The sequence below is a fragment of the Vibrio paucivorans genome, assembly GCF_054053395.1.
On record NZ_CM133230.1, the window covers coordinates 1,092,030 to 1,149,700 of the forward strand.

Genomic DNA, 57,671 nt, shown 5'->3' on the forward strand with positions numbered 1-57,671 from the left:
TTGTTTCTTGCATTGTTTTAGCTCCAATTCGAGGTATGTCTTTAGTTTAACTAATAAAGATGAATAGCGGTAACTACATGTGTGAATAAAAATAGAGAGATATAGTGAGATATGAATAGCGAGTCTAAGGTTGTTTTGAATCAATAAAAAATCACCTTTCTTACTTTTGAAGTAGCATTTTCTAGAATTGTTACTGATTATGAATAGAATAGTGTTGTTAAAGTTAACCTGAAATCAAGATTAAGTGGTCTAGATGAGCTATCACGTATTAGTTGTAGAAGATGATGCTGTTACTCGCAGCAAGCTAGTGGGATACTTTCAAAATGAAGGTTACACCGTTAGTGAAGCCGAAGATGGCGTGCAAATGCGAGAAGCGTTGGAAGAAAACTCTGTCGACTTAGTGATGTTGGACATCAATTTGCCGGGTGGTGATGGATTGATGCTGACAAGAGAGTTACGTAGCCAGTCAGATATTGGAATCATTCTGGTGACAGGGCGCACGGATAGCATAGACAAAATTGTTGGGCTCGAAATGGGCGCCGACGATTACGTTACTAAACCTTTTGAACTGCGCGAACTGTTGGTTCGTGTGAAAAACCTGCTGTGGCGAATTTCAGCGGCTCGCAACGTTTCGCCTGTAGTGGAAACTAATGACAAAAACAGCAATGTCGTTCGCTTTGGTGAGTGGACGTTTGACACTCAGCGCCGCGCATTGAGCCGAAATGGTGAGCCGGTTAAGCTCACTAAAGCAGAATATGAGTTGCTGGTAGCGTTGTCGTCACACCCAAATCAGGTGCTAAGTAGAGAGCGTATTCTGAATATGATCAGTCACCGAGTCGATGCGCCAAACGACCGTACTATCGATGTACTTATTCGTCGAATGCGCGCCAAGATGGAGTTCGACCCTAAGAATCCACAAATATTTGTGACCGTACACGGTGAAGGTTATATGTTTGCTGGTGACTAACGACTGCCTGCTATGTCGTTTGAGCAATAAAGAAAAAGCCGAAGTGATGACTTCGGCTTTTTAATATCTATCAGATTAGTGTGCGTTATTATGGCTTACTACAAAGAAGTTTCTTCGGATTGCAGAGCACGCTCTTCGTAATCTGATGCCATATCTCTTAAGCTCTGCCAGATGAGACCAAGAGTCTCATGCCAGTAACGTTCAGTTTGCTCAAGGTAGACCGCTCTAGGGGTGTACTTTTCCCATGGCTGAGTAATGTTACTGTGAGCAAGGTAGTTTGTCGGCGCAGGAAGAGGCTTGATCCCAGCAGAATTAAACTCGTTCAAAGCGCGTTTCATGTGACTGGCCGATGTGACTAGGATTAGACGCTTTTGACCAACAAAAGCAGCGGCTTGTCTGGCTTCTTCCCAGGTGTCTTGCGCGGTTTCTAGCAAGATAATGTCAGACTTAGACACACCGAGTGCCAAGGCGACTTTTGCCATCATACGAGCATTGCTAAACTCACTGCCACCCGCATAACCGGAAAGGATGAGTTTAGAGCCTGGGTACATGCGCAGTATACGAATCCCCTCGCTCAATCGCATTAGCGCGGTACGGCTTAGCTCAGAAGTCGGTGGAATTTGATCGTCAACTACGTGCCCACTGCCAAGCACCATTACGTAGTCAACGGATTCATCAATGGGTAGAAAAGCGGAGTACTGCCTTTCCATTGGCATGAGTAAACGTGTTGATACAGGTTGAAAGGCAATCAGGAAAATGCCGATAAAGGAGAAGAGAACAACAAAACATCCTGTTTTTCGTTTTGCGGTAAACATGATGAGCATTAAGCCTAAAAAGCCAAGGATTAACATGGCTGGTAACGGCATAAGCATCGATGAAATAATCTTTTTCAGCTCAAACATACAGAAATAGTCCGAAAAAACACCACTTGATAATAAAAATAAGAGAAACCCTCTTTATTCCTACCATTCCTATGACAGAATAGCAGCACGATTAGCTATGATAACTCAACCACCGTGACTGAAGACCGTAATTTCGACGATATTGCCCACAAATTTGCAAAAAATATTTACGGGTCAGACAAAGGAGAGATCCGCCAAGTCATTGTTTGGGAAGATCTTCAGCAAATTCTTGAACGCTTGAACGCTGATGAAAAACCTCTCTCCGTGCTTGATGCTGGTGGTGGTTTGGCACAAATGTCTCAAAAACTTGCTGAGCTCGGACACCAGATTTCATTATGTGATCTATCTTCGGAAATGCTGCAACTAGCCGAGCAGGATATTGCAAAAAACGGCCTACTTGAGCAGTATCGCCTGATCCATTCGCCTGTCCAAAAGATAGGAGAGCACTTAGATCGTGCTGTCGATTTAGTGATGTTTCACGCGGTAATGGAATGGTTAGCTGACCCAAAGCCTGCTTTAGAGACGGTACTAGAACAAGTGAAACCAGGCGGTGTCGCTTCGGTCATGTTCTATAACCATCATGGTCTGGTCTACAAGAATGTCATATGTGGCAATATCCCTCATGTATTAGAGGGCATGCCACATAGAAAAAGATTTAAACTTCAGCCGCAAAAAGGCTTAAAACCTGAAGAAGTCTATCAATGGATTGAAGATGCCGGGTTTGAAATTTGCGGCAAGTCGGGAATTCGCTCATTCAGTGACTACATCGGGAATATGCAGTACATGGGTGACTACCAATTAGAAGACGTGTTGGCACTCGAAAAACAACTGTGTAGACAAGAGCCATACCTCTCATTAGGCCGATACATACACGTATGGGCGAAAAAGAAAGAACAACAGGATGAGCAATGAGTGAGATGACTCTCAATGCTGCCGAGCAACCAATTGATGAACTAGTTGGTTGGGTCAAGCAGCATGATTTTTCATTGAACCTCACAACAGAACGACTTGCATTTTTGATTTCGATTGCGGTTCTGAGTAACGAAAGGTTTGATGAAGAGCTTGGTGAAGGTGAGCTGCATGATGCGTTTACCATCGTCACTCGTTTATTTGAAGACACGGGTGATGCTTCGGCATTTCGTGCAAACAACGCCATCAATGAAATGGTTAAGCAGCGCCTAATCAGCCGCTTCACGAGTGAAGTGACTGATGGTGCAAGCATTTATCGTTTATCCCCGCTGGCAATCGGTATTACCGATTATTATGTACGCCACCGTGAATTTTCTAAGTTAAAGCTGTCGATACAGTTGTCTATGGTCGCCGATGAAATGTCGAAAGCGATTGAAGCTGCACAAAAAGGCGGGACAGCTGGACACTGGAAAAAGAATGTATATGGCGTTCTTAAATATTCGGTAGGTGAGATCTTTGATCAAATCGATTTGAACCAGCGAGTGATGGACGAGCAACAGCAATCGGTGAAAGATCAGATTGCTGAACTACTGAACAAAGATTGGCGCGACGCTATCAATAACTGTGAGGCCTTGCTGTCTGAGACGTCATCGACGCTCAAAGAGCTGCAAGATACCTTACAGGCTGCGGGCGATGAGCTTCAAACTCAGATTTTAGACATTCAAGAAATTGTCTATGGTGATACGGAATTGGATTTCATTGGCGAAACGTTGTTTGCGCTACAAATGAAGCTCGACCGTATTACAAGCTGGGGTCAACAAGCTATCGACTTATGGATTGGCTATGACCGCCACGTACACAAGTTTATCCGTACTGCGATTGATATGGATAAAAACCGTGCGTTTAGCCAACGATTAAGACAATCCGTTACCGACTACTTTGATACACCTTGGTATCTGACTTACGCAGATGCCGAGCGACTGACCGACCTCCGAGATGAAGCTCTCGTTCTTAGGGACGATGAAGTAACCGGACAAGTCCCACTTGAAGTGGAATACGAAGAATTTCAACAAGTCAATGATGAGCTCTCTGAGCGAATTGGTGGCATGCTGCAGCAACATAAGCAGCAGGGCGCACCAATCGATCTAGGTAGCGTTTTGCGTGATTACCTCGCGTCGCACCCTCGAACTCATCACTTTGATTTAGCGCGAATTGTTGTCGACCAAGCTGTGCGTTTAGGTTACTCCGAATCTGACTACCAGGCGATTCAACCAGACTGGCAAGCAATCAACGATTTTGGCGCAAAGGTACAAGCAAATGTCATCGACCGATACTAATGAATACATGCCAGATAATCTGGTAAAAGCGATCTCTAACCCTCTTTTCCCAGCGTTAGATAGTGCTCTACGTGCAGGACGTCATATCTCAAGTGAAGACTTAGATAATCACGCTTTGCTGTCTGATTTTGAAACCGACTTGGCTCTGTTTTATCAGCGTTACAACTCCGAATTGGTGAAAGCACCAGAAGGGTTCTTTTACCTGCGACCTCGCTCAACGTCATTGATAAGCCGCAGTGTGCTGTCTGAACTCGACATGTTGGTTGGCAAGGTATTGTGTTTCTTATACCTAAGCCCCGAGCGTTTGGCTCACGAAGGTATCTTCACTAACCAAGAGCTATACGACGAACTGCTTCAGCTGGCTGATGAGAAAAAGCTCATGAAGCTGGTGACAAACCGTGCGACTGGTTCTGATCTCGACAAAGAAAAACTGTTCGAAAAAGTGCGAACTTCACTTCGTCGTCTACGCCGTCTGGGCATGATCATCCATATTGGTGAAACGGGCAAATTCCGAATCAGTGAAGCGGTATTCCGCTTCGGTGCTGACGTACGCGTGGGTGATGATATGCGCGAAGCGCAGCTAAGGCTGATTCGCGACGGTGAAGCGGTAGTTCATACCCAAGAGCCGAGCCAAGGTAGCCTTCTACAAGATAATCAAGACGAAGAAGCGCTGAACGAGCAAACAGATTTAGAAGAAGGTGAAGCATGATTGAACGTGGTAAATATCAATCGCTAACCATGATCAACTGGAACGGCTTTTTTGCACGTACCTTTGATATCGATGGACTGGTGACCACACTGTCAGGTGGTAATGGTGCAGGTAAGTCAACCACAATGGCGGCTTTCATTACGGCACTGATACCTGACCAAAGCTTGCTTCATTTCCGCAATACGACGGAAGCTGGGAGCTCTCAGGCATCTCGAGATAAAGGCCTATACGGTAAATTGCAGCCTGGCGCGTGTTATGCGGCTCTGGATGTAGTGAACTCACGTAACCAACGCCTATTGTTTGCCGTAAAGCTACAGCAAGTGGCGGGCCGTGATAAAAAGGTCGATATTAAGCCGTTTGTTATCCAAGGTTTACCAAGTCATGTAAAACCGACAGACGTACTTATAGAAAGTGTCTCTGACAACCATGCACGTGTTCGCCAGATCAACGAAGTCAAAGAATCTGTTAGTCAGTACGAAGGCGCTCACTTCAAAGCATTTAGCTCTATTGTGGATTACCACGCGCAAATGTTCGAATACGGTGTAGTACCTAAGAAACTTCGTAACAGTAGCGATCGCTCTAAGTTCTATCGATTAATCGAGGCGTCGCTATACGGTGGTATTTCGAGTGCGATTACTCGTTCATTGCGTGATTACTTACTGCCGCAAAACGGTGGGGTTAAAAAAGCGTTCCAAGATATGGAATCAGCGCTGCGCGAAAACCGTATGACGCTTGAAGCGATTAAGACGACTCAAGCTGACCGCGACCTGTTTAAACACTTGATTACTGAATCAACTAACTACGTAGCAGCGGACTACATGCGCCATGCAAATGAGCGCCGTAAGAAGCTAGAAAATACGCTATCACTGCGTTCGGAGTTATTCGGTTCACGTGAAACTTTACTAGAGCAAAATAACTTGCTCAATCGCGTGCAAGAAGAGCTTGAAGTGCTGGTGGACCAAGAGTCTGCACTTGAGCAAGATTATCAGGCCGCGTCAGACCATTTGCAGTTAGTGCAAAATGCACTGCGTCAACAAGAAAAGATCGAGCGCTACCAAGAAGACTTGGAAGAGCTAAACGAGCGTCTTGAAGAACAGTTGATGGTGGTTGAAGAAGCGCAAGAGCGCGTGATGATAGCTGAAGAACAAGCACTGGTTTCTGAAGAAGAAGTCGATAGCTTGAAAACTCAGCTGGCCGATTACCAGCAAGCGTTGGACGTTCAGCAAACGCGAGCACTTCAATATCAGCAAGCGGTTCAGGCGCTAGAGAAAGCTAAGCAGTTGCTTGATGACCCTTCTCTTACCGCAGAAAGTGCCATTGACCTTGTGAACAGCTTAAAGGCTGAGCAAGAGGCAAACACCACTGAGTTACTTGCTATCAAGCACAAGCTGGATATGTCGTCTGCAGCAGCCGAGCAATTTGAGAAAGCATTCTCTCTGATCAAATCGATTGCTGGTGACGTTGAACGTTCGCAAGCTGCTACGGAAGCGAAACAAGCGATTGTAAAAGCGCGTGATGCTCAGCAAATTGCGCAAAATGAGCAGCAGTGGCGAGCGCAACATCGCGATTTAGAGCGCAGCTTGAATCAGCAGCGACAAGCGAAGCAGCTGGTCGATGAGTACCAGAAGCAACACAATGTTGTACTGAGTGACGAGATTACGTTAGAGCAAGAACGTGAGCGCCATAGTACGCAAATCGAAACGCTAGAGCACAGCCAAGAAGATCTACGCGAGCAGCGCAGTGAGCAGCGCCGATTGGAGCAAGACTGCAACGCTGAGATCAAGAAGTTTGAAGCGATTGCTCCTGCGTGGATTACCGCAAATGATGCGCTAGACACGCTGAAAGAACAGAGCGGTGCAGACTTGTATGACAGCCAAGCAGTGATGTCTCAAATGCAAGCTGTACTAGAAGACGAAAAATCGCAGTCGATTGCCAAAGACAAATTGTCTGAGCGCCGTAATGCGTTGGAATCGGAAATCGAGCGCCTTGCTTCACCTGGTGGCTCAAACGACCCGCGTCTTAAAGGCCTGGCTGATACGCTTGGTGGCGTGCTGCTATCTGAAATTTATGACGACATCACTATTGATGATGCGCCGTATTTCAGTGCGATGTATGGCCCGTCTCGACATGCGATTGTGGTATCCGACCTTTCTGGTATTAAAGAGAAACTGGTTGAGCTAGACGATTGCCCTGAAGATTTATACATCATCGAAGGCGATATCGATGCATTCGATGACAGTACATTCAATGCCGACGAGCTTGAAGGTGCAGTATGTGTTCAGCTTAACGATCGCCAAATGCGTTACTCTCGTTTCCCTGAGATTCCGCTATTTGGTCGTGCGGCGCGTGAACAACGTTTGGAGCTTCTGCGCAACGAGCGTGAAGAAGTGGTAGAGCAGCACGCTAAAGCGGCGTTTGATTCTCAGAAACTGCAGCGTTTGTACCAAAGTTTCAATAACTTTGTCGCGAAACACATCTCAGTAGCATTCGAAGCTGACCCTGAGCAAGCATTGCAGGTGGCTCGTGACAAGCGCAATAGTGTGGCTCGCATTTTGGCGGATCTCGATAACAAAGAGCAGCAACAACGTAGCCAGCTTAATGTGAGCAAGCAGGCTATTGCCGCACTGGACAAGATCGCCCCTAGCATGTTGTTGATTGAAGACGATTCGTTACTTGAGCGTCACGAAGAGGTTGAGCAGAAAATAGCTCAGCTGTCTGAAGCGAAGAGGTTCTTAAATGCTCATGCTAAAGCGGTTGCTGAACTAGAAAGCATAGTGACAGCGCTAGAAGCTGACCCAGAACAGTTCGACGCACTGGAGCAAGAATATCAGCAAGCCGACAGCAAACTGCAGTCACTAAAAACTCAGATTTTTGCGCTGTCGGATTTGGTTGAGCGTCGCCATTATTTCGCTTACTCAGATTCAGTGGACTTGCTGAACAAGAGTAGTGAACTGAGCGATCAGCTAAAAGCGAAGTTGGTTGGAGCTGAGAGAGCGCGAACTCGTGGCCGTGAAGAGCTTAAGCAAGCTCAAGGTCAAATGAACCAATACAATCAAGTCTTGGCATCATTGAAGAGCTCGCATCAAGCGAAGCTAGAAACCGTTCAAGAGTTTAAGCAAGAACTGCAAGAGTTTGGCGTAACCGCTGATGAAGGTGCAGCTGAACGTGCTCAAGCTCGCCGCGATGAACTGCAAGAACGCTTACACTCTTCACGCAATCGCAAGAGCGAATATGAGCGCACCATTACATCGACTGAGCTGGAAATGAAGGGGCTTGCGAAGCGTCTGAAGAAAGTTCAGAAGGAGTACATTGAGTTACGTACCTTTGTGGTTGCTGCAAAAGCTGGCTGGTGTTCGGTACTGCGCTTGGCTCGTGAAAATGATGTAGAGCGCCGCCTTCATAAGCGTGAGTTAGCCTACATGACAGCGGACGAGCTACGCTCAATGTCAGATAAATCACTCGGTGCACTTCGTTTGGCGGTTGCTAACAATGATGACCTGCGTGATGCGCTACGTTTATCTGAGGACAATGCTCGCCCTGAACGTAAAGTTCTGTTCTACATTGCGGTGTATCAGCATCTTCGTGAACGTATTCGCCAAGATATTATTCGCACCGACGATCCGGTTGAAGCCATCGAGGAGATGGAAGTAGAACTGGCGCGTCTAACAGAAGAACTGACTCAGCGTGAAAATCGCCTTGCGATTAGTTCGGATTCTGTAGCAAGCATCATTAAGAAAACGATTCAGCGCGAGCAAAACCGAATTCGCATGCTAAACCAAGGCCTGTCTAACATTGGTTTTGGTCAGGTAAAAGGGGTTCGCTTGAATGTAAATATCCGTGAAAGCCATGAAGTATTGCTTAATGGGTTAGCAGAGCAACAAGCACAGCATAAAGACTTGTTTGAAAGTTCACGTTTTACTTTCTCAGAAGCAATGGCCAAGCTGTTCCAACGTGTGAATCCGCATATTGATATGGGGCAACGTTCTCCTCAAGTACTGGGCGAAGAGCTGCTTGACTACCGTAATTACCTAGAGCTAAGCGTTGAAGTTAACCGTGGCTCGGATGGGTGGCTACAAGCGGAGTCGGGTGCATTATCAACGGGTGAAGCAATTGGTACGGGTCAGTCGATTCTACTTATGGTTGTTCAAAGCTGGGAAGAAGAATCGCGCCGATTACGCAGTAAAGATATTGTTCCGTGTCGACTACTGTTCCTCGATGAAGCAGCCCGTCTTGATGCGAAGTCTATTTCTACTCTGTTTGAGCTGTGTGATCGTCTGGACATGCAATTACTTATCGCTGCACCTGAAAACATTAGCCCAGAAAAAGGCACAACCTATAAGCTGGTTCGTAAGGTGTTCAAAGACCACGAACATGTACATGTTGTGGGTTTAAGAGGCTTTGCTCAACAAGAGAAACAGCAGTCAGAAGTTCAGGAATTGATTGAAGAAATCTAGCTTCTTGTTTATCTAGTCGCTCGCTAGTCTAAATAATACGCCTGCTTTTGCGGGCGTTTTTGTACCTGAGTAAAGCTAACTATCTTGCTGAGCCTGTTGGCGAAACTCTCTACACCATTTGCGAAAGGCATGACGAAAGTTAGCGCTGTCTGAGAACCCAATTCTATCTGATACTTCTTCAATGCTCATTTGGGTGGAAGTTAAATAATGGCGCGCGAGTTGAAAGCGAACGTGATCAAGAATGGCTTGGTAGCTGTTTTGTTCGGACCCTAACTTGCGGCGCAAAGTCCTTGATGACATTCCCAGTTGCGATGAAACAGTATCAATTGAAGGATAGTGTCCGGGTTGCTCAAGGAAAATTTGGGTGACCTTGTCGGTCAGTGATGTATTGCCTGCAACTTTTGCCAGCATTTCATCGCATGACTTCAAACAAGATTGCAGGGTAATCGCGTTGGCACTAGGTAAAGGGTTATCTAGATTAGTGGCGTCAAACTGCCATTCTAGTCGGTCACTATCAAATACAATTGGACAGTGGAATATCTGCTCATAGAGGTCACCGTATTCTGGCTTAGGGAACGGGAAGTGGATGACTTTCGAAGGGAAAGGCTGCTGCATGACTTCTTCGATTAAGCTCTGAATGGCTGAGAACCAATATTCTGAGCAAAAGGGCAGTAGGCTATCTAGATCTACGAGTTGATTCGCACGAAAGTAACCAACATCCTTTTCAACCCACATTTCTTTTCGTAACACGGGGCCGGCTAAGCGAAGGTATTTGAACCCCATGATAAGCGCATCCATCAGCGTGTTGCTGCTAAATACGGCGTAGCCCAGTACACCAAAATCACTGAACCGAGCTTGTTGGCCTATTCTTAATCCGATACCGGGTTCGTTGGATTGTGACAGGGCATTTCCGAAGATGACCAGCTTTTGAGCGAGTGTGATGTGAGAGTCTGGCGTGTACAACTGGCTTGGTTGAACATGAGTGCCTTCCAGCAACTGCTCCATCGGGATGCGAGTCCCTAAATAGCGATAAAGAAGGTGAATGTCCAACATCCCACATGCTTGCATATCAGGTTCGTATTCCGCTGAGTAAACCATATTTCCTCCCTAGATCGCGTTCATCCTATCGTCACCACCATGTGATTACTGTTATTGGTTTCGCAATTCTGTCCGAATATCACCGGTAATTGTCTTTTTGCAACCTGTGTTGAATGTTAATCAAATGTTGTAATGGGCGAAAGCGTTTAAGAGAGAAGTTGTATATGAATGCACTAGTCCAACCGTCGTTAACGAACACAAGTGATGCAATTGAAACCAACCAAGTAGCACTGGAAGTGTGGTTTGAGGGCTTAAAAAAGGCCTACCAAAACAATCCGTCCCTAACGCTTGGTGAAAGAAAGCAGCAACTGCTGATGCTTAAAAACCAATTGCGTCGATACCAAATGGTATTAGCTGAAGCCATGAACCAAGACTTTGGAGGTCGGAGCCATACTGAATCGATGATGGCGGACGTTCTTGCGCCAATTCTGGATATCAATCATGTGCTATCGCACCTAAAGAGCTGGATGAAATCTAAAAGAAGGCCAACAGAGTGGTTGTTTAAAGGCAATAAGTTAGAAGTTCGCTATCAGCCTAAAGGGGTTGTGGGGATCATATGTCCGTGGAATTTTCCATTGTATCTATCGGTTGGGCCATTAATCACCGCTTTAGCGGCGGGAAACCGATGCATGATTAAGATGCCACCGAATTGCCCAGCAACAACGAAGGCACTGCGAAAGATGTTAGAAGAGATCTTCCCTTCCGATCTAGTGTGTATCATTGATGGAACGCACCCACAAGCAATGCAGATTTCTGATTTACCCTTCGACCACTTAGTGTTCACTGGCTCACCTGCAAGTGGCAAAGTAATTATGGCCAACGCAGCAAGGAACTTAACGCCTGTAACGCTTGAGCTTGGCGGTAAATCTCCAGTGGTAGTGTTAGATGATTATGACGTTGAAGAAGCAGCTAAGCGTATTGCACATGGTAAGGGGTTTAATTCTGGTCAGATCTGTATTGCACCTGATTATGCTTTTGTTCCTGAAAACAAATTGTCGCGATTTGTTGAGGCTCTATCTGGAGCGCACAAGGCAATGTATGGTGAAATAAAGGACAATCCTGATTATACGGCGTTAGTCGATGAAACCCAGCACAATCGCTTCCATGACCTTGTAGAAGATGCAAAGCAAAAAGGGGCGACCATTACCCAATGTTTGGATTATGGCGAAGGGAAGAAAACACCGCTGTTTATTGCAACGAATCTTTCGCCTGATATGCGTATCTGCCAAGAAGAGATCTTTGGCCCTTTACTGCCTGTTTACAGCTACCAAACCATTGACGAAGTTATCGAGTTCATTACTTCACGCCCTAGGCCGTTAGCATGTTACTTGTTTAGCCATGATGAGTCGGCACGAGAACAGATCCTGGCTCAGACACATAGTGGTGGTGTCACCATCAATGATTGGGGCTGGCATGTACTCAATCACTCTGTTCCATTCGGTGGAGTGGGGAACTCGGGAATGGGCAACTACCACGGCGAAGAAGGTTTTAGAGAATTGAGTCATGCTCGAACCGTCCTGCAGATGCGTCGGTGGTTCCCAATCCAACTGTTTGCGCCACCTTATGGCAACTTAGTTCAAAAGTTAGTACTTCGTGTGTTTGTCGGTAAGCCAGACAACAACCTCAAATAACCTTTCAATACACTCTCACCATTTCACTGATATTGTCACCTGCTCGGCTAGGAGGGTAGGTGACACCTGAAGAAGGAGGATCAGGATGTCTCAATATGATTTCATTATAGTTGGCGGAGGCTCTGCAGGTTGTGTACTTGCTGCTCGATTGACTGAAGACCCGTCGGTAAGTGTGTGCTTACTTGAAGCTGGTGGAAAGGATACGAGTCCTTGTATACACACCCCTGTTGGTGTGGTCGCTATGATGCCGACCAAACACAATAATTGGGCATTCGATACATTACCTCAAGCCGGGCTTAATGGAAGGAAAGGCTATCAGCCTAGAGGAAAAACGTTGGGTGGGTCTAGCTCGATAAACGCTATGATGTATGCGCGGGGTCACCGCTATGATTATGACTTGTGGGAGAGCTTAGGTAATCCAGGTTGGAGCTATAAAGATTGTCTGCCGTACTTCAAAAAAGCGGAAAACAATGAAACACACAGCGATGGTTACCACGGCAGTGGTGGGCCTTTAAACGTTGCCGAACTGCGCTCGCCAAGCCCATTGGTAGAAAACTTCTTATCTGCCTGTGAGTCGATTGGAGTCCCTCGGAACGCAGACATCAATGGTGTAGAGCAATTTGGGGCTATGCCAACTCAAGTGACGCAGATTAATGGCCAGCGTTGTAGCGCCGCGAAAGCTTACCTCACTCCCAACCTCCATCGTCCAAACCTTACGGTTATCACTAATGCCACGGCACATCGGGTATTGTTTGAAGAAAAAAAGGCGGTGGGTGTTGAATATGGGGTGAAAGGGACGGTTTATCATGTTCAGGCTACTAGAGAAGTTATCTTGTCGGCGGGTGCTTTTGGTTCCCCCCAAATCCTATTACTTTCCGGAGTTGGCTCCGAGGACAAGCTCGCGCCACATGGTATTGATGTGATACATGAATTGGCCGGAGTCGGTGAGAATCTACAAGACCATATCGACTTGGTGCATACCTACCGCTGCAATGCGAAAGCAGATACTTTTGGTGTTTCGCTGAATATGGCCTGGGAGATCGGCAAAGCGATTCCAAAGTGGGTCAATAAGCGTGAAGGTAAAATCACCAGCAACTTTGCGGAAGGGATTGGCTTTGCGCGCTCTGATGATTCGGTAGAGGTACCTGATCTAGAGTTTGTGTTCGTTGTGGCTGTGGTTGATGATCACGCAAGAAAAATCCATATGAGTCATGGGTTTAGCTCACATGTTACGCTTCTTAGACCAAAAAGTGTCGGTAGCGTCGCTCTACACTCTGCTAACCCTTATGAGTCACCGGCGATTGATCCCAACTTTTTTGCTCACGCAGATGATATGGAAGTCATGATCAAGGGCTGGAAAAAGCAGCATGAAATGTTAGAAAGCCAGTCGTTTGATTTAGTAAGAGGGGAAAGTTTTTATCCTGTCGATGCGAATGACGATCACGCGATAGAGCAAGATATTAGAAATCGCGCCGATACTCAGTACCACCCAGTTGGTACATGTAAAATGGGGCCTCGTGACGATGTTTTTTCGGTTGTAGACAGCCAGTTATGTGTACATGGTTTAGAATCGCTAAGAGTGGTTGATGCGTCTGTGATGCCAACACTAGTGGGGGGGAACACTAACGCACCAACCATTATGATTGCTGAAAAAGTGGCTGATGATATAAAACGAAAATATCAAGTATCGGAGGCTTGCACTGAACAGGCGTGATGCCTAATTTCAGCAAGGTTGAAATGCTAGACAATAAAAAGCCCGCTTTCGCGGGCTTTTTGGTACTAGCATGTGATTTATCGATTTAGCCACTAATTGTTTTGGCAAATACACCGAATTGCTCTGCAGCGTAAGCAACACGCTCAGCTGGTTTTGGGTATTCAGCCGGAGTACCTAGATTCTCGATATGATGCAAACGTGGCAGCAATCCAGCGCCATTCGCGATCTGGATAGCAAGGCCAGGTCGAGCATTCAACTCGAGAACCATTGGGCCTTCTTCTTTATCCAGTACCATGTCGGTACCCATATAACCAAGGCCAGTCATTTCCCATGCGCTAGAAGCAAGAGTTAACAGTCGCTCCCAATGTGGTACCTGAAGCTGACTTAAGTCTTTATCTGTATCAGGGTGGTGAGTGACAGGTTGGTCGAACTGAACTGCGCGGACCGCTTTACCAGTGGCGATATCGATACCAATGCCGACCGCACCTTGGTGCAAGTTTGCCTTGCCATCAGACGCAGCGGTAGAACAACGCATCATTGCCATTACTGGGTAGCCCTTAAAGACGATGATACGAACGTCGGGCACGCCTTCAAAGCTGTAACCTTCAAAACAATCATCGAACTTGATTAGGTTTTCGACCATGGCGACATCGTTCTTACCACCAAGAGAGAAAAGGCCAGCAAGCGCATTACTTATATGACGCTCGACATCTTCTTTACCAATGGTAGAACCTGAAGGTTTGGTATATACGCCGTCTTTGTGAGAGACGATAACCAAAATACCTTTACCGCCACTACCTTGGGCTGGCTTGATTACAAAGCCAGGCCAGTTCTTTACCATATCGTGAATACGTTTCACTTCCGCTTGGTGGCTAATAACACCGATGAGTTTCGGTACGGTACAGCCTGCCTGCTCAGAAATGATCTTGGTTTTCAGCTTGTCATCCACTAATGGGTATTTTGAGCGGTCATTGTATCGACCAATGTAACTATGGTTACGTTGGTTCATGCCCATAATACCTTTATGGTGCAGCTTCGAAGGGGAGGTGAATTGTGAAAACATCACTTAGTCCTCCGCTAATGGTTTGAAGCGACGTAGCTCAGTCAAACGGTAACCCGTGTATGTACCTAGTAGTAGGATTGTAGCTAGTACGATCAGCTGCAGACCAATAAAGTTAAATGTCAGGTGCTGAATGTACGGGTTGGTCATACCTAGGTAGACCAAGATAGCCGTGAACAGTGAGCCACCACCTTGTAGCGCAACTTCTTTCGCACCTTCTTCTTCCCATAGAATCGACATACGTTCGATAGTCCATGACAAGATGATCATTGGGAAGAAGGTAATGGATAGACCTTCTGTTAATCCAATCTTAAACGCCACTACCGTGAACACGGAAATGATCATGATTACAGTGATAATCACCGCGGATATCCGGGCAACCAAGAGCAAGTTCAGCCTCGAGAGGTAACTACGAATGATCAGACCCGTACCGACAATCAGTAGGAAGCCGACAATACCTGTGACCAGTTGAGTCTGTACGAAGGCGACTGCAATCAGAACAGGCATGAATGTACCGGACGTTTTCAGACCAACGATAACGCGCAGGAACACTACAATCAGAGCACCGATTGGGATTAACATGATGGTCTTGAACATCGCTTGCTCTTCAAGAGGCAAGCTATGGATCGAGAAGTTCAGTAGGTTATCCGCCACGACTTTTTCACTGGTCGCTTGTTTAGCGGAGACTTCCTGAGCAATCATCGAGAAATGCACTTGGCTGTTTTGACCGCCTACAACGTCAAGCAGAGAGACGTTCGACTCGTCCCAAATTAGTAGGTTTGGTTGAGTTTCTTGTGTCCCAGACAGAGGGTTAAACAGTACCCATTCTTCACCGCTCCAAACTTGGTTCATTTGCTGAATAGACTGACGGCGGCGGCCATCTTCTAGTTCGATAACACCAACAATTTTGCTCGGAACTTCTGCGTAAGCCAGAAGCTTATCAACGGCTTTCACTTTCGACATCGTGTTCAACACTAGCGAAGCGTTTTGGCTTTCTGCGTCATTAAGCGTTTTGATCAGTTCACGAGTGAAAGTAACATCGTCAGCAGAACGCTGATTCGCGCGCTGGATGATGGCTTTGGCTGCAGCTTCAACAGGGCCGTCAAACGTTGGTTTGTTGATTTCACCTTCTGGTGCAATAGGTTCAACGCTCGCTTGTGGGTCTACCAGGAACTGCGTTTTATAGTAGATGGTCTGTGGGCCAGAAGCTTCACGAACAGACCACTCTGCACGGCGACCGGTTTCGGTTTGCAAGTAAGAAACACCGTAGCCAGGAGAAGATGCAGACTGACCAACTAGAGTGAAGCCTGATTGAGTATGAGGGACGGCTAGAGAAGCTTTCACTGGCTTGTTCTGCGCAGTAAATTCTACGCGGGCTTCAATATCCCAGACTTGGCTGGTTTCCCCTGGAGTCCAAGGAACACCGTAAGTTTGATGTCTGATTACGCTCAGAGCGATACCAGCCACTATCAATAGCAAGATCGATAGATAAAATGGAACTCGTGACGTCATAAGTTTCCTTATTATTTTTGCTTAATGTCCGTATGAATGTATTGGCGACTTACGTCAACCAGGGCGATATCTCTAATGAACTCGCGCCCTAAGAGTACAGGATGACTCATTTGAGAGCGGTCTGCCAAAGTAAATTGCGCTTTTTCATGAATTTTTCCGACCTTAACCCACAATTCAATCACTGCGCGGCGCTCTGATTCGGTTGTCGTGGACTGGCGGATTTTGGCAAAACGAATGATCGGTGCTTCAATCCAGTTGTCATCGGTCATTGGCGTTTTGCCATCAGAGAGATGGAAACGCACCCAGTTATTACCGTTACGCTCAAATTCTTGAATATCAACGGCATTGAGAGAAGAGGTGGCTGCGCCCGTATCGACACGTGCATCAAAAGTCTGTTTGATTGAGTCGATGGTCACACGCTCAATTTCACCTAACACGATAGTTTGAGACGATTTAGGCGCTGTAACCGGTGCTGCCGCTACTTGTGGCTCAGCTTGTGGTTTGTCAGAAGTATGAGATACAGATTGAAGCTTTTCGACTTGGGAATTTAACGCAAGAATCTCGCTTTCTAGGCTTTCGATATAATCAGACTGGTTACTAAGATTTAGCTCGATATTAGTGATTTTATTGGTAAGCTGAGATTCAGAGTGTTGAATCGCAGCGAGAGTTTCTTGATGGTATTGCTCACCATTATTTGCAACGCATCCAGATAGAAGACCTAGAGCGACGAAAGGGACCAATTTAGTAAACATTGAAAACCTTAAAAAATGCTAGTTAAGTGTTTGTACGCGGGAGTTTAGCGTATAAAAAAGGATGCGTGAAGCACCCTATGTTTAAGTGTGAGTAGAGTAGCGTTGTCAAGCGTATCTACGGTTAGAACTTTGTCAATTATGGTTTGTTTGCAACCAGAATTGCACGTCGTGGCGCAGGATGGCCTTCGACGGTCTTACTTGGATCGTTCGGGTCTAGATAATCTGGTAGTGAATTGTGCGTCATCCATTCCGTTGTTCTCTGTTCACCAACAGTGGTGACATTTTCATCAACGATACGAACATTCTTAAATCCAACTTGTTCTAGCCATACCTTCAATGCACGTGCAGACGGGAAAAAGTAGACATTGCGCATTTGTGCGTAGCGATCAACTGGAACCAGTACCGCGTTCTCATCCCCTTCGATAACTAGGGTTTCGAGCACCAACTCACCACCAGACACCAATTGGTCTTTTAGCTGAATCAAGTGATCTAACGGAGAACGGCGGTGGTAAAGCACGCCCATGCTGAACACGGTATCAAAGGCTTCCAGCTTAGGAAGTTGCTCGATACCTAATGGAAGTAGATGCGCTCGTTGGTCGTCACCCATTAATTTTCGAATGGCTTCAAACTGGATTAAGAAAAGGTGTGAAGGGTCAATGCCCACACATAAGCGAGCTTCTTCACCCAGCATGCGCCACATGTGATAGCCGTTACCACAACCAACATCAAGTATGCTGCGATTTTTGAGAGGTGAAATATGGGGTAGCACGCGATCCCATTTCCAATCACTGCGCCACTCGGTATCAATGTGAACTCCGTGCACCGAGTATGGACCTTTGCGCCATGGGTGGAAGGTACGCAGCAAGTTTTCTAATTTCTTGAGCTCACCTTGGTGAAACGGTGTATCGTTCGTAAGGGTCACGGAGTTTTTTAGATCGATTTGATCTGGTGAGCCTTCAGGGACTTTGTTGAGTGCTTTGAGCCAGCGGCCAAAATCACCGTGTTCTGCATTTTGCCAATCGGTAAGTTGTTGCGGCAGAGTATTTAGCCAAGGCTGAAGACGCGTGTCTTGAGCGATAAGTTGATAAAAATTAGCAAAATTAAACATAGTCGTTACTTTCGTTATAACAGGCAGCAGTTGCTGCTGTTTAAATTAATGTATTGTTTGGCTTAGAGCTTAGAGCTTAGAGCTTAGAGCTTAGAGCTTAGGATCAGCGTACTAAATTCCGTAGTAATGGTTATTTAATCGCAAACATCGAACCGAAATTAAAGCATTGAAACCAAACTTCACTGCTTGAGAACCCGATGTCTTTGAAGCGATCTTTATGTGTCTGGATAGAGTCTGGACGCATTACATTTTCAATTGCACTACGTTTTTGGCTGATTTCTAATTCGCTATAACCATTGGCTCGTTTAAAGTCATGGTGCAGGTCAATCAGAAGCTCGTTTGAGATGTTATCTTCAAAAATATACTTTTCTGAAAGGATCAGAATGCCGCCAGGACGCAGACCTGCGTATATCTTCTCCAATAAGGACTGACGATCTTTTGGTGAGAGGAACTGCAAGGTGAAATTCAGTACAACCACAGAGGCATCCTGAATATCGATGTCTCGAATATCGGCTTCAACCACTTGTACAGGGGTATCGCTGCGGTACGCGTTGACGTGCAACTTACAACGCTCAACCATAGCTGCAGAATTATCAACAGCAATGATTTCACAGCCTTCTTGTTGTATATGGCGGCGCATAGATAGAGTGGCTGCACCCAATGAACAACCAAGATCGTAGACTTTAGAGTGAGGCTTAACGAAACGTTCCGCCAACATACCAATAGCAGAGATGATATTGCTATAACCCGGTACCGAGCGCTGGATCATATCCGGGAATACTTCAGCTACACGCTCGTCGAACGTGAAGTCGCCAATTTTATCGATAGGTGCCGAAAAAATGGTATCTGAATTGCTCTTAGGGTTCATATCTCAATCTCTTACAAACTAGCACTGGTCGTGAAGACTGCTAAAAAAGGCGCGTATTTTATGAGAATTTTAGCACCGTGTCATCTTTGGTTATAAGAGATGGCTAAAACATCTGTATCTGAGAGTTGCCATCATCGGCGGGAAAACTGGCGAGATCGGGAAGCGCGCTTTTTTGCTGCAATTTTCGATAGAAATGAGCGGCAAGTTCAGGAGCGATAATGTTATCCGCTGTGTGTATCATCACATACGGCTGTTTTCCTTGCTCAATCCATTGCGGCAGCTTAGCTAACCACGATTGAAAAAACGCGTCATTCTTCTCTTCTTCTGGGAGCCCAATAAAGCGGATCATGGGATGCTGCGCGGTTGCAATAGCGTGAACAGGGACTCGCGGCTTTTTTTGCTGGGCGTCGATCAGGGCTGCTGTTGTCGCAGGTTCGGAAAAGACTGGGCGGCTGTCCATTATTATGCGGTTGTAGCCTTGTTCAATCAGCCAATGATTGAGTGTGCGTTCAGCTTCTCCTTTGGTGAAGAATTCTTGGTGCCTAACTTCCACTCCAATAGGAAATTCCTTTGGGAACAGCTGGCAAAACTTTTTGAGATGATTTAGGTGATCTGGGCCGAACGCTGAAGGTAGCTGAATGGTCCATTGTCCTACACGATCGTGCAGTGGTTTCATTACTTGCATGAAGGCTGTGAGTTCACCTTGAGCGCCTTGCAACATCTGCTGGTGCGTGATCGCCTTGGGCAGTTTAAAAGTAAACTTAAAGTCGTCGTGTGTTGCGGCTTTCCAGTTCTGGACGGTGGATACACTTGGTGTCGCGTAAAAGGTTGTATTACCTTCAACGGTGTGAAATACACTCGCATACTTTTCGAGCCTCTCGGCGGGTTTTGTACCGCTACCATAGAAACTTTGCTGCCAATTATTGTGTGACCACATTGTAAGGCCGAATCTGACGGGTAAGTTGTCCATTTTTCAACGCTTTTGAACTTGTTGAGGACTACTTTACGAGAGTTTTGAAGAAAAGGGTAATCTCGCGCTATAATCCGCACAAATTTTCTCTGTTAGGTGTAGTTTTGTCTATTTGTTAGCCTAATAAGCACCAAGAGATAATAAATAGCAATAAATTGTATTCTGAACAGTCGATCTGAAATGACTTTCAGCGTATAAATGGAACTTTGCTCTATTGGTCAAAATCAGGCCGATAGAGAGTAATCAACAAATATTAAGAGATTGGGAAATTCATTATGCGTACCCATTACTGTGGTCACCTGAACAAGTCCCTTGCAGGACAAACTGTAGAACTTTGCGGCTGGGTTAACCGTCGCCGTGATTTAGGCGGTCTTATTTTCATCGATATGCGAGATCGTGAAGGCGTTGTTCAGGTAGTTGTCGATCCAGATATGGCAGATGCGTATGAAGTGGCGAACACACTTCGTAATGAATTCTGTATCAAATTAACGGGTGAAGTCCGCGTTCGTCCTGACAGCCAAGTAAACAAAGACATGGCGACAGGTGAAGTAGAGATCATCGCGAAAGGCCTTGAAATCATTAACCGCGCAGATGTTTTGCCTCTAGACTTCAACCAGAAGAACTCAGAAGAGCAACGTCTAAAGTACCGTTACCTTGACCTTCGTCGTCCTGAAATGAGCGATCGCATCAAACTACGTGCTAAAGCATCTAGCTTTGTTCGCCGTTTCCTAGATGACAATGGCTTCCTAGACATCGAAACACCAGTACTAACGAAAGCGACACCAGAAGGCGCACGTGACTACCTAGTACCTAGCCGTGTTCATAAAGGTTCGTTCTACGCGCTTCCTCAGTCTCCTCAGCTATTCAAACAGCTGCTAATGATGTCTGGCTTCGACCGTTACTACCAAATCGTTAAGTGTTTCCGTGATGAAGACTTACGTGCTGACCGTCAACCAGAATTTACTCAGATCGATATCGAAACGTCATTCATGACGGCTGATGAAGTTCGCGCGACTACTGAGAAAATGGTTCGCGATATGTGGCAAGAGCTACTAAACGTAGATCTAGGTACATTCCCAGTGATGCCATTTTCTGAAGCGATGCGTCGCTTTGGTTCTGACAAGCCAGACCTTCGTAACCCACTAGAGCTAGTAGACGTTGCTGATCTAGTGAAAGATGTTGAATTCAAAGTATTCTCTGGCCCGGCTAACGACGAGAAAGGTCGCGTAGCGGTAATCCGCGTACCTGGCGGCGCTAAGCTGACTCGTAAGCAAATCGACAGCTACGGTGAATTTGTTGGTATCTACGGTGCGAAAGGTCTAGCTTGGATGAAGGTGAACGACCGTGCTGCTGGCATGGAAGGTATCCAATCTCCAGTAGCTAAGTTCCTAAGCGAAGACGTAATCAACGGTATTCTAGATCGTACTCAAGCAGAATCTGGTGACATCATTCTGTTTGGCGCTGATAAAGCAAACACGGTATCTGAAGCAATGGGTGCACTTCGTCTGAAGCTAGGTACTGATCTTGAGCTAACCGATGAGTCTGCATGGGCTCCGCTATGGGTCGTTGACTTCCCAATGTTCGAAGAAGACGACGAAGGTAACCTACACGCGATGCACCACCCATTCACATCGCCTCTAGGTGTGACTGCGGAAGAGCTTAAAGCTAACCCGGCAGCGGCGAACTCTAACGCATACGACATGGTTCTAAATGGCTACGAAGTGGGCGGTGGTTCTGTACGTATCCACAACGCAGAAATGCAGTCAGCAGTATTCGATATCCTAGGTATCGAAGCAGACGAGCAACAAGCTAAATTTGGTTTCCTACTCGATGCATTGAAGTTCGGTACGCCACCGCACGCTGGTTTAGCATTCGGTCTTGATCGTCTAGTAATGCTACTTTGTGGTACCGAGAACATCCGTGATGTTATCGCGTTCCCGAAAACAACCAATGCATCGTGTCTGCTAACAGATGCGCCAAGCCTAGCTAACCCAGCAGCTCTAGAAGAGCTAGCCATTGCGGTTACGGCAGCGAAAGATAAAGGCGCTGAGTAAGCTCTAATATCTTAGAAAAAACTCCCGCTCTGGCGGGAGTTTTTGTTTTAATGAAAGAAGTAGCAAAAAGATAGGAATTGCATGACGGTTATTCTAGGCATTGACCCAGGTTCGCGAATCACAGGCTATGGCGTTATTCGTCAACAAGGTCGTCACCTTCACTACATGGGAAGCGGCTGTATTCGTACTTCTGAGAAAGAGTTGCCCGGAAGGTTGAAACAGATTTATGCCGGGGTAACAGAAATCATTACTCAGTTTCAGCCGGATGTGTTTGCCATCGAACAGGTGTTTATGGCGAAAAATGCCGATTCAGCCTTGAAGCTTGGCCAAGCTCGAGGGAGCGCCATAGTTGCAGCAGTCAATGCAGATCTTCCCGTTTATGAGTATGCGGCAAGGCTTATCAAGCAAGCGGTGGTAGGCACAGGTGCAGCTGATAAAGCGCAGGTGCAGCATATGGTTCAGCATATGTTAAAGCTGCCAGCCAAACCCCAAGCCGATGCGGCCGACGCACTCGGTGTTGCGATCTGTCATGCCAACACGAACAAAACCTTGGTTGCTCTGGCGGGTAAGGCAAGCGGCGCCAAGAAAGGTCGTTATCGCTAATTGGGGAGTCTTACTTAAGCGAAAGACATGTTGGTCAAAAATGAGACATATTAAACAGTTTTGATAGCGTGGTTTGTTATTAAAATGTTGCATGAATATAGTGGTCGGAGGTCTAATTAGAATCAATCAAGGAAGATTGGCAATGAACCCAGCTACTCTATGGCGTGCCGCATGCATGCCTTCTCAGCATAATTGGCAGCGTAGCCAACAGCGCCAAGCAGAGATTTTATCGCTTTTCACATTTATCGCATTTCTTGTCGGTATTTATAGTTTTATTAAGTGGTCAAAACATGGCCATGAAGCGCTGATATTCACGTCTATGTTACTCATCGCGTTAGAACTTGCTTCCGCAGCGACACTTCGTTTTGCTAAACAACCGGCACTAGCACTAAATATTGGCTTTGTAGGCATGACCGTACATGCGCTCAATATCATCTATCAAAGTGGTGGGGTTGTTGATTCAACCCAAGCATTTTGGGTGCCTTTATTAATCGTTGCTTTTTTCTTGTCTGGAACGCGGATTACGGCTCTGACTTGGAGTACGATCGTAATAGTACTCTCTGCGATGATGACCTTTCAGCACTTAGGTGGGGTACAGTTTCCGCAGCTTACACTGAGCGACTCTGCTAGCCGCGTCGAAGTCTGGTCGGGTACAGTGCTACCGTTGGTGGTGATTTGCATAGCCCAATCGTTTACCGCAAAGCAGCGAGATAAAGCGATATCAATAGCAGAGAAGGCGAAACAAGACAGTGAAGTGGTGGCTTCTCAAGCTCAAACCGGAGCAGAACGTCTTGCCAATGTTTTGGAACAAGCGACGACGAATTCTAGCGAGCTGCAAAATGTTTCCGTTGTGATAGAAAAGCAGTCCCAACAACTCGATGGCCAAGTAAACCAACTCAATATTAACTGTGAATCGCAGGCGAGCGCTGCAGAGCAAATGAGCCAACAGGTTCACCACATGGCTTTAGGTGTCGAGGAGTCGAGTAAATTTGTCGATGAGTTGCATGCGCGTAGTAATCAGGTGCACCAGCAAGCGGCGAAGAGCTCAGAACTGTTAAGAGCGTCGACCTCTGCGATTAGCCAAATATTAACCAGCCATGAAGAGATCATGAAAGTGGCAGATCTCATCACTTCGGTGGCAGAGCAAACAAATTTATTGGCTTTGAATGCTGCCATTGAAGCGGCGCGCGCCGGCGAGCAAGGACGGGGGTTTGCTGTGGTAGCAGAGCAAGTTAGGGAACTATCGGCTAAAAGTAGTCATTCAGCGATAGAGATCCGAAACCTACTTGACCGCAGTGAGCAAGAGGTAAAGCATGGGCAGGAAGTGGTTACGTCTAGCGCCGAAACAATGAATGCGATTATCAGCGCAGTCACGACCATATCGACGGATGTTAACGGACTAGCGGACATTATGGCAAAGCAGATGGAGTCGTTGAAAGAGCTGGATGAAGCCAGCAGCGAAGTGGCGTCGAGCGTCGTTAATACCAAAAGCATTTCCGAAGTCGTGGCTCAGAATGGTAGCCAGCTGAATGAACAAGTGGACTCAATGCGTCAACTTACTTACCAACTCGACCAAGTCGTCTCTAAAATTTAGCTTTCCAATGACTAAAAGGACTGGATGTCTATCCAGTTCTTTATTATTCTGTCGCAAATTCATTTCTAAAGAGAACTAATTGTGATTGGACGTCTTCGTGGCTTACTTATTGAAAAACAACCGCCTGAGTTATTAATTGAAGTGAATGGCGTTGGCTATGAAGTTCAAATGCCGATGAGTTGCTTTTACGAGTTACCAAATGTCGGTGAAGAAGCCGTGATTTACACCCACTTTGTGGTGCGTGAAGATGCTCAATTGCTTTATGGGTTCAATACAGTCAAAGAACGCGCTTTGTTTCGCGAAGTGATTAAAGCCAACGGCGTAGGCCCTAAATTGGGCTTAGGTATTCTGTCGGGTATGACGGCAAGCCAATTTGTTTCGTGCGTTGAGCGTGAAGACATCTCTACCTTGGTTAAGTTGCCGGGGGTAGGTAAGAAAACAGCTGAACGTCTGGTTGTAGAAATGAAAGATCGCCTTAAAGGCTGGGGCGCCGGTGATCTATTTACGCCTGCTACCGATGCTGCGCCAATCGACTCTGCCCCGGTTGCCGAGCAGCCAAATGCTGAAGAAGAAGCGATCAGTGCACTCTTGGCACTTGGCTACAAACCGACGCAAGCATCGAAAGTTGTGTCACAAATTGCTAAGCCAGATATGAGCAGTGAAAGTTTGATCCGTGAAGCGCTAAAATCTATGGTGTAGTACCCTTAGATATTGTTCGTAAACATGCTTAAGACACACTGCTGATTGGATAACTATATATGATTGAAGCAGATCGTTTGATCGCACCAGACAATCCAGTTTTTAAAGAAGAAGACGTTATTGATAGAGCAATACGTCCGAAGAAGCTCGCCGATTATCAAGGTCAGGATCATGTTCGTGATCAGATGGAAATTTTCATCAAAGCGGCTCAGCTTCGTAACGAAGCGCTCGACCATTTGCTGATATTTGGCCCTCCAGGCTTGGGTAAAACCACGTTGGCAAATATTGTCGCGAACGAAATGGAAGTCAACATTCGTACCACATCTGGCCCGGTATTGGAAAAAGCCGGTGATTTGGCAGCGCTACTGACTAACCTTGAAGAAAATGATGTCCTGTTCATTGATGAGATTCACCGTTTAAGTCCAATGGTCGAGGAAGTACTTTATCCTGCGATGGAAGACTACCAATTGGACATCATGATAGGTGAGGGGCCAGCTGCCCGTTCAATCAAAATTGACTTGCCTCCTTTTACGTTGATTGGTGCGACAACTCGAGCGGGTTCGTTAACGTCACCACTTCGCGACCGTTTTGGTATTACTCAGCGTTTGGAGTACTACAAGATTGAAGACTTGCAGCACATCGTCCAGCGTAGTGCTGATTGCTTGAATCTTTCGATGGAAGCAGAAGGCGCGATGGAAGTTGCTCGTCGCGCACGTGGTACGCCGCGTATTGCAAACCGCTTACTTCGCCGCGTTCGTGATTACGCTGAGGTGAAGGGCAACGGACACATCTGTGCGGATGTCGCGGATAAAGCCCTAAATATGCTTGATGTCGATGCAGAAGGTTTCGACTATATGGATAGAAAGCTATTACTGGCCATTATGGAGAAATTTGGCGGTGGTCCAGTTGGTTTAGATAATATGGCTGCAGCAATTGGTGAAGAAAAAGATACTATTGAAGACGTATTAGAACCTTACCTTATTCAACAAGGTTACCTTCAAAGAACTCCCCGCGGACGTATAGCGACTGATCGAGCTTACTTACACTTCGGGCTCAATAAATAATCAAAAATGAGATATAAGTTTTCAGTGCCAGACTCACAAAGTCTGGCATTTTTATTTGTGATCCATGTCTCATTTGAGTCAATATGTATAGCCCTTTTGGGTTAACGGATTTTTATGCTTGTTAATCTAGCGTTTACTCAATTAATCCAATGCCTGCCAGACGTCACCTGAAATTAACATTTACACTAAAAAATGGTTGATCCATATCAATATGACGCTTTTCTGTGCAAAAATGCGCCACAAAAGTTGATTTAAATCAAAGCGCTTTCCGTCTATAAATTTTTTGAAACATACATTTTTTAGCAGTAATATTAGCTCCAGCTATATTAGCTACAGCTTAACAATTAACTAACCATAACAGTACATAAATGCAACATTGGATTATATTTATTCAACATTTGGTGTGTATGATTAATATTCACTCATTTGGTTGCACAATGTCGAAATGTCTTCAGCCGACATTATAGGAGTTATCATGCTTGACATTGACGTAGTTGATTTATCGCGGTTGCAGTTTGCACTCACTGCGATGTATCACTTCCTATTCGTACCTTTGACACTAGGTATGGCTTTCCTATTAGCCATCATGGAATCACTGTACGTAATGACCGATAAGCAAATCTATAAGGACATGACAAAGTTCTGGGGTAAGCTTTTCGGTATTAACTTTGCACTTGGTGTGGCAACAGGCCTAACCATGGAATTCCAGTTTGGTACGAACTGGTCGTACTATTCTCACTATGTCGGTGACATTTTTGGCGCTCCTTTGGCCATTGAAGCGCTGGTAGCCTTTTTCCTAGAGTCGACGTTTGTTGGTTTATTCTTCTTCGGCTGGGACCGTCTGTCTAAGCGTCAGCACTTGACGGTTACTTGGTTAGTTGCACTGGGTTCAAACTTCTCTGCACTTTGGATTCTTATTGCGAACGGCTGGATGCAAAACCCTGTCGGCGCTGAATTCAACTTCGAAACCATGCGTATGGAAATGGTGAGCTTTGCAGAAGTAGTCTTCAACCCTGTAGCACAGGTGAAATTTGTTCACACAGTTGCATCGGGTTATGTAACAGGTGCGATGTTCGTGCTTGGTATCAGTGCATACTACTTGCTGAAAGGTCGCGATGTGGCATTCGCTCGTCGTTCATTCGCAATTGCTGCGTCATTCGGTATGGCTTCAATTCTATCTGTACTAGTTCTAGGTGATGAATCTGGCTACGAAGTGGGTGAAGTTCAAAAAGTTAAGCTGGCAGCTATTGAAGCAGAGTGGCACACCGAGCCGGCTCCTGCTGCATTTACTCTATTTGGTCTTCCGAACCAAGAATCAATGGAAACAGACTACGCAATTAAGATCCCTTACGTAATGGGTATTATCGCGACGCGTTCTATCGATACTGAAGTAACAGGTCTTCGCGACTTACGTGATGAGCACGTTGATCGTATCCGCAACGGTATGTATGCATACGAGTTGCTAGAAAAACTGCGTGCAGGCGATAAGTCTGAAGAAAACAAAGCAGCATTTGATGAAGTGAAAGGTGACTTAGGTTACGGCCTACTTCTGAAGCGCTACACAGAGAACGTAGTAGACGCAACAGAGGAACAGATCCAAGCGGCAGCGGATGACTCTATCCCAACGGTTTGGCCTCTATTCTGGTCGTTCCGTATCATGGTTGCTTGTGGTTTCATCATGTTGTTTGTATTTGGTGCTGCGTTTGTACAGACGTGCCGTCATAAAATCGAACAGAAGCCTTGGGTATTGAAAGCTGCGCTATTTAGTATCCCACTTCCTTGGATCGCTATTGAAGCAGGTTGGTTTGTCGCGGAATACGGCCGTCAGCCATGGGCGGTAGGTGAAATCTTACCAACGCACGTTGCAGCATCTGCTTTGACTATTGGCGAGCTTTGGACATCACTATTTGCAATTCTTGCACTGTACACTGTGTTCCTAATTGCAGAAGTATACCTAATGCTGAAATTCGCTCGTAAGGGGCCAAGCAGCCTGAAAACTGGCCGTTACCACTTTGAGCAAAACGGTACGTCTGTTGAAGACAAAGTTAGCCGTCAAGTAGAAGCGTAAGGCAGGGAGAATCTACAATGTTTGATTACGAAATTTTACGATTAATTTGGTGGATACTGATTGGTGTTCTGCTGGTAGGTTTCGCCGTGACTGATGGCTTCGACATGGGTGTTGCTGCTCTGTCTCCTGTTATCGGTAAGAGCGACACTGAACGTCGCATTATGCTGAACACCATTGCTCCTCACTGGGATGGCAACCAAGTTTGGTTAATCACTGCGGGTGGTGCACTGTTTGCTGCATGGCCTCTAGTTTACGCAACGTCGTTTTCTGGATTCTATTTAGCTATGTATGTAACGCTAGCGGCACTGTGGCTACGTCCACTTGCTCTAGACTACCGTTCTAAAATTGAAGATCCAAAATGGCGTAAAGCTTGGGATTACGCGCTTTGCTTTAGCGGCACAGTTCCACCAATTATCTTTGGTGTTGCTTTTGGTAACCTGCTTCAAGGTGTTCCATTTGAGCTAAACAGCCTACTGATGTCTGAGTACAAAGGTTCGTTCTTTGCTCTATTGAACCCGTTTGCTCTACTGTGTGGCGTACTAAGCTTGATGCTGTTTGTGATGCAAGGCGCCACTTGGCTTCAAATGAAGACCACAGAGTCACTACACGAGCGTGCTCGCGGCGTTGCTCAAATCACAGGTCTAATCGCTGTTGCACTATTCGTAGCGGGTGGCTTCTGGGTTCAATCTATCGATGGCTACGTGATCACAAGCACACTAGACACAATGGCTGATTCAAACCCACTAAACAAAGAAGTAGCGGTTCAAGCTGGTGCGTGGATGGCGAACTTTGAAACGTACCCAGCAATGTGGGCTGCGCCTATCCTAGGTGTGGTAATGCCATTGCTCGCGGTTGTAGCGTCTCGCTTAGAACGTGGTGGCTTTGCATTCTTGTTCTCGAGCTTGTCGAACACTGGTGTTATTTTCACTGCTGGTTTTGCTATGTTCCCGTTCTTGATGCCTTCAAGCCTAATCCCGAATCACAGCTTAACAATGTGGGATTCAACAGCGAGTGAATTAACACTTGGCTTGATGACTGCTGTAGCGGTGGTAATGGTACCAGTGATTCTTGCTTACACGACTTGGACTTACTACAAAATGTTTGGTCGTCTGGATAAGAAGCACATCGAAGATAATGACGTTTCAGCTTACTAAGCTAGAAGTTCAATAACTTAGGAGAAATTTTATGTGGTATTTCGCATGGATTTTGGGTGTACTTCTAGCATGTGCATTCGGCATCATTAACGCTCTTTGGTTAGAGCACAAAGAAATGATGGATAAAGACAGTGAGTAATCTCGCTGAGCAGGTAGCTAAGCTACATGCGCCTATGGATAAGGCTCTATTTAGAGCCTTATCACTTGTACTAGGGTTTGCTCACGTTGCAATGGTGATGTGGGATCCGGAACTCTACGCTACACATATCGGCGGTTTTAACGCAGTGATTGGCCCGTTGCTGATCTGGGCCGTGTGTTCTAGCATGGTATATGGGATTGGTTTTAAGCCTAGGTACTGGCTGTGGCAAGTCCTGTTTAGTCCCTATTTTTCGCTCACGATTCTGGTCTATTTAACCATGTTAAGGTTACTGGGATAGAATTCGTTACAAAATCGCCGAATTTATATTCAAGTTAGCGCTGCCTCTTTGAGACAGCGCTAATTTTTTATCTATTGGCGCTTAAAACCCTTATTAGCACTTGTACTAATAGTAATGAGTTGCGTTATAGTATCTGCCCGTAATCTATTAACTTTCGGTATTGTTGTGCAATCGACAGCTACAATTTTTCATTGGCCAGTGACCGTCTATTACGAAGACACAGACGCTGGTGGTGTGGTTTATCATGCCAACTACATAAAGTTCCTAGAGCGTGCTCGAACTGAAATGCTCCGTTCGTTAGGGGTGTCTCAGAAGGTACTTCTGGAACAAAAGACTGGCTTTGTGGTCAGACACATCGATATCGATTTTCTTCAAGGTGGACACCTTGATGATCAACTAGACGTGAAAACCTCTGTTGCCCAACTCAAAAAAGCCTCGATTGTATTCTGTCAGGAGATCGTAAATCCTGATGGGGCGATATTGTGTAAGGCAATGGTTAAGGTAGCATGTATCGACACAGACAAAATGAGGCCGAAAGCGATGCCTCAATCTATACTTTTGGAGTTTACCCACAGTGACCGCTGATATTTCATTTTTTGACCTATTTTTACAGGCTAGCTTTCTGGTAAAGATGGTGATGTTGATCCTTTTGGGTATGTCGATTATCTCTTGGGCGATGATCATTAAGCGCAGCAAAGTGCTGACGCAAGCGACAAAAGATGCAGACTCATTTGAAGATAAGTTTTGGTCTGGCAAAGATTTATCGCTGCTTTACCAAGATGTAAAAAAACGCAAAGACGATATTTCTGGCACAGAAGAGATATTTTATTCAGGTTTCACTGAGTTTGCGCGCCTGTGCAAATCTAACGCAGACTCTCCAGATTTCATTATGGAAGGCACAGGCCGAGCGATGCGTGTTGCAGTAGCTCGTGAAGTAGATGAACTCGAAACTAACCTACCATTCCTAGCAACTGTTGGTTCAATCAGCCCATATATCGGCCTATTTGGTACGGTATGGGGGATCATGCACGCATTCATCGCATTAGGCGAAGTGAAGCAAGCAACGCTGGCAATGGTTGCTCCTGGTATCGCGGAAGCACTGATTGCGACAGCGATGGGCCTATTTGCTGCGATTCCTGCGGTAATGGCATACAACAAGTTCAGCAGTAAGGTTGGTAAGTTAGAGCATAACTACGCAACATTCTCTGAAGAGTTCCACAGCATCTTGCACCGTCAGGCGATGGCTGGAAAGGAATAGAGCATGGCGGGTTACCAACCTAAAAAACGTAAAATGACAGCAGAGATTAACGTTGTACCCTACATCGACGTTATGCTGGTTTTACTGATTATCTTTATGGTGACGTCTCCTTTCGTTACGCAAGGCGTGGACGTCGAACTGCCAAAAACATCGACAGCTAAACCTGCATCCGAACTGGCTGGGGATAGCGACAGCAGCTTTATCATCGTGGAAATCGACAAGGATGGAAACCTAGGATTAAGCGTGAATGATGAAGAAGTACAGCGTGGAATGTCTATCCAAGACATCGTAGTGAGAGTCAAAGCCGAGTTATCTATCAAGCCTGATTCACCAGTGGCTGTTGGCGGCGATGCCTCGACCTCATACGCTGAAGTTGTTTTAGTGCTGGATGAATTGAGCCGCGCAGGTATTCCAAAAGTTGGATTGCTGACGGATATCAGGGAATAGAACTGTTATTCATGAAAGAGCAGAAATCGAAAAAGAACGATATTACTAAGCCGATTGCTATCTCTGCGGGCCTGCATGCCGTTTTGATTGCAGCGCTGCTATTTGGTACGGACTTTACCATGTCTAAGCCAGAGCCTGCGGGCAATATGGTTCAAGCTGTGGTGATTGATCCGCAATTGGTTCGTCAGCAAGCTCAAGAAATTCGTAATCAGCGTGAGGCGGCGGCCAAAAAAGAGCAAGCTCGCCTTGATAAGCTACGCCGTGAGAGCGAGCAGCTAGAGAAAAGCCGCAAAGCAGAAGAAGAACGTATTCGTAAGCTGAAAGAGCAGCAAGCCCGAGAAGCAAAAGCCGCTCGTGAAGCTGAGCAACAAAGAATTCAGCGTGAGAAAGAGCGTAAAGCCGAAGAAGCACGAGTGAAAAAAGAGCGTGAGCAAGCAGCGAAACTCGAAGCTGAGCGCAAAAAGAAAGAAGCTGCGATTCGCAAAGCTGAGGAAGAGCGTTTAGCTAAAGAAGCCGCAATTGCTAAAGCTGAAAAAGAACGAATTGCGAAAGAAAAAGCGGCTCAAGAAGCTAAAGAGAAGGCCGAACGCGCAGAGAAAGAGCGCATAGCGAAAGAGAAGGCTGCAAAAGAGGCAGCTGAAAAGGCTCGTAAAGAGAAAGAGCGTCTAGAGCGCTTAGAGCGAGAGCGTAAAGAGCAGGAAGCCGCTCTGAATGACATCTTCGCTGGGCTTGAATCCGAAGCTGCGCAAAACAGCTCTGCTCGAGCTCAATATGTATCAAGCGAAACGGATCGCTATGGCGCAATTTATACACAGCTGATTCAGCAAAATCTTCTCATAGAGGACAGTTTCAGGGGAAAGTCTTGTCGAGTTAACTTGCGCCTGATACCAACAGGTGCTGGTGCTATCGTGGGTGAGCTAAATATCCTTGATGGTGACAATAGGCTTTGTGCAGCAGCGAAACGTGCAGTGGCTCAGGTTGGGACATTCCCGTTACCAAAAGATGAGCCAGACGTCGTTGAGAAACTCAAGAACATTAATCTAACGGTAGTACCGGAGTAAAAAGGAAAAGCTTGTGATTAAGCGATTAATTTTAGGATTCCTACTCATCGCATCGAGTAGTATGCAGCTTGCCAATGCTGCATTGGAGCTGGTCATTACTGATGGTATTAACTCAGCGCGCCCAATAGCGATCGTCCCTTTTAAATGGGAAGGTGGAAAACTTCCTCATGACGTTTCGGCTGTTATCGCTTCAGACTTACAACGAAGTGGTAAATTTAGCCCGGTGGCAACATCAAAGATGCCACAAACCCCTTACTCAGAAGCTGATGTGAACTTCGATGCTTGGTCGACACTCGGTGTCGACGCAATGCTTACAGGTTCGATTACCAAGGGTGAGGGCGACAACTACGTTATCAATTACCAACTTATCGATGTGGTAAGAGGGCAATTGACCAGTGGCCAAAGTAAAGCACTGAGTGACGATGGCCAGTTGGTGTTGTCGAAAGATCATGTTCTGTTCAACAAACGTGCTACTGTTCCTGGTCCACGTCTGCGTGAATATGCTCATCGCATTTCTGATCTGGTCTATGAAGAGCTAACAGGTGAGCGCGGCGCTTTCTTAACGCGTATCGCTTACGTTGTTGTACAAGATAAAGACGCCTACCCGTATCAACTACGTGTTGCGGATTATGACGGTTACAACGAACGCTTAGTTCTGCGCTCAAAGCAGCCGCTCATGTCTCCAGCATGGTCTCCTGATGCTAAAAAATTAGCGTATGTCAGTTTCCAAAATGGCCAAGCTGAAATATTTATCATGGATATTTACACTGGTAAGCGAGAGAAAGTGACGTCATACCCACGTCACAATGGTGCGCCAAGATTCTCTCCAGATGGCAGTAAACTAGCGTTGGTGTTATCCAAAACGGGTAGCCTACATGTCTACACTTTGGACCTGAAAACACGAAAACTAACACAAATTACACGCGGTAGATCAAATAATACGGAACCATTCTGGCATCCTGAAGGTAATTCGTTAATCTTTACCTCGGATCGGGGTGGTAAACCACAGATATATCAAGTAAATTTGGCAGACGGTGCGACCAACCGTCTTACTTGGCAAGGCAGCCAGAATTTAGGTGGTCAAATTACTCCTGATGGTCGATTCCTCGTAATGGTGAATCGCAGTAATTCGGGCTTTAACTTGGCTAAACAAGATTTGGAAACGGGGGCAGTGCAAATTCTGACTAAGACTTTGCTTGACGAGTCTCCAAGTATTGCTCCTAATGGCGGCATGGTCATTTACAGCTCTATCTACAATACAACCAACGTACTTTCGATGGTGTCGATAGACGGACGTTTTAAAGCTAGATTACCGGCAACAAACGGGCGTGTTAGAGCGCCTGCGTGGTCACCGTTTTTGTAGCAAGTAAGTATCAATAAGTAAGGAAAATAAAATGCAACTTAATAAAGTTCTTAAAGGGCTACTAATCGCGCTACCTGTACTAGCAGTGACAGCATGTAGTTCAAGTGATGAAGCAACAGATGCATCTGGTGCTGAAACTAACCAAACTACAGCTGGTTCAGAAAATGGTGTAGATACTACAGTTGTTTCACCAATCGATGCGAACAGCCAACTTACTGAGCAAGAGCTTAAAGAACAAGCTCTTCGCGAAACTCAAACAATTTACTTCGCGTTCGATAATGCAACTATTGCAGGTGACTACGAAGAAATGCTAGCTGCGCACGCTGCGTACCTAAGCAAAAACGTAGACATGAAAGTAACTATCGAAGGTCACGCTGATGAGCGCGGTACTCCAGAGTACAACATCGCTCTAGGTGAGCGTCGTGCACAAGCTGTAGCTAAGTACCTACAAGCTCTAGGTGTTCAAGCTGACCAAATCTCTATCGTTAGCTACGGTGAAGAGAAGCCTCTTCTACTAGGCCAATCTGAAGAAGTATACGCTAAGAACCGCCGCGCAGTTCTAGTATACTAATCGAGGATACGCCTCATGTTCAGTAACTTTAAGCGCGTTGTTACGCTTACGTTACTGGCAAGTGCAGCGAACACTGCGTTCGCTGCACCAGCTCCAGTATCAGACCTTAACAGTGAAGCACCCGCGCAGAAATCCCAACCTGTAAGTTCTTCTTCATCAGAAACTGACATCGAACGTCTGGAGCGCTTGCTTGCCAATCGCAATCAAGTTCAGTTGCAAATGCAACAACAGATCGATGATATGTCTCTTGAGATCAGCGAACTACGCGGTCAATTAGAAAAAAATAGCTACGACATGCAGCAAATGTTGCAACGTCAACGCGAGCTATTTATCGAACTCGATAAAATTCGTGGCGAAATGAAAAACGCGGCGAAAGTAGTACCAGTCGACTCCAAAACAGATGAGCCGAAAGGGACGTTCAGTAGCAATATTGATGAGCAAACGGCTTATCAGAATGCTGTTGATATGATTCTAAAACAGAAAGACTACTCAGGTGCGATCGTCGCATTAGAGCAGTTTCAAAAAGATTACCCAGACTCAAGCTTCGCGCCTAATGCTCACTACTGGTTAGGGCAACTTTATTTTGCTAAGAAGCAAGATAAAGAAGCGGTGAAGAGTTTTGCAGCGGTTATTACTTACAAAGACTCAAACAAACGAGCGGATTCTCTAGTTAAGCTTGGCGACATCGCAGAGCGAAACAACAATGCTGAAGCTTCTAAGAAATACTACCAGCAAGCGATCGACGAGTATCCAGGTAGTGCTTCTGCCAATGTTGCTAAGCAAAGGCTGAGCAAGTAACTCGGCTATTTCAACTTAAAGAGGCGGCTTTACCAAATTGGTAATGCCGCCTCTTTTGCTTCGTTATTAGCTAAATGTCTTTCTGTTATACGCTATAGGTTGCAGCGTGAACTTTCCTTTTCCCAAGCTAACCTGAATCTACTTTGATCTTATTAGCTAAGAGGGGTTACAATACTCGGATTACTGGAAGTTGCGTAGAGCAAGAGCAATGAGCCACATACTAGATACAATTGATACAGTTTACCCTTTCCCACCAAAACCAGTCCCGCTGACAGACGAACAAAAACAAGCGTATATCGCGAAGATTAAGGTTCTGTTGGAAGAAAAAGACGCGGTTTTGATCGCACACTACTACACCGATCCTGAAATTCAGGCACTCGCAGAAGAAACCGGCGGCTTTGTTGGTGATTCACTTGAGATGGCTAAGTTCGGTAACCGCCACTCGGCGAGCACATTGGTGATTGCGGGCGTTCGCTTTATGGGTGAATCCGCTAAGATTCTAACGCCAGAAAAACGCATTTTGATGCCTACGCTGGAAGCTGAGTGTTCTCTAGACTTAGGTTGTCCTGCAGACAAGTTCACTGAGTTCTGCGATGCTCACCCCGACCATACTGTCGTTGTTTACGCCAATACATCTGCTGCGGTAAAAGCGCGCGCAGATTGGGTGGTAACCTCCAGTATCGCACTAGAAATCGTAGAGCACTTAGACGCCGAAGATAAACCAATCATCTGGGGGCCAGACCGTCACCTAGGTTCTTACATAGCTAACCAAACTGGCGCAGATATGCTTCTTTGGCAAGGTGAGTGTGTGGTTCATGATGAGTTCTCTGCTGACGCATTGCGTAAGATGAAAGGCTTATACCCAGAAGCAGCAATTTTGGTTCACCCAGAATCACCAGAAAGTGTCGTTGCTTTGGCTGATGCGGTTGGCTCTACTAGCCAGCTTATTAAAGCAGCGAAAGAGTTACCGCAACAGAAAATGATTGTGGCAACTGACAAAGGTATCTTCTTTAAGATGCAGCAATTGGTGCCAGAGAAAGAGCTCATTGAAGCGCCAACGGCCGGAGCGGGTGCAACATGTCGTAGTTGTGCTCACTGCCCTTGGATGGCAATGAATGGCTTGAAAGCGATTGAGCAAGCGCTACGTGATGGTGGTGAAGAGCACGAAATTTTCGTCGATGATGAGCTACGTGTTAAATCCCTTATTCCGCTTAACCGCATGCTTGATTTTGCAGAGCAGTTAAACTTGCAGGTGAAAGGTAACGCTTAACACTTCTGATCAAGTTCAAATAACGAAAGCCAGTCTTATGACTGGCTTTTTTACGTCTAGTGAGCGCTACTTCTATGCTGGACTAATACTCATTAGATTCACCGCTGATATCCTTATTGCTTGTTGTATTTAATTTATGAATTAAATTGGCGATTATTACTAATTAAAACATATACTTACATAGCTTATTTATACTAATTTGGCGATACAATTTATCGGTTAAATATCAATTTGGGATAATGATTCCATCAGTGAATTGATGTCTTTTCCATACGCATGTTATTGCGCTAAATTCCGTTCGCTCAATCACATTTCGGCAAACCATTCGAAAGGGTGGGACGCAAAGCTTCCGGTCTGTCGGCACTGGGTTACCAATGCCTATGATAGCGGGGTTGCCACTTAGATTTATCGACTCTTATGTTTTTATACATGGAGAAGATGAGCTGTATCTAAGTGATCAGCATGCGCCGAGGTGGGGCATTAATTTGTCAGCCAATTTAGAGGACATGTGATGAAATCATTACCAAATAAATCAATATTAGCGTTGGCTCTTGCGAGCTTAAGCTCAGGTGCGTTTGCTCACGGCTACGTATCAGAGGTGAATGGCGGGGTGGCTGCTGGCCGTGCTGCGTTATGTAAGTTTCCAGCGCCAGACACTAAAGAACAAAACACTGATTGTGGTGCGATCCAGTATGAACCACAGAGTGTTGAAGGGCCTGAAGGCTTCCCTGAAGCCGGCCCTCGAGATGGGAAAATCGCAAGTGCAGAAACGAGTTTAGCAGTAGCACTTGATGAACAAACAGCAGACCGTTGGGTTAAACGTCCTATTCAGTCTGGAGTCCAGACTTTTGAATGGACGTTCACGGCTAACCACGTTACTCGTGATTGGAAATACTACATTACTAAGCCAGACTGGAATCCAAACGCAGCGCTTTCGCGCGATTCGTTTGATCTAACACCATTTTGTGTTGTTGATGGAAATATGACTCAGCCACCGATGCAGGTTAGTCACCAATGTAATGTGCCAGAGCGCGAAGGCTATCAAGTGATTCTTGCGGTATGGGATGTGGGCGATACTGCTGCCGCATTTTACAACGTCATTGACGTAAGATTCGATGGTGATGATCCGGAAATTCCTGATTGGAGCCAAGGTGGTCAGATCAACCCGACTATGGATCTTAGCGTCGGTGACACTGTATACACTCGTGTATTTGACCAAGTGGGCGAAAATGACAGCTACCGTACAGAGCTAGAGATCACCAACGAAACATTGGGTAAAGCGAAAAACTGGTCTTACGCATTAGCAACTAAGATCAACCAAGAGCAAACTAAGCTGCAAGCAGGCCAGTACTCAGAGGGTAGCTTTACTCCTGTATTTGGTACTAACCCTGTCTACCTGAAATCAGGCAGTGGATTAGAGAGTGTCGAAATTGGATATGACATCTTAAATCCTGAGCCGGATTACGATCTTGCGGTCGAAGGCTTAGCTGAAGAGTATGTTATCTCTAGCGAGCCAACTACTCTGGATCTTACCTTAACGGCTGAAGGTGATATTAACGCTGAGCTGACGGTTTACAACCACCATCAAGAGCCACTAGCAAGCTGGACTGGCGACATTAAAAACGGTGCAAGTGAAGATGTTGTTCTGGAACTCAGCAAATCTGAGCCGGGTCATCATATGTTAGTTAGCCGTGTGAAAGACGCGGGTGGCAACCTTGTTGATCAGCAAACGCAAGATTTCCACTTAGTTGACGAAGACGTAACGCCTCCGCCATCGGATGATTATGACTTTGTATTCCCACAAGGTTTAGAGAGTTACACTGATGGTACTAAGGTTCTGGCTAGCGATGGACGAGTATACCAATGTAAACCTTTCCCAGAGTCTGGCTATTGTAAACAGTGGTCTCCAACGGCTACTCAGTATGAGCCGGGCACTGGTTCCCACTGGGAAATGGCTTGGACTAAAGTGAACTAATCAAACTACGCTCAATAAAGCCTCACAGATGTGAGGCTTTTTTGTATGTGTGGGGCTTTTGAATGTGATGATTACTCCTACTAAATCTTCCCCGTGCGCAGAAAAGTCGCATTACATGAGGAGTGAGTCATGACGAGGTTCTAATTATCTGATATATCTATGTATAGAAAGAGTTCTAGAAGTAAATGGAATTAGGTAAACGATGACTCTATGGCTTTATCTTAAGAAATGGATGCGAACAAGCTTATTCAAGATCAACAACCGAAATCTTGTATTGCTCACGCTGGCCTACATTTTTATCTCATGGGGCCTGCTGGAACGCGCGGGGGAACATGAGCTTACCGACAACGTATCATTGTTCTTCTATTACTTGATGGTGACAGCTTCAACAGTTGGATACGGCGACTATTCACCAGTCTCCGATGCTGGAAAGTGGGCAGTGACACTGTTTGTTATCCCTGGTGGATTAAGCTTGTTTGCCGCTGTACTCGGACGCATAGCTGGCGGAGTGATTGAATACTGGCGAGCAGGAATTTTAGGAAAACGGAGAATGCGCGTGGAGAACCACATATTGCTATTGGGCTGGAACGGGCAACGTACCATGCACTTGATACGGATGTTGCAACATGAGGAAGCGGGGAAACGACCAATTACCCTGTGCAGCCGCTCTGATATTGAGAACCCATTGCCGGGCGAGATAGGCTTTGTGCGTGTAAATAGCTACACCGACGGGCAGGAGATGGACAAGGTCAATATTGAGAAGGCCAGCTGCATAATTGTCGACAACTTAGAAGACGATGTAACGCTTTCTGCAGCGCTTTATTCTTCTAACCGCAATCCTAATGCGCATTTGTTGGCGTATTTCAAAGATGAAGCGTTGAGTTCATTGTTGAGCCAACATTGTCCTAACGCGGAATGTATTCCGGCTGTAGGAGCTGAAATGCTGGCAAAAGCTGCGGTTGATCCTGGCTCTAGCGTGCTTCACCAAGAGCTTTTAGCCTCGACCAGAGGCATGACTCAATATTCAACAGTGTACCCGCAAGATGCCAACGAGACACGGATTGAGTCGGTGTTCATGTTCATGAAATCAGCCCATGATGCAACGCTTATTGCTATTGACCTTGGTAAAGGAATAGAACTCAACCCCGATCTCAGCCAAGCTGTACCAGCAGGCGCGAAGCTATTCTACATTGCGGACGAGCGTATAGAAGCGTTCGATTGGAGCAAACTAAAAAGCCCTCAGTAGTGAGGGCTTTTTATTTATATCTTGACGTGTTATTGCTGCTCGACCAACGTAGAACCACGTTGAGTTAAGCCGCATAGCATCACAGGGATTGCATTGAAGATCTCTTCGAACTGATCGAGGCCTTCAACCCCTTGCTCTTGCAATGCTGCAATAGATGTCTCTGGATCATAAAGCATACTCAGAGAAAGCAGCACGCCACCTAATAGCGCGTTATCTTCACTTTCTTCTGGCATGATGGTTTCCCAGTCGTCACGTGCTAACTGCCAGCCCTGTAGTACACCTTCACAGAAGTCACGGGCACTTTCCGTTACGATCTCTTCTTCATCGAGTTCGCAACCTTCTGGCCACACCCAAGAACCATCAAAAAGTGCTGGGCGGTATGCGTTCCACATTTCAATAATATGTTCGATGTAGCATTCAAGCTGTTCGCCATCGGAAAACGGTGCCACTTCTTCACCGCCCCATAGGTAAGGTAGCCATTCGTGTGGGGTTAAAACGTTAGGAGCAGCAGCCATCGCGGTTACAAAACCTTGAGTTCTCGCTTGGTTAAGTAGCTTACCTTCTAACTCTGGCAGCGCTAAGATTTCTTGTAATGTCAAAGTGGAATCCATCGGTGATTATTGAATTTGGCACTATAGTAACAAGGCGGACACGTACGAAAAAGACTTGATGTAGTAGATTATTCACTATAATTTTTAACAAACGGAAAAATTTCAAGTGGTTATATGGAAATACGCTCCTCATTAAAACGCAAAAGCATACTCGCCCTAGGAGTGTATTTGTGTTTCTTTATCGCGACGATAGGCACCGTAAGCTATTACGTGGTAGAGCCGCCTGCGCGTGCTAAGCTCGAGCAAAACCTAGATTTACGGACCCAGTTGCTGTCTGCCGAAATCGAAGAGCCATTGAATAGCTCGCTAGGCTTACTACAAAGTATTGCTAGCCTTGGTCAAGCAGGGCAGTCTCAGGCGGAACAGGATAAAGTACTCAGAGCCATATTTAGTTCATTAGATGGCATTGCCGCAAGTGGTGGTATCTGGCCTGAGCCTTATAGCGTGGACCCTGACGTTGCATACACGGGGCTATTTTATAACCGAGCATCAGACGGAAAAGTCGACAAAATTCAATCTTGGAACAACCCAGCAGCTGGCGGTTACAATAACGAAGCTTGGTATGCGGTTGCGGTAGATAAGCCGGAAGGCAGCGTATTTTGGTCTGAAGTGTATATCGACTCATATACTCATGTTCAGATGATAACAGCAACCATGCCATATTATGTTCAAGGGCAGTTCGCTGGGGTTGCAACGGTAGACTTGGCACTTTCCAATTTGGTTCGATTTGTTCGCCAGCACGCCGAAGAATATGATTTGGGCGTGATACTTCGAGATGGTTTTGGGGAAGTCATTACTGAGCACAACTTCAAAAAAACCGACGATATTTACATCAGCAAAAATGAGTTTGGCGGCTTTAAATGGACGGTGGACGTCGTTAACTCGAAACTGACCGTAAATGAAGAAGTTTATGACCTAGTATCGAAAGTGGAATTTGGCATCATCCCCATTCTTCTACTGTGTGTGATGGTCGGGTACTACCTACTCAATCAATACTTGATTAAACCCATTATCCTAATTGCGAAAAAAGTCGACGACTCAAAAGAGGGCGGCATTATTGAACTGACCTACAACAGTCACGACGAAATCCGCCACCTCATCGATACCTTCAATCAAAAAACCATTTTCCTTGAAGCAGAAAAAGTCAAAGCGCAAGCCTCCACCAAAGCAAAAAGTGCATTTCTGGCCACGCTCTCACACGAGATCCGAACGCCAATGAACGGTGTGTTAGGTACAGCGCAGATATTACTTAAGAGCGATCTCAACGCAGAGCAAAGAAAGCACCTAAACAGTCTGTATGATTCGGGCGATCATATGATGACGCTACTTAACGAGAACCTTGATTTCTCGAAAATTGAGCAAGGGCATTTGGAGCTAGATAAAACCGCCTTCCCACTAGAGTCGATCATCGGCAGCATTAACAGTGTGTACCATACGTTGTGTACCGAGAAAGGGTTGCAGTTCAAAGTCTATTCAGAGATCCCGCACGACCGTTGGTACCATTCTGACAAAGCACGCTTAAGGCAAATCTTGTTTAACTTACTCAATAATGCAGTCAAGTTTACTTCTCGTGGCTTTGTTGAAGTGTACTTAAAAGAGCACTACGAAGAGGATCAGTTGTACTTAGACATAAGGGTGCGAGACACCGGTATCGGTATATCTAAGGATGCTCAAGAACGGATCTTCAGGCCTTTTGAACAGGCTGAATCTTCCACCACGCGCCGTTTTGGGGGCACTGGGTTGGGGCTTGCCATTGTTCAGCAAATTGTTGAGCTCAATGGTGGCGATATTATCGTGAACAGTGAAGTTGGCATTGGCACTAGTTTTGAAGTGAAACTACACATCGATGAGGGCACGCCGGGGTCTATTGAAGTGCCAGTACATCGTAAGCTCAACTACCAAGGGCTTAGAGTCCTTATTGTTGAAGATAATCGCACCAACACCATCATCATTGAAACTTTCATGAAGAACAAAAACTTCACTTGTGAATGTGCCGAAAATGGGGAAATTGCCTTGCAGATGATGGCGGCCAATCATTACGACTTAGTACTTATGGATAACCATATGCCAGTAATGGACGGCGTCGAATCGATATCAGGCATACGTGCCATGAGTGGAGAAAAATCGTCGGTGCTTATCTTTGGTTGTACTGCCGACGTATTTAAAGAAACGCGTGAACGCATGCTTGGGGTAGGGGCAGACTACATAGTCGCCAAACCGATCGATGAAAGCGAACTTGATGATGCGCTCTATCGTTATGCCAATAAGCTCTACCAATATCATCCTGAAAACATGGACGATTCTCAGCAACGTTTGTCTGAAGAAATGTTAGTGAGCTTATGTATTGAAATAGAAAACAAGCAACATGCAAGGGCGCTAGAAATGCTCGATTCAGTCTCTTCTGTGATTGAAAGGCACGCTGAAGTTGAGCTCAAAAACCGCTTGGCAAGCGTAAGGAGAAGCCTAGAGCTGAAAGAAGACCCGAGCTCGAGCGATGTAGACGTGATAACGGTAATGCTTGCAGAGCACTGTAATTAACTTTCACTTTTGTTGCTTGCTAATCATAAATTCTCCTAATTTGGGGCTGTTGTAGTGATTAATACCTCAGTTAGTCTTTGTTTTGGTTATTTATTTACCTATTAAGTAAAAATATAGAGCCTAATGCTTTAAAAATAATGATTTAATAGTCATATGAGCTGGTTAACTGAATTTTAGCCAGCTCATTTTTCTGCCTGTAAGGTTGTTGTTTAGTTTATTGTTCTAAAGGTAAGGGTAAATGAGAGTACGAGCTCCTTTCTGTATTCGTCATGCCGCCGCGGATACATTCGCAATGGTCGTATTTTGTTTTGTTTCAGGAATGATCATAGAGATCTTCATTTCTGGAATGACGTTTGAACAATCCCTTGCTTCGCGCACGCTCTCTATTCCTGTTAACATCGCGATCGCTTGGCCTTACGGTGTATTCCGTGATTTCATGCTTAGGCAAGGTAAGCGCGTTTCGGGCTCTGGCTTCATGAAAAACGTGTCCGACTTAGTCGCCTACGTGTTGTTCCAATCGCCAGTTTACGCTGCAATTCTATTTACCGTTGGCGCATCGACCGATCAGATCATTACCGCAGTCACTTCGAACGCTGTTGTGTCTTGTGGAATGGGGGTACTTTACGGCTACTTCCTAGATATGTGCCGCAAATGGTTTCGCGTTCCGGGCTATTATCAGCAAGCTTAAACGGCGGATTCCTACCCGAATTAGTCAGTTAGTGAGCAAACAGCCTTTCTAAGGTGCTTTTTTTCAGAGTTAGGGTTGACCTAACCCTATAGAATCATTAAATTAGCGCCTCGTTGGTTAACGAAACCAACCTACAATACGGTGAGTTGTCCGAGTGGCTGAAGGAGCACGCCTGGAAAGTGTGTATACGGCAACGTATCGAGAGTTCGAATCTCTCACTCACCGCCACATTCTAAAAGGTCTGATTTATCAGGCCTTTTTTCATATCTGCACTAAAGCAATGCATCTCTGGAAGTACACAAAAGAGTACACACGATGCAAGCTCCACTCTATCGAAAAGCCAATTATTTAGTTCTTTCTAATACGGGTATCTATACTTTCCGTTGGAGTCTAAGAACAGATAACAAGCACTATCAGCCCAAACTAAGTCTCAAAACTCGCAACTACTTGGAAGCGATGAAGCAGGCATCAGTGTTAGCTATTCAAATCTCATCTCTACACAATCCTACCATTGAAGATATTAGGGCAATCTATAGTGATTTTTCTGGTAAACAGAAGAAGCAAAGCACCTTGTTAAAAGGGATTGATATCACCAACTACTTGTCTGATTTAAGCGTTAAGAGCCAAGCAGAGTATCGAAATTGCTGGGTTAGCTTTGTCTCTAGTCTATCTCCTTCATCGACTTTAGAGAGTATCAGGCAAGCTCATATCGAGCAGTGGAAAGAAACTCAAACCTGTAGCCTTACTACTATGAAGAAAAAGCTACGTCTTATCTCTAGCTGTTTTAGTAAGTTAGGTCAGAAAGTTGACCAAGATTGGTTTAAATTGAAGGTGGAGAAGAAGCCAGTTAGACCAAAGAGAGCCTTAAGCGATACCGAGCTGAAACAGCTTCTACAAGCCACCAGCAAGTTCAAAGATGACAAAGAGAACTGGAAGTATTACCTACCTAGAATCGCTGCTATGACAGGTTGTAGGCTCAATGAGTTAGCTCAACTAAGGGTAGGGGATATCGAGTTAGGTGATGTACCAACTTTAAGTATCAATGATAACCAGCCTGATAAGAAACTAAAAAATGCTAGTAGTAATCGCTTGTTACCTCTCACTGACAGTTTGAAGCAATTGTTTGAAGCTCTGACCAAAGGAAAGGGAAAAGAGGCTCTCTTGTTTGATTTGCCTTACAGTGAGCAGAATGGCTATGTGAACAAGCCAAGCAAGTTCTTCTCAGCATTGTTTAAGAAAAATGGGGTTAGTGGTGTCTCCTTCCACTCCCTACGTCATTACGCTGTCACCAAGCTGTTCAATTCAGGGGTTAGAGAAGAGTTGATAGGCTCTCTTATGGGGCACGCTATAGGGAAAACGACCAGTGGTAAGGTGTATATGAACGGCTTTAGTTACCAAAAACGCTTATCAGCACTCAACTGTTTAGCATGGAAGGAAAATGATTAATCATAGAAATCTATGGTCACTTGTTTTCCCTTTTCATTATGTATACATCATTAATGGATTTGACCGTTTAAGGTATGCGTGAACGGTGGGCGTATGCGTTTAGTAAAAGGGGGGAAGTCGGATAGTGCTACTCGCAATTGGTCTTAGTGTTATCGTGTTTACATCCAGTTTAAATGACAGAGATATTGTACGTATGTGGTTGTAGTGATTAGTGTCCTAGTTGAATGAAATGTATTTTGTTATCATGCACATAATGGATTATCACTAGAGATGGTTAGCAGTCAAATGGCAAAAGTTTCAACAGCAAGAGTTACAGATGCAAGGCTATTGCAGATTTTTATAGATGAGACGTTGAGTAAATATGATGAGTTGGGAGTTTCTGAAGACTCCCAAGTTGTGGTTTCTGTTCATCCTCAGACATACACTTTGAAAATTGGAGAAGAACTGCCAGAACTAATTGCTCTTATCAAGAAGAACAAAACAGCATCAACTGCAATTAGATACATTGACCTTCGAAAAAGGTTTGGCAATCAAACTCGCTACTATCGATACACTCGCTCTGACAACAGCTTGACTGACATCATAGATATTTCAGACCAAGGTCATGATGAAGAATCATCGGCAGTGAATTTACATTTGAGTGGGTTGTTGAGTGCGGGAGCTACGGTGCTTGATTCTACCGTAGGCAACGATGTTTTTTCTGCTCACCACGAGGTACTTACAGGTTTAGAAAGTCTAGGAAATCAGATAATCCAAGAACAGCACCGAAACTTTTTAAAGTTGGAGGATGATAAGCGCCTGTTTTTAGAGGAAAAAACTAAGGATTTTGAAGCTAGGAATCAACAGCTAACGGATGAAACTGCTAAAAAGCATGCTGAAATGGAAGCAATTTATCAGGCTAGAAGTGAAGAGCTTGATGAGCGTCAGCAACGCATTGAAGATGCAGATAATACTACTGCAAGACGTAAAACCACGACTCGTATGCTTGAGGATGTGCAAGAGAAAGCAAAGCAGTTTAGCTTTTCAGAAAATGTGAATAAACCTTCAAATCAAGCAGTTAAGTGGGCTAGTAATCTCGTTTGGTTCGGAGTTGCCTTACTGTTGTCAAGTGTGGCTGAATATGTATTCTTTCTAGGGCGTACCAGTGATTTATCCGTGTTTTTTTACGCAAGAACGTTTACAGGCTCTGCTCTAACTATCTCTTCTATCGTTTACCTTATTCGTTGGTACAATGCTTCATCAGCTAAAATCGCTCAGCAAGAGCTTGATAATCAAATGTTTGTAAGAGATTTACAGCGAGCGCACTTGGCTGTTGAAATGTCACTTGAATGGAATGAGAAGAAGGATGGGGCAATTCCAGATAAGTTGCTTGGTTCGTTGACCGATGGTCTATTTAATGGTGCTGATGCACCTAAAGATGAACTGTTACACCCTGCTGAACAAATTGCATCGGCATTGGTACGAAGTGCTGATAAGGTTAGCTTTCCGTTAGGGGTAGGAAAGGTTGAAACAACGGGAAAGAATTTAGCCAAGGCAAAGTCAGCATCTAATTGATTTGTAAAAGAAAAGCCCCAGTTAAGGGGCTATTCAGTGAAAGGGAAATTAACTAGTCATAGAAGTCTATGATGGTTCTTTTTCCCCTTCTATCTCTTTACTCATTTCTTGTTCTTTTAGCCAATCTTCCCACTCTTCAGCATACTGCTTCAGCCAGTTTCTTCTAGTTCTCGGAGTGATGCTGACAGCATCGCAGGCATCTTTAGCCGTTAACCCACTGCCCATTAGTTGATGGATAGTGAATAGGGTATCGAATGCCTGTCGCTGTTTTAGTGCGTCTCTGATAGCTTTCCGAGCAACCTTGTCGGTTTGACGCTTGGCTAACTCTTCGTCTGTCACTTGCGCAGGGGTCCTATCATAACTGGAAGAAGTGATGATTGAAGCAGTGGGCATCATACAGTGAATGTACTCAGCATGAGCCATATCAGGTACGATAATACGACACCTTGGCTGATTTTGTTCTTCTGATAATCTCCCACTTTCATCTCTATCTAAGTTGCGGAAAGAGATTCGACATGCGAACTGATATCCCGTTTCGTAACTTGTTTGACGCAAATAAGAGTCTACGAGTAATTGACGACAGATACTTAAGTCATTAGCTAGTCGTTTGATAGCAGATTCATGCTCAGGAGCAGGTCGTAAATGAGGCATAAATGCAGCCTCGTTGAGGTGACTATAGCTATTTAAGCCCTGCGCCATTGGTGGAAGTTCAATCGCATTTGAGTCACTGATGGGGCTAGTGTGTTTGTTTTTACAATAGATAAACGTATTGCCTTCAAACGAGTTAGTGACCCATTGATTAAATAGTTGATGTACATCGAAATCTTCATCACAATCTTTAATGACTTTGTTAGAAGGAGAGCTAGCAAAGTAACTACTGAAAGTAGAAGAGCTAGTGTGACTACCATTTCTCAGAAAAGGCAAAATCTCAACATTCGATGTATTGGGGTGGGTAGTTGGTAAATCTAAATGTGATAGAGCGTGCTCGGTACAAATGCTACCCCCTGACGCTCTAATCAGCTTTTCTACAAACAACCCACTAAGATTGGCAGATAGAAGCCATACACTATCTAGTCGGCACAGTTTGGAAAGGAAATCCAAACCATCAAAGAACTCAAAAAGCTTCCAATCTTTGGTTGTACTCACGTACAAACCGTTGGAGTTATGAATCCCTCCCATTAGTATTTTACCAGCTTTGATACTGTCACTCTTGGGGTCGCCATTGAAGAGTAAGTCATACGCAAATTGCTTTGCATCATCGCTTGCTTCTTCTTTCACTACAACTTTCTGAAACCCTTCAAAAGGTGAATCTTGATATTCAATGTAAGGTGTAAGACCTAGCATTGATTCATCTTGTAATGAGATTTTAAGGCGCTGATAGCTACCGATTAGATTGGGAATCTCGTCAATGATGACAGTACACTGGCGTAGCGCACTAAATGGCAACATTGAAAGAGCCGTATGGCTTATGAACAAAATATGAGTTGTTAAAGAGCTTGTGCTTTCAATCGCTTGCAATATCTCACGCTGAACACTGGAACAGTTATCAGAAGAAACTAACCTTGCATCGTGGTCAGGGTACTTTTCCGTGTATCTGTTAAACGTCGCTTCAGATAGTTTATTCGTTAAACTTGCCCATAAGATGGTGTTTGTTTCAGGGTTCTTTATTTGCTCGATATTGCTGATGAGTTGCTCAGTTTTACCTGTGCCACATACACCAGAAAGATGATAAATCATACTCTACTCCGTAATTTAGAAATCAAATTAGGAGATGGACAAATCCTTTAGTCCTTTATGTTGACCTTTTAACATCTCTTTCAGTGCTTAAAAAGCTTGGTGAATCTGACACTAATCGGAGGGGAAGTAAAGCTGTCATAAGTCATTATGATGTGAAAGTTTCTCTTGTATGAGAGTACACAATGAAGTACAAATTACTCATGCCGCATTGTATCAGTGCAGATAAGTCATTGACCTATATACGGCACATCGCCGTCAGGTGATGGTGAAAGCGTAGCTTTACGTATCGAGAGTTCGAATCTCTCACTCACCGCCACATTCTAAGGCCCCAGCAGAAATGCTGGGGCTTTTTCGTTTTCTGTCATTGCCATCATAGTGGTGAAGGATTTATTTGCGGCCTGTGGTTTTGCAACCAATTAGTCTCAGTCTTTTGTTTATAGCTAAATACACGTTTAGTTTTCAAAGAATGGAATCCTAATTCATCTCAATATCGAGTTCATGGGGTACCAATAGCATATACTCATTGATATCGTTACATTGATCAAAGTGAACCTGCTATGAAAATTGGGAAGTTAGTACAGGCACTACTACCAAAAGTACTTGAGTATTGCGAGCAAAAAAGTCACAACGAGTTCGAGCGTCTTTGCGATGCTGATTACTCCAAACGCAATTTTAACCTTAACTTTCCTTTTTTGATTCCAATCAGTAGCCTCCCTTCGGATTTATCCAAACGATATTGGACCAAAGTTTACTTGGTGCGTGGGCAAACTGTTCGTGCTTGTAGTCAGTGGTTTGAAAAAGACGCGGTTTACTTTGTTAAATACTTAAAACGGATCGGCATCGACTATGACCAAGCTCAGTTGGAGAGTGATTTACTTGAATTAAGAACAACACTCTCGCGCCAGCTATCAGCACCTAGCGCCAGAGCCAATAGCCGCTACCGTGGTAATGCGATAGGCAATGCTCAAAACCTATTAGTGCGAAATATCCTTAGTAACCTTGGAACAGAGCAGTTTTCTGAAGAGGATTGGCAGGCAACCAAAGCCTACTTCAACCATCAATGTGCTTATTGTGGAGAGTCAAAGGAACTGGTTATTGAGCACGCAATCCCTATTAATAAGGTTTACCTAGGAGAGCATCGACTCGGAAATCTGGTACCGAGCTGTAGAGAATGTAATAGCACAAAGGCAAGCAAAGATTTTCGTGAGTTCCTAGAAGGGCGGGATGACAAGATTAAGGCGATTGAATCTTATATGGACGAGAAAAACTACGTACCTCTTGAAAACAACGAGCAGGTATCAATGATTCTCGAGATGGCTTATCGAGAGGTTGGCACAGTGGCTGAGCGATATATCACAATAATCAACGAGCTGTTCGTTAGTAACGATGATTCTCAAGGGCTTTAACTACTCAATGAGCTAGTTCTGGTTGATAAGCGGATAAACAGCTTCTCCCCAAATCTTGTCTGCTGAGTCCATCATGATTTCATTAATACTCGGAACTAGTTTTTCCAGAATATTGCAGCAGTCTTTGAGCTGCTGCCTATTTGCCGAGCTCAAGTAAGTAGCTCCGCCATGGATTAGCTGGTTACGTAGGGTGTATAGGCGAGAAAACAGTATAGATAGGACTTTCGCCGTATCATTTTGACTCAGTGCTTTGTTAGCGGCGACTTTGGCTTTGCTGCGTTCACTCTTCCAGCTATCTTCAGTAATTCTTCCTGCATGATAATCCCAATATGCCTGGAGGATAAACTCATTATCCAAGATTACTCGAATAGTGTTGGAGTACTCGTCCCAAACTAAATTGTGTAATTGCTCTCGCTGATCACTAGTGATTAGCTTCTCCAAGAATTTGCGATACAGTCCCTGCTCCCCATAGTGTTGCCGCTGGTCAAACTCTTGCGCATAAGCCGAATTGAACGCTATCCACAGGAAAATAAACTTAGAGTCATCATCGTCACAAAGTTCTGACTTATTCAGCCAACTCAAAGCACGATGTACACGCAGGCTAAGGTTCTGGGGATAGCTATCTCGTTCCGCTCTTTGACGCTGTTTTAACTCTAGGTAGGTTCGCATGCAGGCACCCAAAACATATCACTAATTTCCTGTTAGTATATAAGCAGTTTGATGCTTAAAATTGACGTGTTAGTCAATTTAGGCAATTAGAATATCAGGTACTTTTTTAGCTCCTCAAAGTTCGCCACAATAATCTGCTGACCTTTAGGGTTCGAATCCAGCACATTAATATCGATATTATAGGCATCGAGAACATAGCGAACCAACGCAGCATTGGTTGGTATTGTGAGTGTACCTTTTTCCATACCGTAATCATGCTCAACGACATTGGCTTGAACTTCTGTTAGTCGTGGGTCAGGCTTTAAATCAACTGTGAGGGGAGTATTCCATAACTCGTCATGCTCTCTTCCTTTTACTCTTTTGGCCTCAAGGCATGGAATGCCTCTAATGCGGCTGAGCACAAAATCACGATAATCATTCGCATGTTCACAATAGGCCCGAACATGCCAGCGTAGAGGTGTGCAAACGAGAGTATGTGGAGAGATAATCCGTTCAACTTCAATACCGTCTTTTAGGGATGTGTAGCTTATATCGACACGTTTTTTCTCTCGTATCGCCTGTACTAAAGGACGCAAGACTTGTGGTGATATATTGCGAGTCACAGGGCGGACCATGGAAACATTTTCAAAACCCATATCGAGCTCTTCAAAGGTCACGGTCATGTCTTCACTGCGCGCTAGAATATGAAGATATTCATCGGCATGTCCACTGGTTAGCTGTGGAGCAAAGCTGTCACTTGGCTTATAACCTTTTAATTGCTTGTCATAAACGAGGTTGCCAGGTGCTACATCGGCGAGGTAAGTGTTGATGTCTTTGGACGCTTGTTGCCTACCAATACCAAAGCTCTTAATCAAATGGTTGGTAGTTAATCTGCCTTCCCACTGAGCAATGACTTCAATCATTCTATACCGGAATAGTAGATCCCATCTTATTGGCCATTTACTCATTATTTGGTTCCTGCCTATTTATGCTACATGTATGTGTAATCAGTGTTTACCCGTAGCTAGTGACGTCATATTATTCAATGGTTCTCAACTAATCAATGCTTATCTAGGGGATGTCCATGAGTGCAATTCATATAACGCGAGCGGTGTATGAGGCCACAAAAGAGCCTGTATCAATCGAAGATGTCAGCAGTGGCCTTCAAGATAATGTTGTATGCGCTTGTTGTGGAGCAAAGTTGGTGGCGAACAAAGGAAAGAAGAGGGCTTGGTATTTCTCTCACTATTTTGATGAAGCGTGCGCGTTGGCTTACGAAACTCAACTTCACCTCACAGCATAGGAATACTTTGCCAAAGTTGGAAAGATCCCTATGCCCTTAGAAAGCGGTTGGATACTTCCGGAAGCCTGTGCAGAGCTAAAAGTTTCTGATGTTCAAATTGAAGTCTATATGGATGGTAGAAGACCTGACCTCGTAGTTGAAGTTGGTAGTGAACAGTATTGGATAGAGATTGCCAATAAACATAAGTGCGATGCAGATAAAATCTGGGATTGCCGGGTTAACAATAAAAACGTAATAGAGATTGATGTGTCTGAATGTGAGCATCTGGATGCCTTTGACTCATTGGACAACTGTTTAGTGCGAGTTCAATCATTAAATACCTGTAATGATTACCTTGATGAAATAGCTCGGGTAACTTCAGTGAAGCATGAGAAGGTACGTAAACAGTTTCAAGCGCTCAGACGTTCCCAAGAGCAGTTGGAAGAAAAACAGCAGAAGCACGATGATGCGGAAAAAACGCTAGAACAAAGTATTGAAACTCAGCAAAAAAGGTACAACAGAGAGCTAGAAAAGCTGAAGTTGCGTAAGGACACTCAGGATAAACTGCTTGAGGAACTCGATCGGGCTATAGACGCACAAGAGATAAAGCTAGCAGAAATAGAAAAGCGAAAGCTTAATCTAGAGTCTGAAATTAACGGGAAAATTCAGGCACACCTTGCTGAGTTAGAGAAGCAACAAGAGGTCGCTTCCGCTGATCTAAAGCTTAAACTGATCAACGATTGGCAAAAAGAAGTTGTTCAGAAGCGACAAGATTTAGAAGAAAAGCTTGAGGCAGAGTACTTAGCGCGATTCGCAGAAGAAGAAGCAGAGATGGTTGGAAAAAGAGAAGAGCACATCGATACGCTTCAACAACTTACTTTTTTGACAGGGCAGAAGGCAGGGTTAGAAGCCGATATCAAGGACCTTGAAAGCCAGAAAGATCAAATTTTCAATGAGGAGTTGAGCAGATATGAACAGATCCTTACTCCTTTAAAAGACGAGCAGGAATCTTTAACTAGGCAAGTCGCCGCTCTGGAAAGCCAACTTCAGGATACGATGAAGCAATCAGGATTAGTCGACACTTATGCTAACAACCTGACTAAAGTTCAGGAGTTTATGGCGATACAATCTAATTATCATGATATCCGGAATCAACATATGAGAGCGCTGCGATTGATAGAGGAACAGTGCTCAAAAACCAAAGAAGAGCACGCAGCCAAACTCCAAGAATTAGACATCATGGTAAAGTTAGCTAATGAATATGCTCTAGCTTTTAAGAAGAGCTTCTCTTTGATTGAGCAAACTGATCTGTTGTCAAAATTTCCTAGTGAGTTGGTTTCAAGGATAAAAAAGAACCAGTGCATGCGTTCTAGAAATGCAGAGGAAGAGCTAGAAGATTATTATCGAGAGGAATCTTAACTACTTATGATCAAAAACAAATTAAATGTGTTTCATATCTGAATATTAAGTCCACATTTAGAGTATGATTAGTGACTAACCTTAAGAAATCCCATTAAAACTGTTGCTATATGAATTTTTTGGCTGGTAGAAAATGGTGGTATGTACAAAATATGCTAAGGCAAGGAATTGTAAGAAAGTGTCTTTCTACCAATGAAGTAATGCGAGTCAGCAGGAATCGGTAAGTGATTAGTGACAAAGAAGAGTCAATAAATGTATTAAAGGCTTGGCATCTTGTTGAGTTTTTTCAAGCGTACTCTGTTCCAGACAAAGAGAGCAGTAGTATAACCCCGGTAAATGTGTCTTACCGTGAGTTAGCTTCATGCGGTGAAAGCTTGTTACCTTGGCTGAATCAGGCGTGTAAGGATTCATTGGGACTCTCTCGGGACAAAAAATGCACCTACACTCTTTATCTCGGGTTATTTGATAAAGCTGTGACCGATAAGAAGGTAGAAGAATATTTTTCTACCGAATCTGAGCAACAGTTTCTTTTCGAGGAAATAGAACAGCGAAGAGACAACGAAGGAATGACGTGTTTTGCCAAGCTGATGTTAGATGAATTTGGCTCACCTCGCTTAGATACCTTTTCGGTAAGTTCGTTGCCTTGGGCTCTTGCTGAGTTGTTAGCTGATAGAGCGGGAGATATATCTCAGGCTCGTTTTGATGACAGATGTGATTACCTTGTCGAATTTCTGGAACGCTGGGTAGTGACCTTACCAGAGCACCCGTCAATAGAAGGGAAGTCTGTCCTTTGCGCTAAGAACATAATGAGTCTAGTTCAGGGGCTGTATGAGTGGGCTGGGTTATCAACTTCTGATCTTAAGTTGACAGAAGATTCTATGGTCGACCTATTTCAAATGGCCTTTTATGAATCGGAAGTGAAGCCGAATAACCAACTGGAAGATAAAACTAATCAAAATGAAGCTGATGTAGAAGTCGATGAAGTGGAAGCCGAGTCTGTAGATGATGAGTCTCAGTTGCCAATATTAAATAGCTTTTATATCAGAGATATAGAGAAAGCGATCAATGCTGTATCTTCGGAGAGAGCTAGCAAACCACTGCTTTCCTATTTACAAAGACCCGGCTCTAAACATGTTGACCTGTATACTGATGAAGCTATTCCGCTGATCCATGACCGGCTAAACCCTAAGGAAACACCGGAAGGGCGGTGGTTGGCAGAGCCAGCACATAATATGTCACTAATGCAGCAGTTTGCGATTAATACAGCGTTTAAGGACCTGGATGTTAATGGTCTTTTGTCGGTAAACGGTCCTCCGGGGACAGGAAAGACTACTCTGTTGCGAGATATCATCGCGCAAAATATTGTTGAGCGAGCGAAAGTTCTTGCCTCTTTTTCCAAAGCGGGAGAAGGACTAACCAGTGATGGATTGCTCGTTGAGGCGTTAACGGGATATGAAATGGTAGTAGCCTCATCTAATAATGCTGCGGTTGAAAACATTTCTAAGGAGTTACCACAGAAGAAATCTGTAGCAGACAGGTATGAGGATATAGGTTTTTTCCGCCCGCTTTCAAACCAGGTCAATGCAGATGAGAGTAAAGGAATTCTGCAGCCACTTAGCGATAAGAATCTAACCTGGGGTAATGTTTCCGCTGTAATGGGGGCGTTTAGAAAACGCAAAAAATTCATGGAGCGTTTTTTCTTTAAGAAATATTACCCGAAAGGAGATGAGCCCGCAGTTCGGGACCCTTCAGTAGACTTTCTAAATTACTGGCAGTATAGAACAATGTATGCTGGGCCTTCCTTTGGTGCTTCGAAAAAAAACTTTAATGAGAAGTTGTCGAGATATAATGCCCTGAATCAGGAGTTGATCAATTTAGATACTCTTGAAAGAAGCTGCTCTCAAGAAAAATATGAAGCGGCTTTATACAGAATGGAGCAAGAACTTGCGACAATGGAATCAAGTAGAGCATCGATTGCTGCAAACCTTGAGGGGCTGAAGAAAAAGAAACAGCTAGAAAAGCAACGCGAACAAGAAGTATCAGTTTCTTTAGAGCACCTTAAAGTGAATGCGCCAGGCTTTTTTAGTCGGCTATTTAACTCCAAGAAAAATGAACAGTATAAGTCTTCACTTTCTCAAAAACTGAAAGAGTCTGAGGACGCCAAAAGGTCTATTCGGTTGATAGAAGGGGATATTTTCGCCTTTGAGTCGGATATGCAGAAAGCTAAAAAAAAATTGACTCAGCAAATGAGTGACATAGCAGCTAAAGAGCAGGAGTATAGGAGAGCAAAACAAACTTTAGAGCATTACAGAGAAAAATACCAAGATTACAGCCTTCCTGATGCATGCGACAAAATTGAAGAACAGAAACGGCAGAGAAACGCTTGCTGGCAGCATGAAGATATTAATCAGTTACGATCGGATGTGTATGCTGTTGCATTACAGCTTCATGAAGCATGGTTAATTGAAGTTAGTAAGATAGATAAATTTCGAAGGCAAGTCATGAAAATCAATGATGTTGTTCTAGGCAAGAGTCGTGAAGATACGCTAGCGATTTGGCAAGTTTTATTTATGTTTGTTCCCGTAATCTCTACGACTTTTGCTTCTCTGGGGAGTATGTTCTCAAAGTTATCGCCGGAGTCGTTAGGTTGGCTAATGATCGATGAAGCTGGGCAAGCGATACCGCAAGCTGCGGTAGGGGGTCTATTGCGTGCAAAGCGAGCAATAGTTGTTGGTGACCCATTGCAAATTGAGCCTGTATTTACTTCACCTCCGAGATTAGTGGAGTATCTGATGAGCTCAAAGCTTCAGAGTGAATCGGAAAAGTGGGATCCATGCTTGTGGTCTGTACAAACGCTCTCTGATCGTGTGAACCCATACGGTTGCATGCTTGATGTCGATGGCGAAGATAAGTGGATTGGTATCCCGCTATGGGTACATCGAAGATGCATAGAACCCATGTTTAGTATCGCGAACGAGATTGCTTACAACAGCCGAATGATACATGGCTCTGACAGAGATAAAGATGTGCAAGCTAGATTACATCCAGAACTCGGCGCAAATAGTTGGAATGAGTCAAGGGGAGACTGTGTACTCAAGCAGTACAAACGCGAACTAGGTGCTGACGTCTTGGATATTCTGTTAGAGATGGCTGAAAACGGTGGTGATCTGAGTAGTGTTTACGTGATATCACCGTTTAAAGCTGTAAAAAACTCCTTAAAAGATGATTTGAGGCAGAGTAGCTATGACTTGTTACAAAGTTCAGGCTGGAGTAAAAAGGAATTTAATTCATTCCTGAGAAACAATGTCGGAACTGTGCATACGTTCCAGGGAAAGGAAAATGATACCGTTATTCTGGTTCTCGGCTGTGACCTGAGAAATAGTGGCGGCGCATCATGGGCTTCTTCAAAACCGAACCTGTTAAATGTGGCCGTTACTAGGGCGAAGAAACACTTGTTTGTTGTTGGTGATTCACAAGTGTGGTCTGATAAACGTTACTTTGACACGTTGTTCTCTAACTTTCTGACAAATAATAGTTTTAATGATAATAAAGAGAAAGAGAGCAATAGAAAAATGGCCGTTTAAATTTTACAAGGATCAGCGTATTTTATCATTTCTATATACCAAAGGCTGTACCGCTCCCAAACCTCGTTTATGTTCTGGGCTTCGCTTGTCGTTAAACTGTAAGTTTTTGGAGATTCTAGATGCGATAGATCTGATTCAGCAAGTAATCGAGATACGGATAGAAGGTTAGATTTGTTGTTTGGAGTTACACCTTATGGTGGGTATTAATTATAGACGCTTGATACTAGCATTGGATGACACTGACTTGGAAGTTTTAGTTAGAAAGTGGGCTGAAACTCAGGTGGATAAATATTGTTCATATAAAAGGTTTGGTGGCAAGGGTGACAAAGGACGTGATGTTGTCGGATTTTATACACCTATGCGTCATGAAGGGGATTGGGATAATTATCAGTGCAAGCAATATGGTAAACCTTTAACTTTACCTCAAGGTATGAGAGAGATCGGGAAGATAATGTATTATGCTTCAATTGGGGATTTTTCTGTACCTAAGAATTATTACTTTGTAGCACCTAAAGGTATTAATGGCACGTTTGAACGATATATTGATAATCCTGCTCAATTTCAAAAGGAATTAATAAGTACATGGTCTGAACATTGCGAGTTGAAGATATCCGCAGCTAAGATACCAATGAGTGAAAAATTAAAAGAAACAATTAACTCTTTTGATTTTGGAAAAATACACGTAGTAGATCTTGATACTATAGTCAATGATGAAAATTATAAAGCAATTCTTGTCGATGAATTTGGAGGTGAACTACCTTCTTCTCCAGCGTATGAAGTACCAACTGAGATTCATTCTTCTGAGTTTACTTACGTTTCTAAAATATTAGAAGCATATGGTGAAAATGAAGGTATCGAATTTTCTTCTGTCCTTGATATTCAATCCCATATTGACTTCTCTGAAGATTTTATTGAGCAAAGAGAGCGTTTCTATAGCGCAGAAGTATTTAAGTGTTTTTATAGAGACAATACTGTTGGTGATGTTTTATCCTCTTTTGAAAATGAAATATTGAAAGGGATTAAACCAACGTACAGAAAAAAATATGGTGATGGGTTTGAATGCATGTGCGCTGTATTGGAACAAGCAGCTGTACTTTCTCCGACG

At 44.6% G+C, this 57,671-nt stretch carries 48 protein-coding genes, 1 tRNA gene and 1 riboswitch (2 of these 50 cut by a window edge); of the genes, 36 read left to right on the forward strand and 13 right to left on the reverse strand.

Features of this window, described 5'->3' with window-relative positions; translation table 11 throughout:
- Window positions 1-13, reverse strand: partial view of a molecular chaperone TorD gene (torD, locus tag ACXABW_RS05205; protein ID WP_457524345.1) — the start only. The gene continues 635 nt to the left of window position 1, outside the view; only the first 13 of its 648 coding nucleotides appear in the window; it begins with the start codon at window positions 11-13; the stop codon falls past the left edge of the window.
- A gap of 240 nt (window positions 14-253) precedes the next feature.
- On the opposite strand from torD, the gene torR reads away from it, so the two are divergent.
- Window positions 254-967: a two-component system response regulator TorR gene (gene torR, locus ACXABW_RS05210; protein WP_457524347.1), complete on the forward strand. Its 714-nt coding sequence runs from the start codon at window positions 254-256 to the stop codon at window positions 965-967.
- Between the two features lie 98 nt (window positions 968-1,065).
- Here torR and elyC read toward each other — a convergent pair whose 3' ends face one another.
- On the reverse strand, window positions 1,066-1,869 hold the full coding sequence (gene elyC / locus ACXABW_RS05215; protein ID WP_252030263.1) for an envelope biogenesis factor ElyC: 804 nt from the start codon (window positions 1,867-1,869) through the stop codon (window positions 1,066-1,068).
- A 114-nt stretch (window positions 1,870-1,983) separates the two neighbouring features.
- On the opposite strand from elyC, the gene cmoM reads away from it, so the two are divergent.
- From cmoM to mukB, 4 genes are read left to right on the forward strand one after another with little or no spacing between them, the layout of a single operon-like run.
- On the forward strand, window positions 1,984-2,781 hold the full coding sequence (cmoM, locus tag ACXABW_RS05220; protein ID WP_265688332.1) for a tRNA uridine 5-oxyacetic acid(34) methyltransferase CmoM: 798 nt from the start codon (window positions 1,984-1,986) through the stop codon (window positions 2,779-2,781).
- A complete protein-coding gene (gene mukF, locus ACXABW_RS05225; protein WP_265688331.1) occupies window positions 2,778-4,115 on the forward strand; it encodes a chromosome partition protein MukF in 1,338 nt (445 codons plus the stop codon). Before cmoM ends, mukF begins: the two co-directional genes overlap by 4 nt.
- Window positions 4,096-4,824 (forward strand): chromosome partition protein MukE, encoded by a 729-nt coding sequence (gene mukE / locus ACXABW_RS05230; RefSeq protein WP_252030269.1) that lies wholly within the window; start codon window positions 4,096-4,098, stop codon window positions 4,822-4,824. The genes mukF and mukE overlap by 20 nt, the downstream gene beginning before the upstream one ends.
- Window positions 4,821-9,278 (forward strand): chromosome partition protein MukB, encoded by a 4,458-nt coding sequence (gene mukB / locus ACXABW_RS05235; protein ID WP_457524349.1) that lies wholly within the window; start codon window positions 4,821-4,823, stop codon window positions 9,276-9,278. The genes mukE and mukB overlap by 4 nt, the downstream gene beginning before the upstream one ends.
- A gap of 75 nt (window positions 9,279-9,353) precedes the next feature.
- Here the strand turns inward: mukB and ACXABW_RS05240 are convergent, their stop codons facing one another.
- Complete coding sequence (locus ACXABW_RS05240; protein WP_457524351.1) at window positions 9,354-10,376, reverse strand: AraC family transcriptional regulator; 1,023 nt, start codon at window positions 10,374-10,376, stop codon at window positions 9,354-9,356.
- Window positions 10,377-10,540: 164 nt separating this feature from the next.
- Between ACXABW_RS05240 and ACXABW_RS05245 the strand changes: the two genes are divergently transcribed.
- Both ACXABW_RS05245 and ACXABW_RS05250 read left to right on the forward strand, forming a co-directional pair.
- On the forward strand, window positions 10,541-12,007 hold the full coding sequence (locus ACXABW_RS05245) for a coniferyl aldehyde dehydrogenase (RefSeq protein WP_457524353.1): 1,467 nt from the start codon (window positions 10,541-10,543) through the stop codon (window positions 12,005-12,007).
- Between the two features lie 85 nt (window positions 12,008-12,092).
- Window positions 12,093-13,721: a GMC family oxidoreductase gene (locus ACXABW_RS05250; RefSeq protein ID WP_457524354.1), complete on the forward strand. Its 1,629-nt coding sequence runs from the start codon at window positions 12,093-12,095 to the stop codon at window positions 13,719-13,721.
- 85 nt (window positions 13,722-13,806) lie between these two features.
- Here ACXABW_RS05250 and ACXABW_RS05255 read toward each other — a convergent pair whose 3' ends face one another.
- The 6 genes from ACXABW_RS05255 to ACXABW_RS05280 form a co-directional block, all read right to left on the reverse strand.
- Window positions 13,807-14,784, reverse strand: a complete 978-nt coding sequence (locus ACXABW_RS05255; RefSeq protein ID WP_457524355.1) for an alpha-L-glutamate ligase-like protein — start codon at window positions 14,782-14,784, stop codon at window positions 13,807-13,809.
- 3 nt (window positions 14,785-14,787) lie between these two features.
- Window positions 14,788-16,293, reverse strand: coding sequence for an inactive transglutaminase family protein (locus ACXABW_RS05260; protein ID WP_457524356.1), 1,506 nt, complete (start codon window positions 16,291-16,293; stop codon window positions 14,788-14,790).
- A gap of 11 nt (window positions 16,294-16,304) precedes the next feature.
- Complete coding sequence (locus ACXABW_RS05265; protein ID WP_457524357.1) at window positions 16,305-17,045, reverse strand: putative ATP-dependent zinc protease; 741 nt, start codon at window positions 17,043-17,045, stop codon at window positions 16,305-16,307.
- Between the two features lie 136 nt (window positions 17,046-17,181).
- Entirely contained in the window at window positions 17,182-18,153 is a 972-nt protein-coding gene (gene cmoB, locus ACXABW_RS05270; RefSeq protein WP_457524358.1) for a tRNA 5-methoxyuridine(34)/uridine 5-oxyacetic acid(34) synthase CmoB, read from the reverse strand.
- Between the two features lie 130 nt (window positions 18,154-18,283).
- Window positions 18,284-19,021 carry a carboxy-S-adenosyl-L-methionine synthase CmoA gene (gene cmoA / locus ACXABW_RS05275; RefSeq protein ID WP_265687384.1) on the reverse strand — a complete coding sequence of 246 codons (738 nt, stop codon included), beginning with the start codon at window positions 19,019-19,021 and terminating at the stop codon, window positions 18,284-18,286.
- A 103-nt stretch (window positions 19,022-19,124) separates the two neighbouring features.
- Entirely contained in the window at window positions 19,125-19,991 is an 867-nt protein-coding gene (locus tag ACXABW_RS05280) for a DUF72 domain-containing protein (protein WP_457524360.1), read from the reverse strand.
- Window positions 19,992-20,266: 275 nt separating this feature from the next.
- Here ACXABW_RS05280 and aspS point away from each other — a divergent pair, with 275 nt between their 5' ends.
- The 19 genes from aspS to ACXABW_RS05375 all read left to right on the forward strand — a co-directional run bounded on the left by aspS (window position 20,267) and on the right by ACXABW_RS05375 (window position 39,653).
- Window positions 20,267-22,045, forward strand: a complete 1,779-nt coding sequence (aspS, locus tag ACXABW_RS05285; RefSeq protein ID WP_457524362.1) for an aspartate--tRNA ligase — start codon at window positions 20,267-20,269, stop codon at window positions 22,043-22,045.
- Window positions 22,046-22,126: 81 nt separating this feature from the next.
- Entirely contained in the window at window positions 22,127-22,648 is a 522-nt protein-coding gene (gene ruvC, locus ACXABW_RS05290; RefSeq protein WP_252030292.1) for a crossover junction endodeoxyribonuclease RuvC, read from the forward strand.
- Between the two features lie 142 nt (window positions 22,649-22,790).
- Window positions 22,791-24,242, forward strand: coding sequence for a methyl-accepting chemotaxis protein (locus ACXABW_RS05295; RefSeq protein WP_457524363.1), 1,452 nt, complete (start codon window positions 22,791-22,793; stop codon window positions 24,240-24,242).
- Window positions 24,243-24,323: 81 nt separating this feature from the next.
- Complete coding sequence (gene ruvA, locus ACXABW_RS05300) at window positions 24,324-24,941, forward strand: Holliday junction branch migration protein RuvA (protein ID WP_252030296.1); 618 nt, start codon at window positions 24,324-24,326, stop codon at window positions 24,939-24,941.
- A gap of 59 nt (window positions 24,942-25,000) precedes the next feature.
- Window positions 25,001-26,005: a Holliday junction branch migration DNA helicase RuvB gene (gene ruvB / locus ACXABW_RS05305; RefSeq protein WP_457524364.1), complete on the forward strand. Its 1,005-nt coding sequence runs from the start codon at window positions 25,001-25,003 to the stop codon at window positions 26,003-26,005.
- A gap of 475 nt (window positions 26,006-26,480) precedes the next feature.
- Complete coding sequence (gene cydA / locus ACXABW_RS05310; protein WP_252030300.1) at window positions 26,481-28,073, forward strand: cytochrome ubiquinol oxidase subunit I; 1,593 nt, start codon at window positions 26,481-26,483, stop codon at window positions 28,071-28,073.
- A 17-nt stretch (window positions 28,074-28,090) separates the two neighbouring features.
- Window positions 28,091-29,227: a cytochrome d ubiquinol oxidase subunit II gene (gene cydB, locus ACXABW_RS05315; RefSeq protein ID WP_457524365.1), complete on the forward strand. Its 1,137-nt coding sequence runs from the start codon at window positions 28,091-28,093 to the stop codon at window positions 29,225-29,227.
- 31 nt (window positions 29,228-29,258) lie between these two features.
- Window positions 29,259-29,366, forward strand: coding sequence for a cytochrome bd-I oxidase subunit CydX (gene cydX, locus ACXABW_RS05320; protein ID WP_457524366.1), 108 nt, complete (start codon window positions 29,259-29,261; stop codon window positions 29,364-29,366).
- The gene (ybgE, locus tag ACXABW_RS05325) at window positions 29,359-29,664 is read left to right on the forward strand and encodes a cyd operon protein YbgE (RefSeq protein WP_457524367.1); all 306 of its coding nucleotides are present in this window, start codon (window positions 29,359-29,361) and stop codon (window positions 29,662-29,664) included. Before cydX ends, ybgE begins: the two co-directional genes overlap by 8 nt.
- A 165-nt stretch (window positions 29,665-29,829) precedes the next feature.
- On the forward strand, window positions 29,830-30,249 hold the full coding sequence (gene ybgC, locus ACXABW_RS05330) for a tol-pal system-associated acyl-CoA thioesterase (protein WP_457524369.1): 420 nt from the start codon (window positions 29,830-29,832) through the stop codon (window positions 30,247-30,249).
- Window positions 30,239-30,922, forward strand: a complete 684-nt coding sequence (gene tolQ / locus ACXABW_RS05335; RefSeq protein ID WP_457524371.1) for a protein TolQ — start codon at window positions 30,239-30,241, stop codon at window positions 30,920-30,922. Before ybgC ends, tolQ begins: the two co-directional genes overlap by 11 nt.
- Before the next feature lie 3 nt (window positions 30,923-30,925).
- Window positions 30,926-31,369, forward strand: a complete 444-nt coding sequence (gene tolR / locus ACXABW_RS05340) for a protein TolR (protein WP_457524372.1) — start codon at window positions 30,926-30,928, stop codon at window positions 31,367-31,369.
- Window positions 31,370-31,380: 11 nt separating this feature from the next.
- A complete protein-coding gene (tolA, locus tag ACXABW_RS05345) occupies window positions 31,381-32,430 on the forward strand; it encodes a cell envelope integrity protein TolA (RefSeq protein WP_252030312.1) in 1,050 nt (349 codons plus the stop codon).
- Window positions 32,431-32,443: 13 nt separating this feature from the next.
- Entirely contained in the window at window positions 32,444-33,793 is a 1,350-nt protein-coding gene (tolB, locus tag ACXABW_RS05350) for a Tol-Pal system beta propeller repeat protein TolB (protein WP_252030314.1), read from the forward strand.
- A 31-nt stretch (window positions 33,794-33,824) separates the two neighbouring features.
- Window positions 33,825-34,364 (forward strand): peptidoglycan-associated lipoprotein Pal, encoded by a 540-nt coding sequence (gene pal, locus ACXABW_RS05355; RefSeq protein WP_252030316.1) that lies wholly within the window; start codon window positions 33,825-33,827, stop codon window positions 34,362-34,364.
- 15 nt (window positions 34,365-34,379) lie between these two features.
- Window positions 34,380-35,162, forward strand: coding sequence for a tol-pal system protein YbgF (gene ybgF, locus ACXABW_RS05360; RefSeq protein ID WP_265687391.1), 783 nt, complete (start codon window positions 34,380-34,382; stop codon window positions 35,160-35,162).
- A gap of 208 nt (window positions 35,163-35,370) precedes the next feature.
- The gene (gene nadA / locus ACXABW_RS05365) at window positions 35,371-36,432 is read left to right on the forward strand and encodes a quinolinate synthase NadA (RefSeq protein WP_252030320.1); all 1,062 of its coding nucleotides are present in this window, start codon (window positions 35,371-35,373) and stop codon (window positions 36,430-36,432) included.
- A gap of 305 nt (window positions 36,433-36,737) precedes the next feature.
- A riboswitch (cyclic di-GMP riboswitch) is annotated at window positions 36,738-36,832 on the forward strand.
- A 111-nt stretch (window positions 36,833-36,943) separates the two neighbouring features.
- Window positions 36,944-38,407 carry an N-acetylglucosamine-binding protein GbpA gene (gbpA, locus tag ACXABW_RS05370; RefSeq protein WP_457524374.1) on the forward strand — a complete coding sequence of 488 codons (1,464 nt, stop codon included), beginning with the start codon at window positions 36,944-36,946 and terminating at the stop codon, window positions 38,405-38,407.
- A gap of 202 nt (window positions 38,408-38,609) precedes the next feature.
- Entirely contained in the window at window positions 38,610-39,653 is a 1,044-nt protein-coding gene (locus ACXABW_RS05375) for a potassium channel family protein (RefSeq protein ID WP_457524376.1), read from the forward strand.
- A 29-nt stretch (window positions 39,654-39,682) separates the two neighbouring features.
- On the opposite strand, the gene ACXABW_RS05380 is transcribed toward ACXABW_RS05375, so the two are convergent.
- Window positions 39,683-40,252, reverse strand: coding sequence for a UPF0149 family protein (locus ACXABW_RS05380; protein WP_252030325.1), 570 nt, complete (start codon window positions 40,250-40,252; stop codon window positions 39,683-39,685).
- 126 nt (window positions 40,253-40,378) lie between these two features.
- On the opposite strand from ACXABW_RS05380, the gene ACXABW_RS05385 reads away from it, so the two are divergent.
- The 5 genes from ACXABW_RS05385 (at window position 40,379) to ACXABW_RS05405 (ending at window position 46,490) form a co-directional block, all read left to right on the forward strand.
- A complete protein-coding gene (locus tag ACXABW_RS05385; RefSeq protein WP_457524377.1) occupies window positions 40,379-42,802 on the forward strand; it encodes an ATP-binding protein in 2,424 nt (807 codons plus the stop codon).
- A gap of 238 nt (window positions 42,803-43,040) precedes the next feature.
- Window positions 43,041-43,490, forward strand: coding sequence for an L-alanine exporter AlaE (locus tag ACXABW_RS05390; protein WP_457524378.1), 450 nt, complete (start codon window positions 43,041-43,043; stop codon window positions 43,488-43,490).
- A gap of 140 nt (window positions 43,491-43,630) precedes the next feature.
- Window positions 43,631-43,718: transfer RNA gene (locus ACXABW_RS05395), tRNA-Ser, on the forward strand.
- Window positions 43,719-43,805: 87 nt separating this feature from the next.
- Window positions 43,806-44,936: a site-specific integrase gene (locus tag ACXABW_RS05400; protein ID WP_457524380.1), complete on the forward strand. Its 1,131-nt coding sequence runs from the start codon at window positions 43,806-43,808 to the stop codon at window positions 44,934-44,936.
- 285 nt (window positions 44,937-45,221) lie between these two features.
- The gene (locus ACXABW_RS05405; protein WP_457524381.1) at window positions 45,222-46,490 is read left to right on the forward strand and encodes a hypothetical protein; all 1,269 of its coding nucleotides are present in this window, start codon (window positions 45,222-45,224) and stop codon (window positions 46,488-46,490) included.
- A gap of 66 nt (window positions 46,491-46,556) precedes the next feature.
- Here the strand turns inward: ACXABW_RS05405 and ACXABW_RS05410 are convergent, their stop codons facing one another.
- Window positions 46,557-48,227 carry a hypothetical protein gene (locus tag ACXABW_RS05410; protein ID WP_457524383.1) on the reverse strand — a complete coding sequence of 557 codons (1,671 nt, stop codon included), beginning with the start codon at window positions 48,225-48,227 and terminating at the stop codon, window positions 46,557-46,559.
- A gap of 557 nt (window positions 48,228-48,784) precedes the next feature.
- Between ACXABW_RS05410 and ACXABW_RS05415 the strand changes: the two genes are divergently transcribed.
- Window positions 48,785-49,633 (forward strand): HNH endonuclease, encoded by an 849-nt coding sequence (locus ACXABW_RS05415; RefSeq protein ID WP_457524385.1) that lies wholly within the window; start codon window positions 48,785-48,787, stop codon window positions 49,631-49,633.
- 12 nt (window positions 49,634-49,645) lie between these two features.
- Here ACXABW_RS05415 and ACXABW_RS05420 read toward each other — a convergent pair whose 3' ends face one another.
- On the reverse strand, window positions 49,646-50,302 hold the full coding sequence (locus ACXABW_RS05420) for a hypothetical protein (protein WP_457524387.1): 657 nt from the start codon (window positions 50,300-50,302) through the stop codon (window positions 49,646-49,648).
- Between the two features lie 86 nt (window positions 50,303-50,388).
- Window positions 50,389-51,249, reverse strand: coding sequence for a helix-turn-helix transcriptional regulator (locus ACXABW_RS05425; protein ID WP_457524389.1), 861 nt, complete (start codon window positions 51,247-51,249; stop codon window positions 50,389-50,391).
- 116 nt (window positions 51,250-51,365) lie between these two features.
- Here ACXABW_RS05425 and ACXABW_RS05430 point away from each other — a divergent pair, with 116 nt between their 5' ends.
- The 4 genes from ACXABW_RS05430 to ACXABW_RS05445 all read left to right on the forward strand — a co-directional run.
- The gene (locus ACXABW_RS05430; RefSeq protein ID WP_457524390.1) at window positions 51,366-51,584 is read left to right on the forward strand and encodes a competence protein CoiA family protein; all 219 of its coding nucleotides are present in this window, start codon (window positions 51,366-51,368) and stop codon (window positions 51,582-51,584) included.
- A gap of 30 nt (window positions 51,585-51,614) precedes the next feature.
- Window positions 51,615-52,982, forward strand: a complete 1,368-nt coding sequence (locus ACXABW_RS05435; RefSeq protein WP_457524392.1) for a competence protein CoiA family protein — start codon at window positions 51,615-51,617, stop codon at window positions 52,980-52,982.
- Window positions 52,983-53,206: 224 nt separating this feature from the next.
- A complete protein-coding gene (locus ACXABW_RS05440; protein WP_457524394.1) occupies window positions 53,207-56,566 on the forward strand; it encodes an AAA domain-containing protein in 3,360 nt (1,119 codons plus the stop codon).
- 193 nt (window positions 56,567-56,759) lie between these two features.
- On the forward strand, window positions 56,760-57,671 hold the 5' portion of the coding sequence (locus tag ACXABW_RS05445; RefSeq protein WP_457524395.1) for an ABC-three component system protein. The gene runs 96 nt beyond the window's last position; 912 of the gene's 1,008 nt are visible here — the first part of the coding sequence; it begins with the start codon at window positions 56,760-56,762; its stop codon lies beyond the right edge, outside the window.

Coding starts and splice junctions, on each gene's coding strand:
- cmoB (WP_457524358.1), bottom strand. CDS start 18,153: ATGTTTAATTTTGCTAATTTTTATCAACTTATCGCTCAAGACACGCGT.
- ruvC (WP_252030292.1), top strand. CDS start 22,127: ATGACGGTTATTCTAGGCATTGACCCAGGTTCGCGAATCACAGGCTAT.
- ACXABW_RS05390 (WP_457524378.1), top strand. CDS start 43,041: ATGAGAGTACGAGCTCCTTTCTGTATTCGTCATGCCGCCGCGGATACA.
- ACXABW_RS05295 (WP_457524363.1), top strand. CDS start 22,791: ATGAACCCAGCTACTCTATGGCGTGCCGCATGCATGCCTTCTCAGCAT.
- ACXABW_RS05420 (WP_457524387.1), bottom strand. CDS start 50,302: ATGCGAACCTACCTAGAGTTAAAACAGCGTCAAAGAGCGGAACGAGAT.
- ACXABW_RS05245 (WP_457524353.1), top strand. CDS start 10,541: ATGAATGCACTAGTCCAACCGTCGTTAACGAACACAAGTGATGCAATT.
- mukE (WP_252030269.1), top strand. CDS start 4,096: ATGTCATCGACCGATACTAATGAATACATGCCAGATAATCTGGTAAAA.
- ACXABW_RS05260 (WP_457524356.1), bottom strand. CDS start 16,293: ATGACGTCACGAGTTCCATTTTATCTATCGATCTTGCTATTGATAGTG.
- cydB (WP_457524365.1), top strand. CDS start 28,091: ATGTTTGATTACGAAATTTTACGATTAATTTGGTGGATACTGATTGGT.
- mukF (WP_265688331.1), top strand. CDS start 2,778: ATGAGTGAGATGACTCTCAATGCTGCCGAGCAACCAATTGATGAACTA.
- ybgF (WP_265687391.1), top strand. CDS start 34,380: ATGTTCAGTAACTTTAAGCGCGTTGTTACGCTTACGTTACTGGCAAGT.
- ACXABW_RS05280 (WP_457524360.1), bottom strand. CDS start 19,991: ATGGACAACTTACCCGTCAGATTCGGCCTTACAATGTGGTCACACAAT.
- ACXABW_RS05430 (WP_457524390.1), top strand. CDS start 51,366: ATGAGTGCAATTCATATAACGCGAGCGGTGTATGAGGCCACAAAAGAG.
- ACXABW_RS05265 (WP_457524357.1), bottom strand. CDS start 17,045: ATGTTTACTAAATTGGTCCCTTTCGTCGCTCTAGGTCTTCTATCTGGA.
- ACXABW_RS05415 (WP_457524385.1), top strand. CDS start 48,785: ATGAAAATTGGGAAGTTAGTACAGGCACTACTACCAAAAGTACTTGAG.
- elyC (WP_252030263.1), bottom strand. CDS start 1,869: ATGTTTGAGCTGAAAAAGATTATTTCATCGATGCTTATGCCGTTACCA.
- ACXABW_RS05435 (WP_457524392.1), top strand. CDS start 51,615: ATGCCCTTAGAAAGCGGTTGGATACTTCCGGAAGCCTGTGCAGAGCTA.
- ACXABW_RS05250 (WP_457524354.1), top strand. CDS start 12,093: ATGTCTCAATATGATTTCATTATAGTTGGCGGAGGCTCTGCAGGTTGT.
- cydX (WP_457524366.1), top strand. CDS start 29,259: ATGTGGTATTTCGCATGGATTTTGGGTGTACTTCTAGCATGTGCATTC.
- ruvB (WP_457524364.1), top strand. CDS start 25,001: ATGATTGAAGCAGATCGTTTGATCGCACCAGACAATCCAGTTTTTAAA.
- aspS (WP_457524362.1), top strand. CDS start 20,267: ATGCGTACCCATTACTGTGGTCACCTGAACAAGTCCCTTGCAGGACAA.
- ACXABW_RS05400 (WP_457524380.1), top strand. CDS start 43,806: ATGCAAGCTCCACTCTATCGAAAAGCCAATTATTTAGTTCTTTCTAAT.
- ACXABW_RS05385 (WP_457524377.1), top strand. CDS start 40,379: ATGGAAATACGCTCCTCATTAAAACGCAAAAGCATACTCGCCCTAGGA.
- mukB (WP_457524349.1), top strand. CDS start 4,821: ATGATTGAACGTGGTAAATATCAATCGCTAACCATGATCAACTGGAAC.
- ACXABW_RS05425 (WP_457524389.1), bottom strand. CDS start 51,249: ATGAGTAAATGGCCAATAAGATGGGATCTACTATTCCGGTATAGAATG.
- pal (WP_252030316.1), top strand. CDS start 33,825: ATGCAACTTAATAAAGTTCTTAAAGGGCTACTAATCGCGCTACCTGTA.
- nadA (WP_252030320.1), top strand. CDS start 35,371: ATGAGCCACATACTAGATACAATTGATACAGTTTACCCTTTCCCACCA.
- gbpA (WP_457524374.1), top strand. CDS start 36,944: ATGAAATCATTACCAAATAAATCAATATTAGCGTTGGCTCTTGCGAGC.
- tolR (WP_457524372.1), top strand. CDS start 30,926: ATGGCGGGTTACCAACCTAAAAAACGTAAAATGACAGCAGAGATTAAC.
- cmoA (WP_265687384.1), bottom strand. CDS start 19,021: ATGAACCCTAAGAGCAATTCAGATACCATTTTTTCGGCACCTATCGAT.
- ACXABW_RS05240 (WP_457524351.1), bottom strand. CDS start 10,376: ATGGTTTACTCAGCGGAATACGAACCTGATATGCAAGCATGTGGGATG.
- ACXABW_RS05255 (WP_457524355.1), bottom strand. CDS start 14,784: ATGTTTTCACAATTCACCTCCCCTTCGAAGCTGCACCATAAAGGTATT.
- torR (WP_457524347.1), top strand. CDS start 254: ATGAGCTATCACGTATTAGTTGTAGAAGATGATGCTGTTACTCGCAGC.
- ACXABW_RS05405 (WP_457524381.1), top strand. CDS start 45,222: ATGGCAAAAGTTTCAACAGCAAGAGTTACAGATGCAAGGCTATTGCAG.
- cydA (WP_252030300.1), top strand. CDS start 26,481: ATGCTTGACATTGACGTAGTTGATTTATCGCGGTTGCAGTTTGCACTC.
- ACXABW_RS05375 (WP_457524376.1), top strand. CDS start 38,610: ATGACTCTATGGCTTTATCTTAAGAAATGGATGCGAACAAGCTTATTC.
- ACXABW_RS05410 (WP_457524383.1), bottom strand. CDS start 48,227: ATGATTTATCATCTTTCTGGTGTATGTGGCACAGGTAAAACTGAGCAA.
- tolA (WP_252030312.1), top strand. CDS start 31,381: ATGAAAGAGCAGAAATCGAAAAAGAACGATATTACTAAGCCGATTGCT.